This is a genomic window from Azospirillum sp. UENF 112521 (assembly GCF_058780665.1).
Map to the genome: position 1 here is coordinate 228,917 of NZ_JBSNCI010000005.1, position 56,753 is coordinate 285,669.

The 56,753-nt window shown below is 67.3% G+C and carries 50 protein-coding genes (2 of these 50 running past the window's edge); 24 read left to right on the forward strand and 26 right to left on the reverse strand.

The features are described from left to right. Window positions 1–140, forward strand: partial view of a glycosyltransferase family 4 protein gene (locus ACWPN8_RS25985; protein WP_492242837.1) — the end only. It extends 1,108 nt beyond the left edge of the window; 140 of the gene's 1,248 nt are visible here — the last part of the coding sequence; its start codon lies off the left edge, out of view; it ends in the stop codon at window positions 138–140. Next, window positions 137–1,840: a DUF2190 family protein gene (locus ACWPN8_RS25990; protein ID WP_492242838.1), complete on the forward strand. Its 1,704-nt coding sequence runs from the start codon at window positions 137–139 to the stop codon at window positions 1,838–1,840. The genes ACWPN8_RS25985 and ACWPN8_RS25990 overlap by 4 nt, the downstream gene beginning before the upstream one ends. Before the next feature lie 10 nt (window positions 1,841–1,850). Here the strand turns inward: ACWPN8_RS25990 and ACWPN8_RS25995 are convergent, their stop codons facing one another. Continuing rightward, window positions 1,851–3,053: a glycosyltransferase family 4 protein gene (locus ACWPN8_RS25995; protein WP_492242839.1), complete on the reverse strand. Its 1,203-nt coding sequence runs from the start codon at window positions 3,051–3,053 to the stop codon at window positions 1,851–1,853. A gap of 342 nt (window positions 3,054–3,395) precedes the next feature. Between ACWPN8_RS25995 and ACWPN8_RS26000 the strand changes: the two genes are divergently transcribed. Together ACWPN8_RS26000 and ACWPN8_RS26005 are read left to right on the forward strand one after the other, a co-directional pair. Then, window positions 3,396–6,164, forward strand: coding sequence for a carbohydrate-binding domain-containing protein (locus ACWPN8_RS26000; protein ID WP_492242840.1), 2,769 nt, complete (start codon window positions 3,396–3,398; stop codon window positions 6,162–6,164). Between the two features lie 721 nt (window positions 6,165–6,885). After that, a complete protein-coding gene (locus ACWPN8_RS26005; RefSeq protein ID WP_492242841.1) occupies window positions 6,886–7,695 on the forward strand; it encodes a LuxR C-terminal-related transcriptional regulator in 810 nt (269 codons plus the stop codon). Between the two features lie 41 nt (window positions 7,696–7,736). Here ACWPN8_RS26005 and ACWPN8_RS26010 read toward each other — a convergent pair whose 3' ends face one another. Further along, window positions 7,737–9,761: a putative bifunctional diguanylate cyclase/phosphodiesterase gene (locus ACWPN8_RS26010; RefSeq protein WP_492243189.1), complete on the reverse strand. Its 2,025-nt coding sequence runs from the start codon at window positions 9,759–9,761 to the stop codon at window positions 7,737–7,739. A gap of 696 nt (window positions 9,762–10,457) precedes the next feature. Between ACWPN8_RS26010 and ACWPN8_RS26015 the strand changes: the two genes are divergently transcribed. Both ACWPN8_RS26015 and ACWPN8_RS26020 read left to right on the forward strand, forming a co-directional pair. Then, window positions 10,458–11,294 carry a formate/nitrite transporter family protein gene (locus ACWPN8_RS26015; RefSeq protein WP_492242842.1) on the forward strand — a complete coding sequence of 279 codons (837 nt, stop codon included), beginning with the start codon at window positions 10,458–10,460 and terminating at the stop codon, window positions 11,292–11,294. A gap of 65 nt (window positions 11,295–11,359) precedes the next feature. Further along, window positions 11,360–13,114 (forward strand): bifunctional protein-serine/threonine kinase/phosphatase, encoded by a 1,755-nt coding sequence (locus tag ACWPN8_RS26020; RefSeq protein WP_492242843.1) that lies wholly within the window; start codon window positions 11,360–11,362, stop codon window positions 13,112–13,114. Between the two features lie 28 nt (window positions 13,115–13,142). Here ACWPN8_RS26020 and ACWPN8_RS26025 read toward each other — a convergent pair whose 3' ends face one another. Next, window positions 13,143–13,322: a zinc-finger domain-containing protein gene (locus tag ACWPN8_RS26025; protein ID WP_412504566.1), complete on the reverse strand. Its 180-nt coding sequence runs from the start codon at window positions 13,320–13,322 to the stop codon at window positions 13,143–13,145. 188 nt (window positions 13,323–13,510) lie between these two features. Between ACWPN8_RS26025 and ACWPN8_RS26030 the strand changes: the two genes are divergently transcribed. From ACWPN8_RS26030 to ACWPN8_RS26045, 4 genes are all read left to right on the forward strand, one after another. Then, the gene (locus ACWPN8_RS26030) at window positions 13,511–14,509 is read left to right on the forward strand and encodes an ABC transporter ATP-binding protein (RefSeq protein WP_492242844.1); all 999 of its coding nucleotides are present in this window, start codon (window positions 13,511–13,513) and stop codon (window positions 14,507–14,509) included. A gap of 64 nt (window positions 14,510–14,573) precedes the next feature. Then, window positions 14,574–15,491, forward strand: coding sequence for an alpha/beta hydrolase (locus ACWPN8_RS26035; RefSeq protein WP_492242845.1), 918 nt, complete (start codon window positions 14,574–14,576; stop codon window positions 15,489–15,491). A 98-nt stretch (window positions 15,492–15,589) separates the two neighbouring features. Next, entirely contained in the window at window positions 15,590–15,769 is a 180-nt protein-coding gene (locus tag ACWPN8_RS26040; RefSeq protein ID WP_492242846.1) for a hypothetical protein, read from the forward strand. A 138-nt stretch (window positions 15,770–15,907) separates the two neighbouring features. Further along, entirely contained in the window at window positions 15,908–16,147 is a 240-nt protein-coding gene (locus ACWPN8_RS26045) for a hypothetical protein (RefSeq protein WP_492242847.1), read from the forward strand. Between the two features lie 116 nt (window positions 16,148–16,263). Here the strand turns inward: ACWPN8_RS26045 and ACWPN8_RS26050 are convergent, their stop codons facing one another. Then, a complete protein-coding gene (locus ACWPN8_RS26050) occupies window positions 16,264–19,584 on the reverse strand; it encodes a maltotransferase domain-containing protein (protein ID WP_492242848.1) in 3,321 nt (1,106 codons plus the stop codon). A 217-nt stretch (window positions 19,585–19,801) separates the two neighbouring features. Here ACWPN8_RS26050 and ACWPN8_RS26055 point away from each other — a divergent pair, with 217 nt between their 5' ends. Continuing rightward, complete coding sequence (locus ACWPN8_RS26055; RefSeq protein ID WP_109096669.1) at window positions 19,802–20,617, forward strand: polyphosphate kinase 2 family protein; 816 nt, start codon at window positions 19,802–19,804, stop codon at window positions 20,615–20,617. Between the two features lies 1 nt (window position 20,618). Here the strand turns inward: ACWPN8_RS26055 and leuD are convergent, their stop codons facing one another. The 13 genes from leuD to ACWPN8_RS26120 all read right to left on the reverse strand — a co-directional run bounded on the left by leuD (window position 20,619) and on the right by ACWPN8_RS26120 (window position 34,990). Then, window positions 20,619–21,218, reverse strand: a complete 600-nt coding sequence (gene leuD / locus ACWPN8_RS26060) for a 3-isopropylmalate dehydratase small subunit (RefSeq protein WP_492242849.1) — start codon at window positions 21,216–21,218, stop codon at window positions 20,619–20,621. A 2-nt stretch (window positions 21,219–21,220) separates the two neighbouring features. Continuing rightward, window positions 21,221–22,627 carry a 3-isopropylmalate dehydratase large subunit gene (leuC, locus tag ACWPN8_RS26065; protein ID WP_492242850.1) on the reverse strand — a complete coding sequence of 469 codons (1,407 nt, stop codon included), beginning with the start codon at window positions 22,625–22,627 and terminating at the stop codon, window positions 21,221–21,223. Further along, the gene (locus tag ACWPN8_RS26070; protein WP_492242851.1) at window positions 22,624–24,033 is read right to left on the reverse strand and encodes an FAD-dependent oxidoreductase; all 1,410 of its coding nucleotides are present in this window, start codon (window positions 24,031–24,033) and stop codon (window positions 22,624–22,626) included. Before ACWPN8_RS26070 ends, leuC begins: the two co-directional genes overlap by 4 nt. After that, window positions 24,030–24,644 (reverse strand): cysteine hydrolase family protein, encoded by a 615-nt coding sequence (locus tag ACWPN8_RS26075; RefSeq protein WP_492242852.1) that lies wholly within the window; start codon window positions 24,642–24,644, stop codon window positions 24,030–24,032. Before ACWPN8_RS26075 ends, ACWPN8_RS26070 begins: the two co-directional genes overlap by 4 nt. Further along, the gene (locus ACWPN8_RS26080; RefSeq protein WP_492242853.1) at window positions 24,641–26,713 is read right to left on the reverse strand and encodes a hydantoinase/oxoprolinase family protein; all 2,073 of its coding nucleotides are present in this window, start codon (window positions 26,711–26,713) and stop codon (window positions 24,641–24,643) included. Before ACWPN8_RS26080 ends, ACWPN8_RS26075 begins: the two co-directional genes overlap by 4 nt. Window positions 26,714–26,733: 20 nt before the next feature. Beyond that, a complete protein-coding gene (locus ACWPN8_RS26085) occupies window positions 26,734–28,479 on the reverse strand; it encodes a hydantoinase B/oxoprolinase family protein (RefSeq protein ID WP_492242854.1) in 1,746 nt (581 codons plus the stop codon). Then, a complete protein-coding gene (locus ACWPN8_RS26090; RefSeq protein ID WP_492242855.1) occupies window positions 28,476–29,378 on the reverse strand; it encodes an isocitrate lyase/PEP mutase family protein in 903 nt (300 codons plus the stop codon). The genes ACWPN8_RS26085 and ACWPN8_RS26090 overlap by 4 nt, the downstream gene beginning before the upstream one ends. Window positions 29,379–29,473: 95 nt before the next feature. Beyond that, window positions 29,474–30,187 carry an ABC transporter ATP-binding protein gene (locus ACWPN8_RS26095; RefSeq protein WP_492242856.1) on the reverse strand — a complete coding sequence of 238 codons (714 nt, stop codon included), beginning with the start codon at window positions 30,185–30,187 and terminating at the stop codon, window positions 29,474–29,476. Next, a complete protein-coding gene (locus ACWPN8_RS26100) occupies window positions 30,180–30,926 on the reverse strand; it encodes an ABC transporter ATP-binding protein (protein WP_109096677.1) in 747 nt (248 codons plus the stop codon). Before ACWPN8_RS26100 ends, ACWPN8_RS26095 begins: the two co-directional genes overlap by 8 nt. After that, entirely contained in the window at window positions 30,913–31,911 is a 999-nt protein-coding gene (locus ACWPN8_RS26105; RefSeq protein WP_492242857.1) for a branched-chain amino acid ABC transporter permease, read from the reverse strand. Before ACWPN8_RS26105 ends, ACWPN8_RS26100 begins: the two co-directional genes overlap by 14 nt. Further along, window positions 31,908–32,780 carry a branched-chain amino acid ABC transporter permease gene (locus tag ACWPN8_RS26110; protein WP_109096679.1) on the reverse strand — a complete coding sequence of 291 codons (873 nt, stop codon included), beginning with the start codon at window positions 32,778–32,780 and terminating at the stop codon, window positions 31,908–31,910. Before ACWPN8_RS26110 ends, ACWPN8_RS26105 begins: the two co-directional genes overlap by 4 nt. Before the next feature lie 105 nt (window positions 32,781–32,885). Then, the gene (locus tag ACWPN8_RS26115; protein WP_492242858.1) at window positions 32,886–34,130 is read right to left on the reverse strand and encodes an ABC transporter substrate-binding protein; all 1,245 of its coding nucleotides are present in this window, start codon (window positions 34,128–34,130) and stop codon (window positions 32,886–32,888) included. Window positions 34,131–34,135: 5 nt separating this feature from the next. Then, window positions 34,136–34,990, reverse strand: coding sequence for a GntR family transcriptional regulator (locus ACWPN8_RS26120; protein ID WP_492242859.1), 855 nt, complete (start codon window positions 34,988–34,990; stop codon window positions 34,136–34,138). A 545-nt stretch (window positions 34,991–35,535) separates the two neighbouring features. On the opposite strand from ACWPN8_RS26120, the gene ACWPN8_RS26125 reads away from it, so the two are divergent. Beyond that, entirely contained in the window at window positions 35,536–35,844 is a 309-nt protein-coding gene (locus tag ACWPN8_RS26125; protein WP_492242860.1) for a putative quinol monooxygenase, read from the forward strand. A 29-nt stretch (window positions 35,845–35,873) separates the two neighbouring features. Here ACWPN8_RS26125 and ACWPN8_RS26130 read toward each other — a convergent pair whose 3' ends face one another. Next, the gene (locus ACWPN8_RS26130) at window positions 35,874–36,470 is read right to left on the reverse strand and encodes a TetR/AcrR family transcriptional regulator (protein WP_109096683.1); all 597 of its coding nucleotides are present in this window, start codon (window positions 36,468–36,470) and stop codon (window positions 35,874–35,876) included. Between the two features lie 154 nt (window positions 36,471–36,624). Here ACWPN8_RS26130 and ACWPN8_RS26135 point away from each other — a divergent pair, with 154 nt between their 5' ends. Further along, a complete protein-coding gene (locus ACWPN8_RS26135; RefSeq protein WP_492242861.1) occupies window positions 36,625–37,824 on the forward strand; it encodes an acetyl-CoA C-acyltransferase in 1,200 nt (399 codons plus the stop codon). Between the two features lie 22 nt (window positions 37,825–37,846). On the opposite strand, the gene ACWPN8_RS26140 is transcribed toward ACWPN8_RS26135, so the two are convergent. Next, on the reverse strand, window positions 37,847–38,743 hold the full coding sequence (locus ACWPN8_RS26140; protein WP_492242862.1) for a LysR family transcriptional regulator: 897 nt from the start codon (window positions 38,741–38,743) through the stop codon (window positions 37,847–37,849). Window positions 38,744–38,857: 114 nt separating this feature from the next. On the opposite strand from ACWPN8_RS26140, the gene ACWPN8_RS26145 reads away from it, so the two are divergent. From ACWPN8_RS26145 to ACWPN8_RS26160, 4 genes are all read left to right on the forward strand, one after another. Then, complete coding sequence (locus ACWPN8_RS26145) at window positions 38,858–39,574, forward strand: SDR family oxidoreductase (protein ID WP_492242863.1); 717 nt, start codon at window positions 38,858–38,860, stop codon at window positions 39,572–39,574. Between the two features lie 167 nt (window positions 39,575–39,741). Continuing rightward, window positions 39,742–40,137, forward strand: a complete 396-nt coding sequence (locus tag ACWPN8_RS26150; protein ID WP_109049118.1) for a (R)-mandelonitrile lyase — start codon at window positions 39,742–39,744, stop codon at window positions 40,135–40,137. A gap of 48 nt (window positions 40,138–40,185) precedes the next feature. After that, on the forward strand, window positions 40,186–41,235 hold the full coding sequence (locus tag ACWPN8_RS26155) for an NAD(P)-dependent alcohol dehydrogenase (protein ID WP_492242864.1): 1,050 nt from the start codon (window positions 40,186–40,188) through the stop codon (window positions 41,233–41,235). Window positions 41,236–41,408: 173 nt separating this feature from the next. Next, complete coding sequence (locus ACWPN8_RS26160; RefSeq protein ID WP_109096688.1) at window positions 41,409–42,302, forward strand: LysR family transcriptional regulator; 894 nt, start codon at window positions 41,409–41,411, stop codon at window positions 42,300–42,302. A 30-nt stretch (window positions 42,303–42,332) separates the two neighbouring features. Here ACWPN8_RS26160 and ACWPN8_RS26165 read toward each other — a convergent pair whose 3' ends face one another. Then, window positions 42,333–43,754 carry an amidase gene (locus ACWPN8_RS26165; RefSeq protein WP_492242865.1) on the reverse strand — a complete coding sequence of 474 codons (1,422 nt, stop codon included), beginning with the start codon at window positions 43,752–43,754 and terminating at the stop codon, window positions 42,333–42,335. 204 nt (window positions 43,755–43,958) lie between these two features. On the opposite strand from ACWPN8_RS26165, the gene ACWPN8_RS26170 reads away from it, so the two are divergent. The 4 genes from ACWPN8_RS26170 to ACWPN8_RS26185 are packed head-to-tail and all read left to right on the forward strand — an operon-like array spanning window position 43,959 to window position 47,914. Continuing rightward, window positions 43,959–45,077, forward strand: a complete 1,119-nt coding sequence (locus ACWPN8_RS26170; protein ID WP_492242866.1) for an ABC transporter ATP-binding protein — start codon at window positions 43,959–43,961, stop codon at window positions 45,075–45,077. 45 nt (window positions 45,078–45,122) lie between these two features. After that, window positions 45,123–46,169 (forward strand): ABC transporter substrate-binding protein, encoded by a 1,047-nt coding sequence (locus tag ACWPN8_RS26175; RefSeq protein WP_109096691.1) that lies wholly within the window; start codon window positions 45,123–45,125, stop codon window positions 46,167–46,169. A gap of 35 nt (window positions 46,170–46,204) precedes the next feature. After that, window positions 46,205–47,062, forward strand: a complete 858-nt coding sequence (locus ACWPN8_RS26180) for an ABC transporter permease (RefSeq protein ID WP_492242867.1) — start codon at window positions 46,205–46,207, stop codon at window positions 47,060–47,062. Between the two features lie 15 nt (window positions 47,063–47,077). Beyond that, window positions 47,078–47,914, forward strand: coding sequence for an ABC transporter permease (locus tag ACWPN8_RS26185; protein ID WP_492242868.1), 837 nt, complete (start codon window positions 47,078–47,080; stop codon window positions 47,912–47,914). 6 nt (window positions 47,915–47,920) lie between these two features. On the opposite strand, the gene ACWPN8_RS26190 is transcribed toward ACWPN8_RS26185, so the two are convergent. Then, window positions 47,921–48,274 carry a hydroxyisourate hydrolase gene (locus tag ACWPN8_RS26190; RefSeq protein WP_492242869.1) on the reverse strand — a complete coding sequence of 118 codons (354 nt, stop codon included), beginning with the start codon at window positions 48,272–48,274 and terminating at the stop codon, window positions 47,921–47,923. 26 nt (window positions 48,275–48,300) lie between these two features. On the opposite strand from ACWPN8_RS26190, the gene ACWPN8_RS26195 reads away from it, so the two are divergent. From ACWPN8_RS26195 to ACWPN8_RS26205, 3 genes are read left to right on the forward strand one after another with little or no spacing between them, the layout of a single operon-like run. After that, window positions 48,301–49,497, forward strand: a complete 1,197-nt coding sequence (locus tag ACWPN8_RS26195) for an MFS transporter (RefSeq protein ID WP_492242870.1) — start codon at window positions 48,301–48,303, stop codon at window positions 49,495–49,497. After that, window positions 49,494–50,900 (forward strand): amidase, encoded by a 1,407-nt coding sequence (locus tag ACWPN8_RS26200; RefSeq protein WP_492242871.1) that lies wholly within the window; start codon window positions 49,494–49,496, stop codon window positions 50,898–50,900. Before ACWPN8_RS26195 ends, ACWPN8_RS26200 begins: the two co-directional genes overlap by 4 nt. After that, window positions 50,897–51,655 carry a GntR family transcriptional regulator gene (locus ACWPN8_RS26205; protein WP_492242872.1) on the forward strand — a complete coding sequence of 253 codons (759 nt, stop codon included), beginning with the start codon at window positions 50,897–50,899 and terminating at the stop codon, window positions 51,653–51,655. The genes ACWPN8_RS26200 and ACWPN8_RS26205 overlap by 4 nt, the downstream gene beginning before the upstream one ends. Here the strand turns inward: ACWPN8_RS26205 and ACWPN8_RS26210 are convergent. The 5 genes from ACWPN8_RS26210 to ACWPN8_RS26230 form a co-directional block, all read right to left on the reverse strand. After that, a protein-coding gene (locus ACWPN8_RS26210; protein WP_492241211.1) for an IS5 family transposase occupies window positions 51,630–52,510 on the reverse strand; the annotation gives its coding sequence in 2 pieces (ribosomal slippage) (window positions 51,630–52,133 and window positions 52,136–52,510; 879 coding nt in all). The two genes, ACWPN8_RS26205 and ACWPN8_RS26210, sit on opposite strands and share 26 nt — an antisense overlap. Before the next feature lie 149 nt (window positions 52,511–52,659). Beyond that, window positions 52,660–54,096: a dihydropyrimidinase gene (gene hydA / locus ACWPN8_RS26215; RefSeq protein ID WP_492242873.1), complete on the reverse strand. Its 1,437-nt coding sequence runs from the start codon at window positions 54,094–54,096 to the stop codon at window positions 52,660–52,662. 23 nt (window positions 54,097–54,119) lie between these two features. Then, window positions 54,120–54,866 carry a maleate cis-trans isomerase family protein gene (locus ACWPN8_RS26220; protein ID WP_492242874.1) on the reverse strand — a complete coding sequence of 249 codons (747 nt, stop codon included), beginning with the start codon at window positions 54,864–54,866 and terminating at the stop codon, window positions 54,120–54,122. Window positions 54,867–54,916: 50 nt separating this feature from the next. Further along, on the reverse strand, window positions 54,917–56,257 hold the full coding sequence (locus ACWPN8_RS26225; protein WP_492242875.1) for an amidohydrolase family protein: 1,341 nt from the start codon (window positions 56,255–56,257) through the stop codon (window positions 54,917–54,919). Further along, window positions 56,254–56,753: the 3' portion of an ABC transporter ATP-binding protein gene (locus tag ACWPN8_RS26230; RefSeq protein WP_492242876.1), read on the reverse strand. 319 nt of this gene lie beyond the right edge of the window; only the last 500 of its 819 coding nucleotides appear in the window; its start codon lies beyond the right edge, outside the window — the gene reads right to left on this strand; its stop codon occupies window positions 56,254–56,256. Before ACWPN8_RS26230 ends, ACWPN8_RS26225 begins: the two co-directional genes overlap by 4 nt.

The window sequence follows — 56,753 nt, forward strand, 5'->3', positions numbered from 1 at the left end:
AGCGGACGGGCCGCAACGCCTATGACCGCTATTGGCAAGCCCCCTTTACCCTGGACCGCCATCTCGACCGGGTGGAGGAGGTCTATCGCACCGCCCTCAGCGGCGGGCTCCAGCGACCGGCACGGGTTCGCGCACCATGAATGGCCGAACCGGCAACCGCATCGGCAGGCGTAAGCTGCTGGCCGCGGCCCTGGCACTGCCGGTAGCCGGATCCGCCACCGTCACCGCCGAGGCGGCCCCAGACAAGCCATCGCGCCCGTCCCCCAGCCCATCGCCAAGCCCCCAGCCCACCCCGTCGCCGCGGAACGGCCCGGCCCTGTCGATCCGCGACCGCGGCGCCGTCGGTGACGGGCGCAGCCACCCCCTGTCGGAACGCTACAAGACCCTGGAGGCGGCGCGGCGCGTCCATCCGCATGCCCGCTCCCTGGACCAGGAATGCGATTGGGCAGCCCTGCAAGGCGCTGTCCTGGAGCTGTCGCGCAGCGGCCAGGGCGGGACGGTGCTGGTGCCGCCGGGCCAGTACCGGCTGGACGGCGAGATCGTCCTGCCCAACCTCGACCGCTACGACGATGCCTTCAACGAGGTCGAGATCGTCGGCGCCGGCATGCGGGCCTCGCTGCTGTCCTGGCCGGAGGATCTTGGGCCGGGCCGCTTCGCCATCCGGGCCGCCAGCCGGCAGGCCGCCCGCGACGACAACAAGGGCTATCAGCGCAGCCGCATCGCCCATCTCAGCCTGCGCGGACCGAAGCCCGGCAACCGGCCGGGCGATGCGCCGCCGGGCATGGGCGGGGTGGCCCTGACCTCCCGCTTTCTGCTGGAGCGGGTCGGGGTCTACGGTTTCCGCGCCGGGGTGGATGTCTGGCGCGATCACTCCTCGCTGATCTCATGCCAATTGACCAAGAACCACATCGGTGCCTACTGGTCGGCGGGAACCGACAGCTTCGGCGATCATCTGTTCCTCGACACCGACCTCGCCGGCAACACGCTGGCCTCCATCGCCGTGGCGCCGGAGAACGGCATCGACCATGCCAGCTTCATCTCCTGCCATCTCGGTTTCTCGCCCTACGCCATCCTCGCGGAAGACGGGGCACCGAAGCGGACCTTCCTGTCCAACAACAAGTTCCTCGACTGCGCCTTCGAGGCTTGCGGCAACGGCTGGATCCAGGGGCCGATGGCGGAGATGTACGGCAATGTCCTGATCGGCTGCAGCGGCTCGCTGCTGCCCGACTATCGTCTGGCCGGGCGTCCGGTCACCGGCTTGATCGTGGTGCGGTCTCTGGAGCGCAACAGCTTCACCGGCGGCAGCGCCAGCTTCGGCGACGGCACCAACGACCGCGCCGCCGACATCGAGACCGCGGCCGTGGTCGCATCCTCGGCCGTCGGCAACCGTTTCGAGGATGCGGAACGGCTGATCCGCCTCGGCCGTGACGGGTTCGTGGCGGCGCTTAGCATCTCCGGCGCCTGCCGCGCCAACCGGTTCGAGGCGGTGGACTGCGCCGGCGAATTCCGCAAGGTGGGCTCCGGCGGCGTCGATGCCGGCAATCTGGTGCAGCGCGATTATGACCGGGTGCGGCGGTTGGAGCAGGACCGCCCGGCCGACGGCGTCGCCCTGACCTCCGCCCCTGCCGGCGGCGTCGTGCCGGTCGCCACCAGCGGCACCGCGCCGGTCGGCAAAACCCGTGCGGCCATCCGCATGGGCAGCCTCCTGCGCCCCGCCGTCGGCGTTCCCCAGAGGGTCGATTCCACTGCCGGCGCCGCAGCTGCGGTGGGCGTGGCGGTGGCGGACGCCCCGGCGGGAAGCGACAGCGTGACGATGGATTTGCGGCTGGGAGTGCGCTGACGGCACCCGGTCAGGAAGCCGATCCGGCCAACAGCCCCCGCCTCTCGACTGCCCGACCCGAGGATTCCGGTTCCTCCAGCAGGTCGGCATACCGCCCGGCCGTCACCGACCAGTCCTGGCTCTCGGCGATGCGTCGGCCGGCTTCGCCCATGCGGCGGCGGAGCGCCGGGTCGGCCGCCAGACTGCGCATCGCCTGCATCAGTTCGGCATGGGCGTCCGGGCGATCCAGCACGATGGCCGCGCCGTCTTCCAGCAGCCGGCCGGCACCGGCCAAGCGCGTGGTGACGACCGGCAGGCCGCTCGCCGCCGCTTCGAGCAGGACAAGGCCGAAGGGCTCGTAACGGGTCGGGAACACGAACAGGTCGGCCGCCCGCATCAGAGCCGCCACGTCGCGGCGGTGGCCGAGGAAGCGGACCCGTTCCTCCACCCCCAACGCCCGCGCCATCGCCGGGAATGGGCCGCCCCGCTCGTCGCCGGCCACCGCCAACGACAAATCCGGCACTTCGGCCAGCGCGCGCAGCACGCCGTCCAGATTCTTGCGGTCGCTGCGGGCATCGCCGACGAACAGCGCCACCGGCCGACCGGGCGGCAGGCCGAACAGCGCCGGGTCCGGCGTTCCCGGGCGGAACTCTTCGACGTCGACGCCATTGTCGATCACGCTCAGCCGCCCAGGCGCGATGCCGTCCCGGTGCAACTCGTCCGCCACGGTGCGCGAGACCGCCACCAGCCGGCCGGCACGGCGGAAGCTCCAGCGCTCGAACCCGACATTCAGCAACGTGTAGAGCGCCCGGTAGAGCGACAGGGGCGAGACGCCCTTGCGGATCGGGTGGGTGGGGGAGCGCATCCAGGCGGAATGGACGAAATGCACCGCATTCACGTCCGACCGCGCCCAGCTGACGAAGCCGTTCACCACCACCCTGTCCAGTCCCGGTCGGTCTCTCCCCCGGCGCTTTTCCCGTGCCAGCGCCTGGCTGGCCCGCCATGCGAATAGCTGGTCCTTCGCCAATTGCGTCGGCACCCCTCCCCCGTCGATGCGGACCCAGCGCAGGCGCGGATGACACGCCAGCTCGTCCGCCAGGTCCGAGGCGATGGCGACGACCTCGTGCCCGCGGCGGAGCAGTTCGTCGACCACGACCGCGTTCACGCGGCCCTGGCCGTCATGGCGGACGATCTTCTGCGTAACGACGGCGATGCGCAGGGATTCGGTGCGCATGTGGAGGCCTCCTGCCCTGCCTGATCTGCGGTACCGGCGGCGGTTCGTGCCGCAGTGGACCATGGAGGTGGAGCGAACGCCAAACAAACGAAAGATACGATCTCCACACAACAGGCTTAAGACTGCCGATGTCGGATTCAGTCTTTCAGCGTCTAAAGCATTCACGGACTCGAAATCGATTTTTTTGGAAGAGTCAAAGATGAGTCAGAGTCATGTCCCAAGATTGACTCTCTCAATTACATAAACTTTCGTGCGACTACTCCCAACGAGAAGGGTAATCCGACCGATACGGGTAATCCCGTTTTGGAAGATCTTAATATCCGATTAATAGGAGTCGTGCCGATGTCGTCCACCGGGTCCAATCTCATCGATGTCACCTTTGCGATAGATGCTTGGGGACAGGCTGCCGGCGGCATCTGGCCGCATCTGGCGCTCAAGCTCGATGGTGCGACCATCGGTCAGGCGACGGTGAACAGCAGCACCGCCGGCCGTTACACGATCACCGCCAAGGTCGCCGCCGGCAGTGCGCACAACCTTCAGCTTGTCTATGACAATGACGGAGTGGTCGGCGGCGCCGACCGCAACCTGTTCGTCCGCGCCGTGGCGGTGAACGGCACCTCGATTGCCGTCACCGACCCGTCGGTCACCTATGACAAGGGCGCGGTCGACGGAAAGGACGTGGTGAAGGGGCAGGAGGGGCTCTATTGGGGCGGCGCCCTGAACATGCCACTGCCCGCCTCGCTGTTCCCCGTCCCCACCTCGACCGATGCCGCCGAGGCGGTGGTCGCGACCCCGGCGGCGACCAAGTCCTTCAGCGTGGTCGTCAATGCCTGGGGCACCAGTGCCGGCGGCGTGCCGCCGCATTTCAAGCTTCTGGTCGACGGCAAGATGGTGGGCGATGCCAAGGTGGCCGCCACCAGCCAGACCGCCTACAAGTTCACGGTCGATCTCGATCCGGCCCTGGCGCACAAGGTCCAGGTCCAGTACGACAACGACGCCGTCGTCAACGGCCAGGACCGCAGCCTCTATGTCGGCTCCGTCGTGGTGAACGGCCACAGCGTCGCCTCGACCGCCGCCGGCGTCACCTATGACCGCGGCGCGCTGGACGGCAAGGATGTGGTTGCCGGCCAGCAGGGCCTGTGGTGGAACGGCACGCTCAGCATTCCCGTCAGCAAGGACATGCTGGCCAGCGGCACGACGACCACCCCCACGGCGCCGACCACGCCCACCACACCGACGGCGCCCGTCGCCACCCTGCCGAAGAACGACCACAGCGCGAGCGCCGGGGTCAGCAGCGAGCGTCCGCCGCTGATGTCGGACGTGTCGACCATCTCGTGGGGTGCCGACCGCGGGCTGGCGCCGCAGCACCTGTTCTGGGAATCGGTGCCCGATTACGCCAACGCCGCCCATCTGAAGGAAACCCGCGACGTTGCAGCCGGCCATCTGGCCGACGGGGTGATGCCGCTGATCGGCTTGCAGCTGTGGGAGGACACATTCGAGTTCTCGCAGAACGGCGGCGAGTTCGCCACTCTGGGCGGCCACAAGGCGTGGGTGTCGTGGGTCAAGGCCCATCCGCAGTATCTGGGACGTGACGGCGACGGCAATGTCCTGAACTCCGACAGCAGCAATCCCTATGGCTGGGGCTATGTCAGCCCGCTGATGCCGCTGGACGCCAAGGATGCACCGGCCGGCTGGACCGGCGGCACCGCCCATTATGCCGACTGGATGGCCGACAAGCTCGGGCGCCTGTCCGCCCTGACCGGCACACGCGGGTACGAGCTGGCCGATTTCTTCGACGGCAGCCCGCATTCCGGCGTGATGGACTTCTTCAACTCCCGCATGATCGCGGAGTTCAGCAGCAAGACCGGCATCAAGGTGGCCGGCAGCACGCTGGCGCAGCAGGCGCAGGACATCGTCGACAACCACCCGACCCAGTGGCTGGACTATTTCGTCGACGGCTGGGCCTATGGCTGGAAGGCGCTGGACGACGCCATCGTGAAGAACACCGGCAAGGCCGCCTGGCTGACCACCCAGGTGTCCTTCACCCCGGCGGCGATGCGCGAATTCGCCGGCGTCGATGCCCGCGTGATCGCCGACAAAATGAACGAGAAGGACATCCTGTTCAACGTGCAGACACTCGAACGCTTCGAGATGCAGCACAAGCAGGCCCCGGCCTCCTACGAGCAGGCGATGCTGGGCATCCATGCCGCCCGCGCGCCGGATGCCCATTTCGGCCACATGATGTCCTCGTCGGAGGACGATTACTGGGGCGCGGTGAACAGCCTCTACTCCGGCGTCACCGGCACGGTCCGCGACGAGCTGGGCTGGGGCCGGCTGGAACAGACCTGGCTGCAGAGCGGCTGGACCATGATCGCCGACGACCAGGGCGGCGTCCGCCGCGCGGCGGAACAGTGGTCGCGCAGCTATCACGACTGGGGCGAGGTGAAGCAGCCCTGGCTGGACATGCTGCGCGACATCGTGCCGACCCGTCCCTTCGGCCCGGCGCTCTATTACAGCGCCAACGCCGAAAAGGCGATGAATGCGCTGGAGCCGGCCGGCAACTCCATCGGCAATGCCTATCTCGGCGAATTGCTGGAGCCGATCACCAAGCTGCACGACGCCGGTGTGCCCTTCGGCTATTACGTCAGCGACGCCGCCCTGCAATCGATGACCAAGGCCAGCGCGCCCAGCGCCTTCATCATCCCGCAGGCCACATACGAGGGACACAACCTGTTCAGCGATGCCGAGATCGCCGCCCTGAAGGCCAAGGCCCCGGTCCTGATCGGCGACGAGGCGCTGAACTACCACCACCCCTTGACCTTCACCGACAAGGATCCGGATGCCCAGATCACCGGATACGGCTTCTACGATCAGAAGGACCGGCTGATCGTCGTCGCCTCCGACCGCGTCGATTTCAACGACACCGCGGCGCGCAAGGCGGTGGCCACCCACGTGGAATTGCAGCTCGCCAACGGCCACTACACGGTCCAGGACCTGATGCACAACACCACCCAGGGTTTCGACGTGGTGAACGGCGTCGGCGGCTTCGACACCACCATCGCCCGCTGGGACACCGGCGTCTATGCCATCACCCACGACGTGGCGGCATAAGGCGGCGGCCAAGACGCAGCTAGCCGGAACGAAAATGGAGCCCCGTCCAGGCGGGGCTCCATTTTCGTTTCCATGGTCAACGAAGATTCTCCTGGCAACCGCTGTTTAAGAGTCTATATTATCGATGGTGAACTGGCGCAGATCGGACAGATCACAAGTCATTCCATCTAACATAAGTTGCTTTATCCCGACGTTTCTCTTCTTAGTATGGAAAAATCGTTTGGATCCCTTCCCTTCGGACCCGCCACGATTGGCGATATACCTTGGAGCCCCTACTGTCTTTGTCGGGTAATCATCTCTATCCCGGTACACGAGGATGGTTTATTATTGCTGTCCGTCTGACAAGGGACTCCGCCCTGACAGGGTGAGTCTCTCCCCCACTGAGCCTGGAACAATTCCAAAAGTGCAGCAGACAATGCCGTGAGTGCCGGATCATAGTTTGATCTAAATTCGAACGGGCGAGCACGACACCAGCGATACAACGTGCATCGTCCATCGGAATTGCGGCATTGCGCGGCCAAGCGCGGCGGCATCGGAGACTGCGGAGGCAACGGTCCGAACGGGGGGCCGAAGGTCGGACGCCGGGCATAAGAATCCGGCTAACCTGAATTGCCACGCACCGGTAACGCCGACGTCCAAGCACAGCGTCCAGGGGGGAAAAGCCTGCCTTCCGGCCGCGCAATGCCGTCCACCAATTCGTCTATTCCTGGGGGAGACGGACATGTCCGATCGCATTCGTGTGATTGTTCACAACCAAAGCCGATTGCTGCGCGAATCCATCCTGAACATTCTGGATGACTGCTTCGAGGTCATCGACCCACAAAGCCGGCTTGCAACTGGACTTTCACCCAAGACGATGTGGAACGGCAGAACCAACGGCGCCGCCGACCGCTATTCCGACGGGTTCTCCGCCAGGGGGGCTGTGGCCACGCTGGAGGCGCCGCCTGGAAACGGCTCTGGAAACGGCAATCCCGACCGATCCGCCGACATCGTGCTGTTCGACCTCGCCTCGCTGAAGACCGACGCCTGGAACTTCCGCAGCTGGTACGGCGAGCAGGCCAAGCTTGCGATGATCGCCGACGAATTTTCCGCCCACCACATGCGGATGGCCCTGCGGTTCGGCGTGCGCGGCTATCTCCTGAACCGGATGGCGCCGGCCGCCTTCGTGCTGTCCCTGCGTCTGATCCATGCCGGCGAGCCGGTGGTGCCGGAGGAATGCTTCGATTACTTCTCTCCCACCGCACTGCGCCGCGGTGGCGAGGATGGGGCGATGGCCCAGCATGAAACCGAATTGCTGGGTTATCCCGGGCTCTATCCGCGTCATGCCCGCATCCTGAAACTGATCATGGACGGATGCAGCAACAAGGAAATCGCGCGCGAGATGCTGATGACCGAAGATCTCGTGAAGCTTCATGTCCGCCACATCATGCAGACCATCAACGTCCGCAACCGCACCCAGGCCGCCCTCTGGGCCGCCCAGAGCGGCATCATCCAGGAGATGGAATATTTCCTGGAACGGACGGCGCCGTAAGCTGGGGTGTCCCCTCTCCCGGCGGGAGAGGGGGACAGCGGTCAGGCCGGAACCACGCTGTTGCCGAGGAAGGCTTCAAACTGGTCGATCGGCAGCGGCCGGCTGATCAGATAGCCCTGGATGCGGGTGCAGCGCTGCTGGCGCAGCATGTCGGCCTGCTCCTGCGTCTCCACCCCCTCGGCGATGGTGTCGAAGCCCAGGCTCTCGGCAAGATTGACGATGGTGCCGACGATGGCCGGGTCGGTGGTCGACTTCACGATGTCGCGGACGAAGCTGCGGTCGATCTTCAGCGTGTCGATGGGGAAGCGCTTCAGATAGGCCAGCGAGGAATAGCCGGTGCCGAAATCGTCGATGGACAGGCGGACGCCGATGTCCTTCAGTCCGTTGAGGATCGTCACCGCCTTCTCGATGTCGCCGATCATCGCACCTTCGGTCAGTTCCAGTTCCAGCCGGTCGGCCGGTATGCCGGCCGATTCCACAACGCTGCGCACAAAACCGACGAGGCGGGCATCCTGGAACTGGCGCGGCGACAGGTTCACCGACACCGAGGGGATCGGCAGGTCGCGCCGGATCCAGTCGGCCAGCCGTCGGCAGGATTCGATCAGGGTCCAGGCGCCGATTTCCCAGATCAGGCCGGTTTCCTCGGCAAGCGGGATGAACTCCGCCGGGCTGACCACGCCGCGGACCGGGTGACGCCAGCGGATCAACGCTTCCGCCCCGATGGTGCGGTTGCCGACCAGATCGATCTTGGGCTGGAAGTGCAGTTCGAACTCATCGCCGCCGCTGGCGCGGCGCAGGTCGCTCTCCAGCCCCAGCGTGAAGCCCGACCGCTCGCGCATCCCGCTGTCATAGAAGACATATTTGTGCTCGGGATTGCGCTTGGCATGGTACATCGCCAGATCGGCGTTGCGCAGAAGCTGGTCCGCCGTCTCGCCGTCGTCGGGATAGAAGGCGATGCCGATGGATGCGCCGCAGAAAAGCTCCTGATTGTGGACGCTGAAAGGCTCCGACATCGAATAGAGCACCTTCTCGACCAGCCGGGCTCCGGCGGAGCGGTCGGCGGCGTCGGGTGCAACGATCAGGAACTCGTCCCCGCCCAGCCGGCCGACGGTGTCGGTCATGCGGGTGCAGTTGCGCAGACGCCGGGCAACCAGCTTCAGCAGCTCGTCGCCGGCATGGTGGCCCAGCGTGTCGTTCACCTGCTTGAAGCGGTTGAGGTCGAGGAAGGCGACGGCCACCTTGCTCTTGGTCCGCTGGGCGCGGACGATGGCCTCCTCCAGCCTTTCGCAGACCAGCCAGCGGTTGGGCAGGTCGGTCAGCCGGTCAAAGCTGGCCTGATAGCGGATCTGGTGTTCCTGCGACTTGCGCTGGCTGATGTCGGCGATCGTCAGGACGTAATGTTCAAGCACGCCGTTCGGCGCACGGACCGACGTCACCGACAGGGCGGCGGCGAAGGCGTCGCCGGAATGGCGGAAGCTGGTGACCTCCCCCTGCCAGCGGCCGGCCTGCCGCGCCGTGGTCCAGATGGCGTCGACGAATTCCCGCTCGTGAGAGCCGGGGGCGAAGAGCACCAAAGGCTTGCGGAGCAGTTCCTCCCGCTGGAAGCCGGTCATGATTTCGTAGGCCGGGTTGATCGCCTGGACGGTCAGTTCGGGATCGACGATCAGGATGCCGTCGGCCACGCTGTCGAACACGGTGGCGAGCAGCCGGATCTTCTCCTCATGCTGCTTGCGCTCGGTGATGTCCTGGACGGTGCCTTCGTAATAGCGGATGCGGCCGGCGGCGTCGCGCACGCAACGTGCACTTTCCGAAATCCAGATGATGGTGCCGTCGCGGCGGAAGACGCGCGCCTCGAAGCTGAGGACGCGGTCCTGGCGGGCCATCAGGTCGGCGAAGGCCTCGCGCTTGCCGGGATCGACATAGAGCTGGCAGGCGATGTCGGTGAGGTTGGCGATCAGGTCTTCGGGCGAAGCATAGCCGTAGATGTCGGCAAGCGCCGGATTGACCCGCAGGTAACGGCCGTCGACGGTGGTCTGATAGATGCCTTCGACAGCATTCTCGAAGATGCTGCGATACTGTTCTTCAGTGTCGTGAACTCATAGTACGCGCCTCATCCGACGCCGATCCCGAACCGCCTGGAAACAACATAGGCCTGCAACTCAAACAACGATTGTGGAACTGCCATCTTTCCGCAATGCGGCAAAGTAGACGCCGGTTCGATGAGGCCCGTCAAGCACCATCGCCTGTACTGTCTCATAGTACGAAGGGAAAATATAACAAAAAGGTAACCGTTCCTGACCATTACCGGCACATACGATCCGAAACATTGATCAGAGCATTGATTCACAACGATAGTCTGATGAGTTACGGTTAAAATTCTGAAAGATTTCTCCGTCATGGCCCGCTCTGTAACGGCTGCTCCCTTATCCGGTCCCACAAACGCTCTTGTACAAATGACTGATTTTTATCCAGCACTGCCCGCTCTTTGAGCAACGGCGGTTCCTCTTTGCGTTGCAAACTCGTCGCGACAGTCGAAATGTCGCTGCTTTGCTGTATTCCGGCGTTTGGCACATCCTGTGCAAAGTGCCTCCTGTTCAAGCCAACGGCGGTTTGACCAGCGCGGACCCAAAGACTGCGGCCCGCACCCAAATCACACGCAACGCGTCCTCCCCCCGCCCCGCCCCGCACCGGACCGGTGCCGCGCGGATCTCACCGGACGCTGCCGTGCCGTTTCTTCAGCGCTTGTTCCAAGGGGACTTGTCATGTCGTATCTCGTGCCCTCCGAGTTCGTCACCAAAATGGTGGACGCCGGCGAATCCAAGATTTTCATGTCCACCCGCGACACGGTCATCCGCGCCTTCATGGCCGGGGCGATCCTGGCGCTGGCGGCGGTCTTCGCCGTCACGGTCACGGTTCAGACAGGGTTCCCGATCATCGGTGCCATCCTGTTCCCCGTCGGCTTCTGCATGCTGTATCTGCTGGGCTTCGACCTGCTGACAGGCGTGTTCGTGCTCACCCCGCTGGCGCTGATCGACAAGCGGCCGGGCGTCACCATCAGTGGCGTGCTGCGCAACTGGGGGCTGGTGTTCATCGGCAATTTCCTAGGCGCGCTGACTGTGGCGGTGATGATGGCCGTGGTCTTCACCTATGGCTTCTCCACCCCACCGGACAAGGTCGGCACCGTCATATCCCACATCGGCGAGAACCGGACGCTGGGCTACGCCCAGTATGGCGCGGCAGGAATGCTGACCATCTTCCTGCGCGGCATGCTGTGCAACTGGATGGTCTCCACCGGGGTCGTCGGCGCCATGATCTCCACCTCGGTCAGCGGCAAGGTGATCGCGATGTGGATGCCGATTATGCTGTTCTTCGGCATGACCTTCGAGCATTCGGTGGTGAACATGTTCCTGTTCCCGTCGGCGATGCTGATGGGCGGCAACTTCTCGGTCATGGACTACATGATCTGGAACGAGCTGCCGACGGTGCTGGGCAACCTGATCGGCGGCCTCGCCTTCACCGGCCTGACGCTCTATGCCACCCATGTCCGCACGGCACCCAAGCGCCGCTTGCCGCAGCCCCACCTGCAGCCGGCCGAATAAAGCCACCCTGCCCGTCCGTCCGCTCTCCCCGGTCCGCCCTGGACCCGGGGAGAGCGGAGTTTTCCTTGAGCGGGGCCGGCATCGTGAAAGAGCTGCGGATTTCCATCGGCCAGTGGTCCGACAAGGGGCGTAAGGAGACCAATCAGGATTTCCATGGAGCGCTGATCCCGATCGCACCGTTGCTGGCCATGAAAGGCATCGCGGTGGCGCTGGCCGACGGCATCAGCACCAGCCGGGTCAGCCACATCGCCAGCGAATCCGTGGTGAAGAGCTTCCTGACCGACTATTATTGCACACCGGAAAGCTGGTCGGTCAGGATGTCGGCGCAGCGGGTTCTGGCGGCGACCAATTCCTGGCTACACGCCCAGAACCGGCGCAGCGAATACCGCTACGACCAGGACCGCGGCTATGCCTGCACGCTGAGCGCGCTGGTGTTGAAATCGGCCACCGCGCATTTGTTCCATGTCGGCGATTCCCGAATCTACCGCCTCGCCGGCCGGTCGCTGGAGCAGCTGACCGACGACCACCGCGTGGTGGTATCGTCCGAGGTCAGCTATCTCGGCCGCGCGATGGGCGTGGTGCCGCATGTCGAGATCGACTGCCGTGAGCTGCCGGTGGAACCCGGAGACGTCTTTCTGCTGGCGACCGACGGCGTCTATGAGCATGTCGATGCCGAATTTTTAATCAACACAATCGACAGGCATCCGGACGACCTCGACCGCGCAGCCCGATGCGCGGTCGAAGAGGCGCTGCGACGCGGCAGCGCCGACAACCTGACTCTCCAGATCGTCCGAATCGATGCGGTTCCTGACGCCGATGCCGGGGACCTGTTCCACCGGCTGTCCGATCTGCCCGTGCCGCCCCTGCTGGAGCCGAGGATGGAGTTCGAGGGCTACCGCATCCTCCGGGAATTGCACGCCAGCAGCCGCAGCCATGTCTATCTGGCCCAGGACGGTGCAGGCGGTTCAGCGGTAGCCCCGGCGGTGGCGCTGAAGGTGCCGGCCATCGACCGCCGTGACGACCGCGCCCACCTCCGCCGCTTCCTGATGGAGGAGTGGATCGCCCGCCGGCTCAACAGCCCCCATGTGCTGAAGCCGCCGCCGCAATGCCGGCCGCGCCGCCACCTCTATGTCGTCACCGAGTATATCGAGGGGCAGACGCTGACCCAGTGGATGCGCGACCACCCCGACCCCGACCTGCCGACGGTGCGCACCATCGTCGAGCAGATCGGCAAGGGATTGCAGGCCTTCCACCGGCTGGAGATGCTGCACCAGGATCTGCGGCCCGACAATGTGATGATCGACGGCACCGGAACGGTGAAGATCGTCGATTTCGGATCGGTTCTGGTCCCCGGCATCCTGGAAACCATGCCTGACGCCGACCGCGGCGAGATTCTGGGCACCCTTCAATACACCGCGCCCGAATATCTGTTGGGGGAGGGCGGAACGCCGGCGTCGGATCTCTATGCGCTGGGGGTCATCGCCTATCAGATGCTCACCGGCCGCCTGCCCTACGGCGCCGATGCGGCGACGGCCACCACGCGGGCGCGCCAGCGCAAGCTGGCCTACCGCACCGCCCTGGACGACCGGCGGGCGGTTCCCGCCTGGATCGACGGGGTGCTGCGCAAGGCGGTCCACCCGGACCCGGCCAAGCGCTATCGGGAAATGTCGGAGTTCCTGTACGACCTGCGCCATCCGCGCAAGCAGGCGACCGGCATGCGGCGCCGGCCGCTGATCGACCGCAACCCGCTGGCCTTCTGGCAGGGGCTGTCGGCACTGCTGGCATTGGCCGTGCTGATCCTGCTGGCCGGCCGGGTCTGACCGGCCCGCCAGCAGGAGGACCGGGCGGTCAGTGCCCGTGGGCGACCTTCGCACCTTCCTTCAGCTTGAACAGGCGCGAGCAGTAGGGGCATTCGACTTGGCCCTCGCGATCCAGCGTCAGGTAGACCAGCGGATGGCCCAGCGCGCCGCCGCCGCCGTCGCACCCGACGGTCGAGGTTTCAACAAGGATCGTCTCGGTCGGCTGCATAGCAGTCATCCTCTGTTTTGACAGGCGCGCCGGTTCACGCCATCGTGGACACGCCCGCTGTCCGGGCCCCCGATCAGGGTTCCGCGCGCGCGGGCCGGATGATACCCATCGCGCGCCGCGGATCAACGGGGGAAACCACCGGACACCGGGGCTTTTTCGCAAACCGCAAACATCATGGTTCAGGATCAATGGCCGCGCCAACCGATACCCCCACGCCCGTCTCGCTCCCGGCCAACGCGGTGGAGCTGCGCGGCCTGACCAAGATCTACCAGCCGACCGGAAAAGCCGGGCCGAAGCACGCGCTGAAGGGCATCGACCTCGCCATTCCGCGCGGATCGCTGTTCGGGCTGCTCGGACCCAACGGCGCCGGCAAATCGACGATGATCAACATCCTCGCCGGGCTGGTGAACAAGACCGGCGGCACTGCCACCATCTGGGGGCATGAGGTGGCCGACCATCCGCGCCGCGCCCGCGCCTCCATCGGCGTGGTGCCGCAGGAACTCAACATGGACCCCTTCTTCACCCCGCGCGAGATGCTGGAGCTTCAGGCCGGCCTCTACGGCGTGCCGAAGAAGGAGCGCCGGACGGACGAACTGCTCGACGCCGTCGGGCTGGCCGACAAGGCCGATGCCCACGCCCGCTCGCTGTCGGGCGGCATGAAGCGCCGGCTGATGGTGGCAAAGGCGATGGTCCATACGCCGCCGGTGCTGATCCTGGACGAGCCGACCGCCGGCGTCGATGTCGAGCTGCGCCGCCAGCTGTGGGACTATGTGCGCACGCTGAACAAGTCCGGCACCACCGTCCTGCTGACCACCCATTACCTGCAGGAGGCGGAGGAGCTGTGCGACACCATCGCCATCATCAACCACGGGCAGGTGGTGGCGTGCGAGCCGAAGACGACGCTGCTGCGCCGGGTCGACAACAAGGCGCTGTGCCTGACCCTGGAGCGTGACCTGACCGCCGCCCCGCCCGCGCTGGATGGCTACACGGTGGAGATGCCGGAACCGCGGCGGATGGTCGTCCGCTACCACCCGAGCCGCCAGCGTGCCGGCGCCATCCTGTCCGCTCTGGCGGCTTCCGGAATTGGGATCGTCGATGTCACGACCGAAGAGTCGGATCTTGAAGATATATTCCTCCAACTGACGGGTGGTGCTCACAGCGACACAGGGGTAATCCATGCGGCATAGCGGAATGGCGGCTGTTCTCGGGTTAGGGCTTCTGCTTGGCGGCTGTGCCGCGGATTTCCAACCGATGGGGATGGCCGTCGTCCAGCCGCAGCTGAACGACAAGGTGCTGATCGCCGCCGACGGTTTCGAGCTGCCCATGCGCTCCTGGCTGCCGGCCGACGGCAAGGTGCGGGCCGCGGTGGTGGCCCTGCACGGCTACAACGACTATTCCAACGCCTTCGACGGCGCTGGCCGCGACTTCGCCACGGCCGGCATCGCCACCTACGCCTATGACCAGCGCGGTTTCGGCGCCACTCGCGAACGTGGCGTGTGGGCCGGTACCCCCACGCTGGTCAGCGACGCCCGCACCGCGGTGGAGATGGTGCACAAGCGCCATCCCGGCGTGCCGGTCTATCTGATGGGCGAAAGCATGGGCGGCGCCGTCGTGCTGAGCGCGATGACCGGCCCCAACCCGCCCAAGGTCGACGGCACCATCCTGGTCGCCCCCGCCGTCTGGGGGCGGCAGGCGATGGGGTTCTTCCCGCGTGCCGCGCTGTGGATCACCTACAATCTGGTTCCCGGGATGGTGGTGCATCCGCCGAAGGATCTGGACATCCGCCCGTCCGACAACATCGAGATGCTGCGGGCTCTCGGCCGCGATCCCCTGGTCATCAAGGGCTCCCGCGTCGATGCGCTGGAAGGGCTGACCGACCTGATGGGGTCGGCACTCGACGCCTGCCAGCATCTCCAGACGCCATCGCTGGTGCTTTACGGCGCCCATGAGGAGGTTCTGCCGCCGCTGCCGGTCGAGCGTGCCCTGAAGGATTTTGAATCCGGCGGGCGGCATGTCGTCGCCGTCTATCCCGACGGCTATCACATGCTGCTGCGCGACCTGAAGGGCAAGCTGGTGGTCAACGACGTCATCGCCTGGATCGGGAATCCCAAGGTGCCGCTGGCCAGCGGGGCCGACCGGGCACCACGGGCATTGCTGGCCGCCAAGTAAAGACCGGCCATTTTTTGTCACAAACGCCTGCGCGATTGCCGGTCCGACGGATTGTTCTTCATCCATCGTAACCTTTGGCAATGGTGGAGGACTGCCCGGTGAGCAACAATCCCGCTTCCGATTTGCGTCTGTCGCCGGAGGAAGTCCGGGAGATGGCCGCCGAATACAAGCTTTCACCCCTGTGGGTGCGGCTGGCCCTGATGCTGCGCCCGGCCAACCGCGCGGCGCTGGTTGCTTTCCTGGGATGGGCCAGCGGATTGCCGCAGCCACCTGCCTGAAAGGAGCGGCCTAGGGCATGGGACCTTTGCAGCCAAAGGTATAGTACCCGTTAGCACCAAAGCCACTCTGCCCCTTCCAGCGGTTGAGAGCTAAGGTACCGCATAAGCGGACACCTTATGTCCCCGTTGGGAGGAACCATGCACAGCGTCGAATCTCAGGTTACCCCGTCCAGCGCCACCCGCGCCGCGGCGACCGCCCAGACGACCATGTCCTCTACCATGGATGTTCAGACCATTGCCGACCGCTACGGTTGGACCACCCCGATGGCCCGCTGGTGGATGTCGTTCGCCGCCTCGTCGGTCGGGCCGAAGCCTGACACCATGATCGATTTTCTGGATAAGACCGTCGGCGGCGTGACGATGATCCGCCGGCGCTGATCGGCGCATAGACGGAATTTAAAAAGCGGCCCTCAAGGGCCGCTTTTTTATTGGGGAGTTTCTTCGGCGGCAGGGTTCTTCGGCGGCAGAGTGTATCTGCCGCCGACGTCACGTACTCACACCCCGGGCGGCACGATCCGCCAGATTGCGGCCGGGTTGCGGTGCGGATCCAGCCAGACATGCTGGAACTTGCCGATCCAGGTGAAGCGGTGGCCGCTGAACAGGTCCTCCACCTGGACATGGGCACCGTCGGGCAGGCCCAGCTCCCACAGCGGCACCTCGATGGTCCCGCCATGACCGTTGTGCGGATCCAGGTTCACCGCGATCAGGATCACGTTGTCCTTCGCCGCCGTCATCTTTCCATACAGCAGGATGTTGTCGTCGAAGGCGTTGTAGAATTTCAGGTTGGTGAACTGCTGCAGTGCCGGATTCTCGGCACGGATGCGGTTGATGGCGGTCACATAGTCGCGGATGTTGCCAGGCCTGTTCCAGTCCCAGTGCCGGACCTCGTACTTCTCCGAGTGGTTGAATTCCTGCTTGCCGGGATAGGCCTCCGCCTCGCACAGCAGATACGGACCATAAAGCCCATAGACGCCGGCCAGCGTCGCCGACAGAACCGCCCGCATCATGTGCGCCGGCCGGCCGCCATTTGTCAGGATCGGCGGCAGGATGTCAGGCGTGCTGGCGAAGAAGTTCGGCCGCATATACTCCCGCGATTCACTCTGAGTCAGTTCCGTCAGATATTCGGTCAGTTCCGCCTTGGTGTTGCGCCAAGTGAAATAGCTGTAGGACTGGGTGAAGCCGACCTTGGCCAGACGCTTCATCAGCTTCGGACGGGTGAAGGCCTCGGCCAGGAACAGGGCGTCGGGGTAGCGGTCCTGCACCTCGCGGATCATCCATTCCCAGAAGGGGAAAGGCTTGGTGTGCGGGTTGTCGACGCGGAAGATGCGCACCCCCTCTTTGCACCACATCAGCACCACGTCGCGCAGCGCGTACCACAGGTCCGGATAGGACTGGCGGTAGAAGCTGACATTGACGATGTCCTGGTATTTCTTCGGCGGATTCTCGGCATAGCGGATGGTGCCGTCGGGCCGCCAGTAGAACCAGTGCGGATGTTCCTTCACCCAGGGATGATCGGGCGAGCACTGAACGGCGAAGTCCAGCGCGATCTCGATTCCATGACGCTTGGCCTCGCGCACCAGCCGGCGGAAGCTGTCGAAATCGCCGATCATCGGGTCGATGGCGTCGTGCCCGCCCTCCTCCGCACCGATGGCATAGGGCACGCCGGGGTCGTCCGGCCCAGGATTGAGCGTGTTGTTCTTACCCTTGCGGAAGGCGCGGCCGATAGGATGGATCGGCGGGAAATACAGCACGTCGAAGCCCATGTCGCGCACCATGGGCAGCAGATTGACCACGTCGTCGAAAGTACCGGGACGCGATGGATCGGGCGAGGCGGAACGCGGGAAGATCTCGAACCATGCCGAATAGGCGCCGGCGGTGCGGTCGACATAGACCTCCAACTCACGCACGTAACGTGACTTGTACTGCCGCTCGCCATACTGCGTCATGACGCGGCGCGGCTCGTCCGACAGGGCATAGTCGATGGCTTCGCGACCCGACAGCGCCTGCATCCGCTCGATCACCGCCTGGAGCGCCCCGCGCCCGTCCCCATGGTTCAGTTCCAGCGCCTGCTCGACGAAGCGGCGCCCTTCCACCAGTTCCAGATCGACGACCATGCCGGCATCGACCTTCTTCTTGAAGTCGGCGCGCCAGCTTTCCCAAACGTCGCGCCAGGCTTCGATGCTGTAGGTGTAACGGGCGTTGCGGGTCAGTGGCACGCGGCCGACCCAACGGTCATTCTCGTGGAAGCGCATCGGCGCTTCGCTCCACGCCTCGTCGCCGTCCGCCCTGTACATGACGGATGCCGCGAGCACGAAGGTGCCGTCGGTGTAGATGTCGGCCCACACCTCCATCACATCGCCGACCGCCCGCTTGATCGCGAACCGTCCGCCGTCCAGTTCCGGATAGACATTCTCGATGGTCATGCGGCCAGCGGCGATGGAGTCCATCCATTCCCGCTCTTCCACATCGTGCAGTTCGATGGCGTGGCTGCGGGCGGCGCGGGCGCGGAAGACGCGCAGTTCCATCGGGCGCAACGTCATCGGCGCGCCAGGCTCCATCGGCAGCGGCTCGGCCTCCGGCGTCACATCCTCGAACGCCTCGTAGGTGCCGCCGGTGGCCGCCAGGATCGGGCCGACATCCAGCGTGTGCGTCCGGTTCTCGTCCGGGTTCAGCACCAGGATGGCGCAGCCGTCGGGCTGGTCGAGCGCGGCGCCGTCCACCTGCCGGATCAGTCCCAGCACCGGGCTATGCGGAGAGGTCACGCGGCGCTGCGGCCCTTCGACATTCAGGGCCGGGGTGGCCGCCTTCATGGCGTTGACGGCGCCGATGAAGCCGGTCAGGTCCAGCTTCGGCTCTTCCCAGTCGGCAGGGCCGGTGCGCACGACGTCCAGCTTGCGGGTGAAGCCATACTCGTAGCCGACCGGCATCATCACGCCGGTGGAGAAGCTGGCCGCGAACAGGTAGTGCATCTTCAGCTGCGCGGCGAGCCGCACGGCGTCCTGGCTGCCGACCTCCGCGGCCAGCCGGTCGGTGTCGTGGCTTTCCGGGAAGGCGATGGACGGCGCGATCCAGCGGAATTCCTCATATTGGTCGAGCAGCCAGTCGGCCTTGAAGTCCCACCATTTGGCGCTGTTGAACAGGAAGTCGAAGCCGGCGCCGCACAGCTCGCGCACCTGCTCAACGGAGCAGCCCAGCGTCTCGGCAAAGAACTTCACCTCCGGATTTACGGCGTGGGCGGCGTCGATCAGGCTCTTCCACACCTCCGCCGGCACCTGATAGGCGGCGTCGCAGCGGAAGCCCTTTACGCCAAGACCGATGTAATGGCGCAGATAGTCGGACCAGTAGCCGACCAGCCCGGCGCGCGAGTCCGCCCGGTCATAGTCGAGGGAGGCGAGGTCGCCCCAAACCGTGACATGGGTGGTGTTGTTGGGATCGACGGCGCCCGGACGGTGCAGGTCGCCGTCGGCGCCGCGCTTGTACCAGTCGGGGTGGCGCTCGACCAGCAGCGCATCGCGCGAGGTGTGGTTGATGACGAAGTCCATCATCACCGACTGGCCGTGAGCGGCGGCCTCCGCCGTGAAGCGGCGCAGAAGCTCGTCGTCGCTGTCGTGCGACCCGCTGCGGAGCGCATCGTGAAGCCGGTAGGGGTCCTTGACGGCATAGAGGCTGCCGGAGAATCCGGGCTGGTGGATCGGGTTCAGGAATATCCAGTCGAAACCCATCCCCTGGATCCGCGGCAGGTGCCCGGCCCAATCGCGCACGGGACCGACCAGGGTCGGAAACAGGTTGTAGATGCGCGGTCCGACGATGCTCATGGAACCCCCTTCCTTGGCCCTGCTTCTCCGTTGACAGCCTGCCGCTCCCCGTTGTGGGATCGACCAGACGGCATCGGTGCTTTTCCCCTCACGGGTGTGCCGGCGCCGACGCAGATGCCGACACCGTGCCCCCGCCGGACAACCCGCAGGGGCGGTGAAGGTTCCGCCCGCCCTGTCGGCAAGCCGCAACCGACCCCACCAGCACAGGATACAACGCATGGCCGAGAAGCCCGGCAAGGTCTCGAAAATCCGCCTCGGTAAACTGGACCAGGAGCAGGCGCGGATCGACACGGCGGAGGAATACGACCGCCGACTCGGCAAGCTGCAGAAGGAGCTTCTGCACATCCAGCAGACCTACTGGCATGAGAAACGCCGCGCCATCGTGGTGTTCGAAGGCTGGGATGCGGCCGGCAAGGGCGGGGCCATTCGTCGCATGACCGAGCCGCTCGACCCCCGCGGCTTCCATGTCTGGCCGATCTCCGCCCCCACCGCGGATGAGCAGGGAAAGCATTACCTGTACCGCTTCTGGACCAAGCTGCCGGCGCCCGGCACCTTCGCAATCTTCGACCGGTCCTGGTACGGCCGCGTCATGGTGGAGCGGGTTGAGAAGTTCGCCACCAAGGACCAGTGGAAGCGCGCCTATGACGAGATCAACGAGTTCGAACGGCTGCTGACCGACGACGGCGTGCGCATCGTCAAGCTGTTCCTGCACATCACCCCGGAAGAGCAGCTGGAGCGCTTCCGCGAGCGGATGAAGAACCCCTACAAGCGCTGGAAGCTGACCGAGGAGGACCTGCGCAACCGCGCCAAATGGGACGATTACGTCAAGGCGGCGGAGACGATGTTCGACCGCACCTCCACCGCCAACGCGCCCTGGCATGCGGTGGAGGCGAACTCCAAATGGCATGCCCGCACCAAGGTGCTGGAGATCGTCACCGCCGCGCTGAAGGAGGGTGTCAACATCGCCCCGCCCCCCATCAACGGCAACGTCGCGAGAATCGCCGCCGAGGTTCTGGGGATAGAGGCGGAGTAGGTTACCCCCTGCCCGGCACCACCCAGGGCCGCCGCTCCGCATCCGTCCGGTCGAAGGCGTCGATGGCGTCCTGGTGGCGCAGGGTCAGGGCCACGTCGTCCAACCCTTCGACCAGACAGTCCTTCTTGAAGGGATCGATGGCGAAGGACAGCGCCCGGCCGTCCGGACCGGTCAGGCTCTGGGCCGGCAGGTCCACGGTGACGGTGGCACCGGGCGTCGCCTGCAACTGGCGGCGCAGCGATGCCACCACATCCTCCGGCAGGGTGACGGTCAGCAGGCCGTTCTTGGCGGCGTTGGCGGCGAAGATGTCGCCGAAGCTGGGGGCGACGACGCAGCGGAAGCCACCGTCCACCAGCGCATAGACCGCGCCCTCGCGCGAGGATCCGCAGCCGAAATTGCGGTCGCTCACCAGAATGCGGGCGCCGGCATAGGCCGGGTCGTCCAGCGGGAAACCCGGCTTTCGCTCGTCATGGAACAGGAAGTTGCCGTAGCCGGCGCTGCGCGGCTTCTTCAGGAAACGGGCGGGCAGAAGCTGGTCGGTGTCGATGTTGGCGATGTCGAGCGGCACCGCCGGCGCGGTCAGCGTGACGAAGGGCTCCATCCTCAGGAAACTCCCAGCTTGCGGACATCGGTGAGTTTGCCAGTCGCAGCGGCGGCGGCGGCCATCGCCGGGCTCATCAGGTGGGTGCGGGCGTTCGGCCCTTGGCGGCCGGGGAAATTGCGGTTGGTGGTGGAGGCACAGCGCTCCCCCGCCGGAACGAGGTCGCCGTTGATGCCGACGCACATCGAGCAGCCGGGCTCGCCCCATTCCAGCCCGGCGTCGATGAAGACGCGGTGCAGCCCTTCCGCCTCCGCCAGCATGCGCACCGGGACCGAGCCCGGAACCACCAGCCCCGGCACCACGGCGCGACGGCCGCGCAGCACCGCGGCGGCGGCGCGCAGATCCTCCAGACGGGCATTGGTGCAGGAGCCGATGAAGACGCGGTCGATGGCCACCTCTTTCAGCGCCATGCCGGGGGCAAGGCCCATATAGTCCAGCATCTTGCGCATCTGGCCGGCGCGCACCGGGTCGGCCTCCGCACCGGGGTCGGGAACAGCCGCCGTCACCGGAACCGCAGTTTCCGGGCTGGTGCCCCAGGTCACCGCCGGGGCGATGTCGGCGGCATCCAGCGTCACCTCGCGGTCGAAGACGGCACCCGCTTCGCTGGGCAGGGTGCGCCAATGCTCGACAGCGCGGTCGAACATACCCCCCTTCGGGGCGAAGGGCCGGCCCTCGATCCAGGAGAAGGCGGTGTCGTCGGGGGCGATCATGCCGGCCCGCGCCCCGGCCTCGATCGACATGTTGCAGACGGTCAGGCGGCCCTCCATCGACAGGGCGCGGATGGCGCTGCCCGCATATTCGATGACATGGCCGGCGGCCCCGTCGGCACCGATGGCGGCGATCACCGCCAGGATCAGGTCCTTGGCCGTCACATGCGGCCCCAGCACCCCGTCCACCGTGATGCGCATCGTCTTGGGACGACGCTGCCACAGGGTCTGGGTCGCCAGCACATGCGACACCTCGGTGGCGCCGATGCCGAAGGCCAGCGCGCCGAAAGCCCCGTGGGTCGAGGTGTGGCTGTCGCCGCAGACGATGGTCAGGCCGGGCAGCGTCAGCCCCTGTTCCGGCGCCAGCACATGGACGATGCCCTGTGCCGGATCGTGAAGGCCGAAATGGCGCAGGCCGTGGCGGCCGGCATTCGCCTCCAGCATCGTCACCATGTTGGCGATCTCGGGATCGGCAATCGGCCTGGACCGGCTGTGCGAGGGAACGTAATGGTCGGCGACGGCGAAGGTCAGCTCCGGCCGGCGCACTTCGCGGCCGGCATGGTCGATCATGCCGAAGGCGTGGAAGGACCCCTCGTGCAGGAAATGACGGTCGATGGCGAGCAGGGCCTGACCGTCCGGCCGGGTCGCCACGACATGGGCGTCCCAGACCTTCTCGAACAGGCTGCGTGGCTGCGAGGTCATCGGTTGGTTTCCTCCTTTACGGCGCCCGCGGCGGCCACCCCGGCGATGCGCCCCAGCGCCACCGCGGTCAGCAGGCCGTTGCCGGACAAATAGCCCGACGCCTTGGACCCCGATACGCCGCAGGCGGCCCCGCCGGCGGCGTAGAGGTTGGGCAGCGGCGTCCCCCGCCCGTCCAGAACGCGGGCCTCGTCATCGACGACCAGCCCGCCCTGGGTGTGGAACAGGGCGCCGGTGACCCGGACGGCGCGGTAGGGAGCACCCAGCGGGGCCGAGCCGGCGAAATCGCGGCCGAACCCGTCGGCTCCACCCTCCGCCTTCAGCCGATCGATGTCGGCCAGCGTGGCGGCGAGGGCATCCGCGTCGATCTTCATCAGCCGGGCCAGTTCGGCCGGCGTGTCGGCGCTCAGCACCGCACCCATCGCCTCGGCCTGCCGGAAATCCTCGAACTGGCGGGCGATGCCGGCGATGCGCTCGTCGAAGACGGTCCAGGCGATGCCGCCCGGCTGGCGCAGCACCACCGCCGCCTGCTCCGAATAGCCCTGCGCCTCGTTGGAGAAGCGCCGGCCCTCCGTGTTCACCTGCACGCCGCCCTCGGTGATCGTCGCCCAGGTGACGAGGATGCCCGCGGGGTGTGCCACGGAGCCATGGCCCTGATGACCCGACAAGTGCCGGGTTGCCGCCCCCAGCACCTCGCCCCACAGCAGCGCATCTCCCTGGTTGCCGGGATGGCCGAAATAGAGCGCGTCGGCCAGTTCCGGCACATGCTGCCCGACCAGCGCCCTGTTGCCGCCATAGCCGTTGCAGGCCAGGACCAGCGCACCGCAGCCGACCCGCTCGACGCTGCCGTCGGGACGTGTGATCTCGACACCGCGAATCCGTGCGCCATCGGCATGGAGCGCGGTGACATGCGCCTCGCACAGCACGTCGATGCCGGCTGTTTCCACGGCGCCGCGCAGCCGGTCGATCAGCTCCGCTCCCGACCGGCTGGGCAGTCCATGCATGCGCCGGGCGCTGTGACCCGGATAGCTGAAATTGTCCACCACCGAAAACGGCAGGCCGTAACGGTCGGCCAGCCACTCCAGGGCAGGCCCAACCGCCTGGGCGACGCGGTCGACCTCGGCCCGGTCGGGTTCGCCCTTCGCCTTGGCGAGGATGTCGGCGGCGAATTGCTCCGGGCTGTCCTCGATCCCGGCGTCGCGCTGCCAACGGGTGCCCGGCGCCGGGATCAGCCCGGCCGAGAGGGCGGTGGACCCTTGCGGCAGGGCATCGCGCTCCAGCACCAGCACGCCGGCACCCTGCTCATGGGCGGACAGCGCCGCGACCATTCCGGCCGCTCCGCCGCCGATCACGACGACGGGGACGGTGAACTCGAACTCGACGCCATCGGCAGGCAGGATACGGCTCATGAATTCGCCACCTCCTCCAGCATGGTCCCGACCGTTGCCACCCGGCAGACCGGACGCAGTGCTGCGACGGAAACCTCATGCACCTCCGGGCTGAAGGCGGCGCAACCGTCCTCCAGCAGGATCGTCTCGAAATCGCGGACATGGGCGTCGCGCACGGTCGACGCGACGCCGCCATTGGTGACGATGCCGCAGACCAGCAGCCGTTCCACCCCGCATTTCGCCAGCACCCATTCCAACCGCGACATGTAGAAGGCGGAATAGGCGACCTTCTCCACCTCGACATCGACGGGCTGGAGCACATCCACCGTGCGATGTCCCCAGCCTCCGGGCTGAAAATCGCCCTTGGCCAGGAAAGGACGCAGCGATTTCAGATGCGGCGAGATCATCGGCTCGCCGCCGCGGCCCGGCACCAGGGTGAAGTTGGTGGAGATCACCCAGCCGCCGCGCGAGCGCAGCAGGTCGGCCAGCGGCTTCACCCGCTCCGGCAGCGCTACGATCTCGGGCGCCGTCTGTCCGGCGCGGCCATAGGCGCCATCGGGATGGAGGAAGTCATTTTGCAGATCGCAGACCAGCAGGGCGGTGCGCTCGATGGGAATGGCGGTGCCGCTCATCGGGTGCTCCTTTCCACGATGACGTTGCCGAAGCCGTCGACACGGGCGCTGAGGTCGGGGTCGATGACGGTGGTGGCGTCCGGCTGCTCCAGGATCGCCGGCCCCTGGATCATCGCGCCGGCCGGCAGATCGAGGCGGTTGTAGACGGCGGTCTCGTGCCAGGCCCCATCGAACCACACCGGCCGCGACCCGGCATGGGCGCCCTCCACCGTCGTTCCGGCGGCCGGAGCCAAAGCGGAGAGGTCGAAATGCGGACGGCGGCCGATGGCGGCGGTGCGCAGATTGACGATCTTGGCGCCGACACCCGGCAGCAGGCGGCTGAAGGAGGCCTGATAGGCACGCTCGAAGGCGGAGCGGATGGTCGCCTCGTCGATCCCCGTGCTGCCGTTCTCGACCGACACCGGCAACGGCACGGCGACCGTGTGGGTCTGGCCGATGTAATGCATATCGAGTTCGAAGACGAGGTCGATGCGCTCGACGCTGAGACCGGCGGACTCCACCACGGCGCGGGCGGCGGTCGCCTCCTCCACCATGCGGCGGTCGAGCGAGCGAGCGTCGATGCCCGCCAGCGGCAGATTGACCGTCTGCACCTGATCGTGGCGGATATCGGCGATGACACAGCCGAGAGCCGAGGTCACACCGGGGAAGCGCGGCACCAGCGCCGCCTTCAGCCCGACCTCCTTGATCAGCGCGCCGACATGCAGCGCCCCGCCGCCGCCGAAGGGCACGGCGGCGAACTTGGCCGGGTCATGGCCGCGCTCGATGGAGACGAGGCGGATGGCGCCGGCCATCTTGCTGTTGGCGATGCGCACCACGGCTTCCGCCGCCGCCATGACTTCAAGGCCGAGCGGCTCGGCGACATGGGTGGCGATGGCGGTGCGGGCGGCATCGACGTCCAGCCGCGCCAGCTTGCCGCCGATGGGGCGCTCGGCATTGATGCGGCCGAGCAGGACATTGGCGTCGGTCAGGGTCGGACGGGTGTTGCCCTGGCCGTAGCAGACCGGCCCCGGCCTGGAACCGGCACTCTCAGGCCCGACCTGGAGCATGCCGCCGGGATCGACCCCGGCGATGGAGCCGCCGCCGGCGCCGATGGTGGTGATCTCGATCATCGGGGTGCGGACGACCAGACCGAAATCGATGGTGGTCTGGGCGGCGAGCATGGTCTGCCCCTCCACCACCAGCGACACGTCGAAGCTGGTGCCGCCAAGGTCGCCGGTGATGACGTTGGGGAAGCCCGCCGCCTTGGAGATCGCCGCCGCGGCGATGACGCCGGCCGCCGGCCCCGACAGGGCGGTGCGCACCGGCAGCCGCCGCGCCGTGTCGGTGGACATCACGCCGCCGTTCGACTGCACGATATGGAAGCGTCCGCCGAACCCTTCGCCGGCCAGCGCGTTGTCGAGCTTGGCGAGATAGCTGCCGACCACCGGCTGGAGATAGGCGTTGAGCGCGGTGGTCGAGGTGCGCTCGAACTCGCGGATTTCCGGCAGGATGCGGGACGAGCATTCGAGGTTGGCATTCGGCCACACCTCGCGCGCCGCCTCCAGCGCCGCCAGCTCGTTGGCCGGGTTGGCGTAGGCGTTGATGAAGACGATGGCGAGCGCCTCCGCCCCCTGGTCGGCGAGTTTGCGGGCGGCGGTGCGCACCTCCTCCGGGTCGATGGCGCTGCGGATGGTGCCGTCGGCCAGCGTGCGCTCCGCCACCTCCAGCCGCATGTCGCGGTCGACGACGGGAACGAAATCGCCCCACAGGCCCCAGGTTTGGCGGCGGTCGCGGCGGCGCATCTCCAACACGTCGCGGAAGCCGGCGGTGGTGATCAGCCCGACCTTGGCGCCCTTGCGCTCCAGCAGGGCATTGGTACCGACGGTGGTGCCGTGGACGATGGAGCCCAGTTCGGCGACGGGGCCGAAGCTCTGCAGGCCGGCGAGAAAGCCGACCGCCTCGTCGCCGCGGTTGGAGGGAACCTTGGCGGTGCGGAAGCTGCCGCGCGCCTCGTCGTAATGGAACAGGTCGGTGAAGGTGCCGCCGACATCGACGCCGACGATGGCGCCCTTGGAAATACCGTTGCTCATGGTCTTGGATCCCGGAATCGTCAGGCGACGGAGGATTCGCGCAAGGTCGCGGTGGCGGCGATGTCGAGCGCGCCGTCGTCGGTCAGCGCCACGCCATAGGCGCTGTGCGCCGCGTCACGGCCGAGATAGCCGAGCCGCACGTCGCGGGCGACAGCCTCGGCATCGCGCCGCTTCGGGTCGCCCCAGCCGCCGCCGCCCGGCGTCTCCAGCCGCACGCGCTGACCGTCGCGGATCTTCACGTCGGTGACCTTGGAGGCGAGCGGCGGCGACTTCTCGCCCTCGTCGCTCTGCCAGCTGAAACGGTTCAGCGCCGCAGGAGTGCCGCCCGCCACGCCGAAGGGCGAGAAGACGCCGCGCTCGCCCAGCAGGAAGACATCGGCGTCGGTCAGCGCCTCGATCTCATAGACCGCACCCAGCCCGCCGCGATGCAGGCCGGCACCGGCGGAGTCCGGCCGCAGAGCCCATTGGGTGAACATCACCGGATAGGCGGCCTCCAGGATTTCCACCGGCGGGATGGTGGCGGTGGAGATCGGGTTGTTGGCGTGGTTCAGCCCGTCCGTCTCCGGATTGCCGCCCAGGCCCCCGCCGAAGAAGGAGAACATGACCCAGCGCGAGCCGTCCTTGCGGTGGCCGGCCAGCGACAGCGCGTTGATGGTGCCGAAGGGGGCGGCGGTGGCGCGGGTCGGATCGGCGAGCGCCAGCGCACCGAACACCACGCCGATCACGCGCAGGATCGTCTCGGTATAGCCGCCGACCGGCTTGGGCGGCTTGACCGCCAGCAGGGTGCTTTCCGGGATGACGAAGGTGATCGGGTTGAGGCAGCCGGCATTGGCGGGCACGTCGGTGAAGACATGCTTCAGCGCGACATAGCAGCAGGCCACCGCGGTGGAATAGGCGATGTTCAGCGGCCCGGCGCAGGGAGCCGATGAGCGCGAGAAATCCAGCGTCATCCGCTCGCCGTCGATGGTCAGGTCCAACGCGATGAGCAGCCGGTCCGCCGTGATGCCGTCATTGTCGAGATAATCCTCGAAGCTGTAGGTGCCGTCCGGCAGCTTCGACACGGCGCTGCGCATCAGCGCGTCGGCCCGCGCGGTGAAGGCATCGAAGGCGGCGGAGACCGTCTCCTCGCCATGCTCGTCCAGCAGTTCGGTCAGGCGGCGCACCCCCAGGTCCAGCGCGTTAAGCTGCCCGTTCAAATCGCCGTAGTTCGACACCGGCACACGGGAATTGGCGGCGAGGATCGCCAGCAAATCGTGGTTCATCACGCCCGCCTTGACCAACTTCACCGGCGGGAAGCGCACGCCCTCCTGGAAGCTGTCGGTGGCGCGGGCGTTGAAATTGCCCGGCACGTTGCCACCGATGTCGAGCCAGTGGCCGACCGACGCCATCCAGCAGAACAGCCGCCCCTGACGGAAGATCGGCCGCACCAGACGGAAATCGTTCAGGTGGGTGCCGCCGTCATAGGGGTCGTTGAACAGGAAGATGTCTTCCGCATGAAGGTCGCCCTCCTTCGCCACCTTGTCGATCACCGCCTTGACCGCGAAGGCCATGGCGCCGACGAAGATCGGCAGGCCGTTGGTGCCCTGCACCAGCGTTGCCCCGGTCTCGGCATGGTAGAGGCCGTGGCAGGCGTCGCGCGCCTCGGCGATGATCGGGTTGAAGGCGGAGCGGTAGAGCGTCGCGTCCATCTCGTCGGCGATCTGCTCCAGCCGGCCCTTCAGGACGGCCAGCGTGACGGGGTCGATGGCGGTGGTTCTGGTGGTCATGCTGCGTCCTCCCGCTTGGCGGGGCCAAAGTCCTTATAAGTCTCGCCGAGCGCCAACATCTCCGGCGTGCCGATCAGGTCGTTCAACGCGTTGAAGTCGAACATGCGGTCGCGGAAGGGCTGGGTGGTGCCGTGCTGCGCCAGCGAGCCGTAATAGTCCTGCGCTTGCCGAGCGAGCGCTCGCACGATTCCGCCGGGGAAGATCACCAGCCGGTAACCCAGCTCGCCCAGCTCGGCGGCGGAACTGATCGGCGTCTGCCCACCCTCGACCATGTTGGCGAGCAGCGGGCGGATGCCGCCCAGGTCGGTGGCGATGGCGGACAGCTGCTCGCGGCTTTTCGGTGCCTCGACGAACAGCACGTCGGCCCCTGCCTCGACATAGAGGCGGGCGCGGTCAAGGGCTGCCGAAACGCCTTCCACCGCCACCGCATCGGTACGGGCGACGATCAGCGTGCCGTCGCTAGCGCGGGCATCGACCGCCGCCTTGATCTTGCCGGCCATCTCACCGGCCGGGATCACCGCCTTGTCGGTCAGGTGGCCGCAGCGCTTGGGAAAGCTCTGGTCCTCCAGCTGCAAGGCGGTGGCGCCGGCCCGCTCGAACATGCGCACGGTGCGCTGCACGTTCAGTGCATTGCCATAGCCGGTGTCGGCATCGACGATCAGCGGCGTCGGCACGCGGTCGCGCACCAGGGCGATGGTGTCGGCCACCTCGCTGACCGAGACCAGCCCGATGTCGGGCCGGCCCAGCCGGGTGTAGGCGATGGCGGCGCCCGACAGGTACAGCGCCTCGAACCCGGCGGCGGTGGCCACCGAAGCGGTGAAGGCGTCATAGACGCCGGGCGCCAGGACGACGTGGTCCTGAGCCAGTCGGTCCCGGAAACTCATGCTGGGGACGGTCATGTCAAGCGCTCCCCCCGGTGTCGGTCCACAAAGCGGTCGCGGCGGCACCGGGTCAGGGTTGGGAAATGTCGGGAGAGGGCCGGAGCGCGCATCGCTCACAACCCGAGATAGGTGCGTTTCAGTTCGGGGTCGCGCGCCATCTCGTCGGACGGTCCCGACAGCGCGAACACGCCGTTCTCGAGGATGTAGGCCCGGCGGGCGACCTCCAGCGACTGGACGACGTTCTGCTCCACCAGCAGGATCGCCAGCCCGTCCTCATTAAGCTTGCGGATCAGCCCGAACATCTCCTCCACCACCAGCGGCGAGAGGCCGAGCGACGGCTCGTCGAGGATCAGCAGCAGCGGTTCCGCCATCATGCCGCGGCCGATGGCCAGCATCTGCTGTTCGCCGCCGGAGAGCGTGCCGGCGAACTGGCCCTCGCGCTCCTTCAGACGGGGAAAGGTCGCGAAGATGCGCTCCAGGTTCCGTGCCCGGTTCGGCTTGCCGCGCCGGTAGCTGCCGAGTTCCAGATTCTCGCGGATCGACAGGTTGGGGAAAATCTTGCGGCCCTCCGGCACCTGGATCAGCCCCTCCTCGACGATGCGGGCGGCGGATTTGCCGTCGATGCGGGTGCCGCCGAAGCGGATCTCACCGGTCCAGGCCGGCAGTACGCCCGACATCACCTTGTTCAGCGTCGTCTTGCCGACGCCGTTGGAGCCCAGCACCGTGACGATCTCGCCGGCATGGACGGCCATGTCGATGCCGCGCAGCACCTCGGTGGCGCCATAGCCGGTCTTCAGCCCGCGGATTTCCAAAAGCTGTTCAGCCATGTACCGCCCCCTCCGCCTTCAGCCGGGCGGCGGCGCCGTGGCCGAGATAGGCCTCGATCACGCGGGTATCGGCGCAGACGACGGCGGGAGGCCCCTCGGCAATCATGCGGCCCTGGGCCAGCACATAGACGCGCTCGCACAGGTTCATCACCGCCTGCATGACGTGTTCGATCATCAGGATCGTCACCCCTTCGTCGCGGATGCCCCGGATCACCGGGATGATGTCGCGGATCTCCGACGGGTTGAGCCCGGCCAGCACCTCGTCCAGCAGCAGCAGCTTCGGTTCGGTGGCGAGCGCGCGGGCCAGTTCGAGCCGCTTGCGCCCAGCCACCGTCAGTCCGCCCGCCGGCCGGTCCAGCTCGCTCCCCAGCCCGACGCGGCGCGCCACGTCGCGCGCCTTGGCGGTGGCGTCGGCGCGCTTGGCATGGCGCAGATAGGCGCCGACCGCGATGTTCTCGCACACCGTCAGCCCGGCGAAGGGCTGGACGATCTGGAAGGTGCGGCCGATGCCGCGTTCCGCCCGGCGGTGCGGTTCCTCTGCGGTGATGTCGGTGCCCTCGAAGCGGATGCGCCCGTCGGTGGGGGCGACGAAGCCGGAGATCATCGAGAACAGCGTGGTCTTGCCGGCGCCGTTCGGGCCGATCAACCCGACGATGCCGCCGGGTTGCAGCGCCAGCGTCGCGCCGTCCACCGCCATCAGCCCGCCGAACCGCTTGGAAACGCCGTCAACGGCCAGCATGGGAAACCTCCTTGGGTCCGCGCGTGACCATCCCGCGGCCGCGGTCGCGCAGCCGTTCCAGCAGGCCGAGGATGCCGCCGCGGGCAAAGGCGACGGCCAGCACCAGCACGCCGCCGAAGACGATCAGGTCGATGCCGGGGATGCGGCCGGCGAACTGCTTGGCGACCTCGCCCAGCCCGTGCAGGGTCAGCGCCCCGACCACCGGGCCAAAGACGGTGCCGACGCCGCCGATGATCGGGGCCAGCAGAAGCTCAACCGAAATCCAGCTGCCATAGGCGATGTTGGCGTCAATGTAGAGGAAGTACTGGGCATAAAGGCAGCCGGACAGCGCCGTCACCCCGCCCGACAGGGCGATGGCACGCAGCTTCACCGTCAGTGCATTGACGCCCAACGCCTTGGCGGCGTCCTCGTTCTCCCGCACCGCCACCAGCTGCGCCCCGAAGCGGGAGCGCTGGATCCAGCGCGTCAGCAGCAGAACCGAGACGACGAAGGCCAGCACCAGCCAGTAGAAGACGGCGCGGTCGTCGAATTGCAGGTTGGCGGCGCGGACATCCAGCTTGATCAGCAAGCCCGCCGCACCGCCGGTGAACGACGCGGCGTTGGCGAGGATGCGGAACACCTCGGCGAAGGCCAGCGTCACCAGCGCGAAGTAGGAGCCGCGCAGTCCCGACCGGAAGCTGAGGAAGCCGATGACCCAGCCGACCGCCGCACCGGCCGCCACCGCCAGCATCAGACCAGCCCAGGCGTTGACGCCGTAGCGCAGTTGCAGGATCGCCGTCACATAGGCGCCGGTGCCGAAGAAGGCGGCATGGCCGAAGCTGAACTGGCCGCCGAAGCCGCCCAGGATGTTCCAGCCCTGCGCGCCCAGCGCCACGATCAGCATGAAGACCAGGAAATTCAGCACCGGGCTGGAGGTCACCACCAGCGGCAGCAGCGCCGCCAGGACGGTGAGGACGGCGATCGGGATCAGGTCGCGCGCGGTCATGCCTTGGCTCCGAACAGTCCGGTCGGCCGCACCAGCAGCACGGCGATGAAGATCAGGAAGATGCCGATCTGGCCCAGGCTGTCGCCCAGGAACAGGCCGCACAGGCTCTCCACCACCCCGATGAACAGCCCGCCCAGCAGCGCGCCGGGCAGCGAGCCCATGCCGCCCAGCACCACCACGGTGAAGGCGACCAGCACGAAGGCGCCGCCGATGCGCGGGTTGACGTAGAAGGTTGGCATCAGCAGCCCCGCCGCGACGGCAAGACAGGCGCAGCCCAGGCCGAAGGTGACGGCATAGACATGCGGCACGTCGATGCCGACCAGATTGGCGCCGAGCTTTTCCTTGGCGACCGCGCGGATCGCCTTGCCGGTGTCGGTGCGGTTCAGCACCAGCCACAACAGGCCGGTCACCACCACGGCGACGCCCAGCCCGATCAGCCGCGGGTAGCTGAGCAGCAGCGGCCCCAAGGCCACGACCTGGAAGGAATAATCGGTGTCGAGTGTGCGGGTGTCGGACTGGAACACGGCCAGCAGCACATTCTCCAACACGATGGACAGGCCGAGCGTGACCAGCAGGATGTTGCCGTCGTCGCCATGGCTGGCCGGCCCGATGACGAAGCGCTGCAGGCCGTAGCCGAGCACGAACATCAGCGGCACCAGCGGCAGGATGGCGAGATAGGGGTCCATGCCCAACCATGCCCAGGCGACCCAGACCGCGAACATCGCGCAGGTCAGGAGCGCGCCGTGGGCGAAGTTGATGATGTGGAGCACGCCGTAGATCAGCGTCAGGCCAAGTGCAATCAGGGCATAGACCGCACCGGTCATCAGACCGTTCAGCGCCGCTTCCAGAATGATCTGAGGTGAATACATGGCAGCCCGCGCATGAGGGGAACGGTCCCTTCATCCGTCCGCGAAGCCGGCTCTCGGCGACCCGGACGGATGGGGGAATGCGGAGGTGCGACGGCGAAAAACGGATCAGGCCGCCGGGAAGTTGGCCTTCGCCTCGGCGAATGCGTCGGGGAAGATCACCTTGATGTCCTCACCCTGGATCTGGGTGTTGATCGGGCTGGCGCCCTCGTTCTGGCCGTTGACGAACTTGGTCGGGCCATAGGGCATGATGTGGCCGGCGAAGGTGGAGGCGTTCAGCGCCTCGATGATCTTCTTACGGTCGGTAGAGGCCGCGCGCTCGATGGCGTCGGCCAGCAGCAGGACGTTCGAATAGTTCAGCGAGACATTGTAGGCGAAGGACTTGCCCTGCCCTTCCACCGCCTTGCGGAGCGCCAGCGCCTTCGGGTTCTTCGGATCGTGCCAGTGGTTGCAGTCGATGACGTTCTGGGCCGCCTGGGGGAATTCCTTGACGAAGCGGCCATTCGACGCCGCACCGCCCAGGATCGCATAGATGCCCTTCGGCTTGATGCGCTGCTGCTGCATGGTGCGGGCGAGCAGCACGAACTCGCCATAATAATTGGACGGGATCACCAGATCGGGGTTCAGCGAACGGATGCGGAGCGCCACGTTGGACATGTCGCGCGCCGGCGTCGGATGGGCGATGGTTTCCAGAATCTCGAAGCCGCGCTTGGGCAGTTCGGTTTGCAGAAGCTTGGCGAGGCCGGAGCCGAACAGCCCGTCCTCATGCACCAGCACCACGGTCTTTGCCGGCTTGCCCGCCTTGTCGTTGATGGCGGTCAAATTGTCGAGCGCCACCTGCGTGACCTTGCCGAAGCCGGGGCTGAAGCGGAAGGTGTTGGTCAGGCCGCGCGCCATGATCTGGTCCGACACGCCGACATCGACCAGGTAAGGCAGGTCGTAGCGCGCCGCCGCCTGCGACGCGGCGAGGCAGATCGGGCTGGCGAAGCCACCGACGATGGCGGACACGCCTTCGGCCTGCATCCGCTCAACCTCCTGCGTGCCGGCTTCGGGGGTCGAGCGAGCGTCGCCGAACAGCATGTCCAGCTTGGCGCCACCCAGCGACTTGATGCCGCCGGCCGCGTTGATCTCGTTGATCGCCATCTCCGCACCGGCCCGGCCGAGGTCGCCGTCATGGGCCAGCGCGCCGGTCACTGGCTGAAGGATGCCGATCTTCACCACCGGAGTTTGTGCCCGCAGGACCGAGGGGGCGGCAAACGGCAGCGCGGTGACGGCGGCCGCCGCCGCACCGGCCTTCAGAACCGTGCGGCGGGAAATGCCGATGAGGGTGGAGTCCTGAACCGAACGTCCCATAACGCTCAACTCCTCTGTTTGATGACCCGCGGGGTGCGGGTGGGCTTTTCGCCCGCTTTGCTTTTCTCTGATTTGCTTTTGTCCGTGGTGCGCGGCCAGCCGAGCGCGGGGCTCCACCGCCTCTCGCCGTCGTTGCCGGTGCGCACCAGATCCATGTGGAAGCTGTAGCGGTCAGGGCGGTAGAGCGCGTGGAGATGTTCCACGCCGCGGCCCGACGGCTCGTAGACGATGCGGGTCAGGGTCAGCAGCGGCGAGCCGATCTCCAGATCGAGCGCCGCCGCCGCCTCCGGTCCGGCCAGCGTGGCGTTGATCGCCTGGGTGGCGCGCTCCGTCGTCACGCCCGACCGTTCGATCAGTTCCAGCAGCGGGCGCGCCGCCAGTTCCGCCTCCGAATAGGTCAGGCCGATCCATTCCGGCACATGGGTGGTCAGGTAGGAGAAGGGTTCTCCGTCGATCAGGCGCACGCGCACCGACCGCTGCGCCCGCTCGCCGGGCTTCAGGCCCAGGCTTTCAGCAATCGATTCAGGCGGCACGCCATAGCCAAAGGACAGCAGCCTCACGTCGGTGCTGCGGCCCATGTCGATCAGGTGCGACAGCACATTCGACAGATCGGCGACGATCGGCCGGACGGCGCGCGTGTCGTGGACGAAAGTGCCGGAGCCGGCCTTGCGCTGCACCAGCCCTTCCTTGTCCAGAAGGTCAAGCGCCCGGCGCACGGTGACGCGCGACACGGCGTGTTCGGCGGCCAGAGCTGGTTCGCCCGGCAGGCGTGCGCCCGGCGGCAGCTCGCCGGCGACGATGCGGTCGCGCAGTAGCAAATAGATCCTGCGGGCCTTCAGGGGTTCGACCGCCGACTTCACAGCACTCCGCCTCCCCTTCCGTCGGAAACCGTAGCTGTCTATTCACCAGACAGGAACCTGTATGATGGATAATACAGCTTTGGTCAACAGCGTTGTTGGCGCCGCGAACCATCACCGCTTGGCCCCAAGCAAAACTTCCTGGGCCCGGTCAGAGGATTCGACAGGAGCATCGCTGCCGTGGCGGTGTCGTCAGCGGCGACTGCGCGACGGCGGCCCCTGCCGCGGCGAGGATCGAAACAGCAGTGGAAAGGAGGCAGAGCAGGAGAATGACGGCATGATGCCCCGTTAGGCGGCGGTCAGCCGGCGTTGGCGCGCTGCGTTCGGCAAAACCCATAGACAAGCGGCTTGGGATCGATGGGATTTGCTTCTGTCTGAAATCGCAACTCCGCATTTCCGATTTCGATTTTCCCGGTCTATCCCTTGGTCACAGGCCGAGGGGCCGGGTTGCCAGCCGCCGTCCCGCGGGCGAGGATCGGTCGGTCTCCGGTTTTGCAAAGTCCAAGCTTGAACTCCGAGTCCCAACCATTCATCAGGGAAAGACCACCATGACCATTCCGCCGAGCGAACAGGTGCAACTCGTCGCCTATCTGGTCGCCAAGCCCGGCCAGGAGCAGGCGCTGGCCGACGCCATCACCGCCATCGTTCCGGACGTGCTGAAGGAGCCGGGCTGCCTCGCCTACTCCGCCCATGTCAGCCGCGAAAAGCCCGGTACCGTCGTGATGTACGAGATCTGGCAGGATCAGGCGGCACTCGACACCCATGCGAAGGCTGCGGCCTTCACCGGCCTTGCCGCGCAGTTCGATACGCTGCTGGGCGAACCGCTGCGGATCGACCTGCTGCGCCGCATCGCCTGACCGGCATAGCCTGATCGACGCAACGGCGCTCAGGCATCGCCGGCTTCCTGTTTGCCGGGAGGCCGGCCGAGGCTCGTGCGCGCCGCCTCCAGGATCTCTTCCGACAAGGCGGGATCGTCGACGGCACGCGCAAGGATCAGGGCGCCGACCATCTCCGAAAGGGTGGTCAGCGCCGCCTTCCGCTTCGCCTCCGCCGAGCGGCCCGGAACGAGGCGGCTCAAGCCGTCGAGGAAGGGCCGCAGTCCGCGGGTGAAGGCACTGCGCGCCACCCCGCCCTGACGGGCCACATCGATGCCGAGTGCCGCAATGGGGCAACCGGCGGCACTGCGGTCGCGGTGGCGCGGAGACAAATAGCTGTCCAGCAGCGCCGCCAGAGCCTCGTCCCCCTTCGTCTCCGCCGACACGCGCCAGCGCTCCGCCGCAACCTCCATCGCATGGGCGCAGGCCTCCGCCGCCAGATCCTCCTTCGAGGCGAACTGGCCGTAGAAGCCGCCATGGGTCAGGCCGGCCTCCTTCATCAGGTCCGCGACGCCGATCCCATTGAACCCGCGCTCGCGGAACAGCGCGCTCGCCACCTCGACGACGCGGCGCCGGTTCTCCGCCGCCTGCTCCTTGCTCACCCGCATGTTCCACCTTCCCTGACCCGACCCTGAGAAGCGTCCCCGCGAAGCGATGGGAGGCCCGTTGACAAATTATATGACGATCATCATCATTTATGCAAACATGATGGCCATAATTTAAATCTCGCCCCAGCCGGGCCACCGATCCGGAGACCGCAACATGCACACCGCTTCACCCAAGGATCCCGTCGTCATCGTGTCCGCCGTCCGCACCCCGGTGGGCCGCTTCCAGGGTGAGTTGGCAGCGCTGCCGGCCCCGGCTCTCGGCGCCCGCGCCATTGCCGCGGCGGTGGAGCGTGCCGGCTTGCCGCCAGCCAGCATCGACGAGCTGCTGTTCGGCTGCGTTCTTCCCGCCGGGCAAGGGCAGGCGCCGGCCCGGCAGGCCGCCCGCGGTGCCGGGCTGCCCGATGCGACCGGAGCGACCACGATCAACAAGGTCTGCGGCTCGGGCATGAAGGCGACCATGCTGGCCCATGACCTGATCCGCGCCGGGTCGGCCGACATCGTCGTTGCCGGCGGCATGGAGTCGATGACCAATGCTCCCTACCTGCTGGCGAAGGCCCGCGGCGGATACCGCATCGGCCATGACCGGCTGCTGGACCACATGATGCTGGACGGGCTGGAGGATGCTTATGAGGGTGGCCGCGCCATGGGCGATTTCGGCGAAGCGACGGCCGAGGCCTACGGCTTCACCCGCGCCGAACAGGACGCCTACGCCGCCCGGACGCTGACCCGCGCCCGTGCGGCGGTCGAAAGCGGCGCCTTCGCGGCGGAGATCGTGCCGGTCACGGTTCCTGCCAAGGGTGGCGAGCGGGTGGTCGCGCAGGACGAGAACCCGCTGAAGGTTTCCCCCGACAGGATCCCTGCGCTGAAGCCCGCCTTCCGCCGCGACGGGACGATCACGGCTGCCAGCTCGTCGGCCAATGCGGACGGCGCTGCGGCGCTGGTGCTGACGCGGCGTTCGGTGGCCGAGGCCGCCGGCCTGCCGATCCTGGCGGAGATCCGCGGCCACGCCACCCACAGCCAGGATCCGGCCTGGTTCACCACCGCTCCGATCCCGGCAATCCGCAAACTGCTGGACAAGGTCGGCTGGTCGGTGGGCGAGGTCGATCTGTTCGAGATCAACGAGGCCTTTGCCGTCGTCGCCATGGCGGCGCAGCGCGACCTGGGGATCGATCCCGAGCGGTTGAACGTCAATGGCGGGGCCTGCGCGCTCGGCCACCCCATCGGCGCAACCGGGGCGCGGCTGATCGTGACGCTGCTGCACGCGCTGGCGGCGCGCGGACTGACGCGGGGCGTGGCCTCCCTGTGCATCGGCGGCGGAGAGGCCACCGCCATCGCCATCGAGCGGGTCGGCTGAGACACCGGAAGCGGCGTTCCTATCACCTTGCCTCCTCCCGGTTCAGCCGGCGCGCCATGGCGTCGAGGAACAGGCGCACGCGCGTCGGCAGCTGCCGTTGCGAGGGGAACAGCGCACAGACCGGTGCGGAGTTGCCATGCCAGTCCGGCAGCACCCGCACCAGTCTGCCGGCGGCAAGGTCGTCCTGAACGTCGATCTGTGACTTCCACATGAGGCCGCAGCCGGCAAGCGCCCAATCCTGGGCGACGTCGCCATTGTTGCAGCGCAGGCGGGATGCGGTGTCCAGTTCGACCACCGCACCGCCGGATCCCAGCAGGCGCCAGCGCCCGCCGGTGCCGCGATACTGGATGCACTCGTGGCTCTCCAAATCCTCTGGCGAGGCGGGCCAGCCTCGACGCTCCAGATAGGCCGGCGCACCGACCAGGATCCGGTGGTTGTCGGCCAGCCTGCGCATGACCAGCGCCGAATCCCTGGGCGCCCCGATCCGTACCGCCACGTCCAGCCCCTCGTCGATCAGATCGACCATGCGATCGGTCAGGCGCAGGTCGACCGAAATCCGCGGATAAGCCTCGACAAGCTCGCGGCAGACCGGGCCGACATGCATGCGGCCCAAGGCCGCCGGCGCTCCCACCCGCAGAATGCCCTGCGGCTCGACGCGGCCATGGCTGAGAGCCTCCTCGGCCTCAGCGACCTCGGCGAGGATGCGCTGGGCATGCCGGTACAGCCGTTGCCCCTCCTCCGTCAGGGCGAGGCGCCGGGTGCTGCGGGCCACCAACCGTGTGTCGGTTCGCCGCTCCAGCGATGCCAGCCGCTTGCTGACCGCACTCAGCGCCAGATTCATCTCCCGGCCGGCGGCGGACAGGCTGCCCGCGGCGACGATGCGGACGAAGGTGCGCAGCTCATCGAGGTCGCCCAGCATACCCGTTCTCATTCTTTCCATTTGGTGGAGAGTATATCGATCAGGTCGAGGATACTGCGCAATTCGGAGAGGTTCTAGACTTCCTTCCAACCCACCCCCTGAAGGAAATGCACCATGTCAGACAGCTTGAAGAACACGCGCGTGCTGGTGGTCGGCGGCAGCTCCGGCATCGGTCTGGCGACTGCGACGGCAGCTGCCGAAGCAGGCGCTTCGGTCACCATCGCCTCGCGGTCGCGCGACAAGCTCGACGCCGCGGTCGCCGCAATCGGCGGCGACGCACGCGCCGTCGTGCTCGACACCCGCGACCGGGAGGCGGTTGAACGCTTCTTCGCGGAAGAGCCGGCCTGGGACCATGTCGTCGTCTCCGCGGCGCAGACGCCCGGCGGGCCGGTGCGCGGTCTTGCCGTCGCCGACGCCCGGACCGCGATGGACAGCAAATTCTGGGGCGCCTACCACGTCGCCCGTGCCGCAAAAATCAGCGAGACCGGATCGCTGACCTTCGTGTCGGGCTTTCTCAGCGTCAGGCCCTCCGCGACCTCCGTTCTGCAGGGCGCCATCAACGCAGCGCTGGAAGCGCTGGCCCGCGGGCTTGCTCTGGAACTCGCCCCTGTCCGCGTCAATGCCGTTTCGCCAGGCCTGATCGCGACACCGCTGTGGTCCGGCCTGCCAGCGGAGAAGCGGGAGGCGATGTTCTCCGGCGCCGCCCAACGCCTGCCCGCCCGCCGGGTCGGCCAAGCCAAGGATATCGCCAACGCCGTGCTGTTCCTCGCCACCACTCCCTTCGCCACTGGCTCCACCGTGCGCGTGGATGGCGGCGGCGCCATCGCCTGACCGGCCGGTGAACGGACATCGAAACCGCGACACGTCACGGGTATTGATGAGGTTCATTCATAAGTCCATGCATCTTTGGGGGACTAATCGCAGACAGTCCCATGGATTAGCTTCTCTGGCACCCCCACCGCCGCACCGCGGCGGGCAACGACCGGAGGATCGAGGCCATGGACATCACACGCGTCGGCTCGCAGCCATCCACCAGGGGACCGGCGGACTGGTTCACGGGTACGGTCCGCATCGACCCGCTGTTCCAGCCGCATCCGCCGGCCCGCACGACCGCCGCCAGCGTCACCTTCGAGCCCGGTGCCCGCACGGCATGGCATACCCATCCGCTGGGGCAGACGCTGATCGTCACCGCCGGCTGCGGCCGAGTCCAGCGCGAGGGCGGCCCCATCGAGGAGATTCGCCCCGGTGACGTGGTGTGGTTCGCGCCGGGCGAACGGCACTGGCACGGCGCCTCGCCCACCATGGCGATGACGCACATCGCCATCCAGGAACAGCTGGACGGCAAGGCGGTCGACTGGATGGACAAGGTGACGGACGAGCAATACGGCGCCTGACGCCGACCGTCCCGGATAAGAAGCCGAGAGAAGCGAGGAGTTTTCCCCATGACTGTGAAAGCCTATGGCGCCCATGCCGCCGACAGGCCGCTGGAGCCGATGGACATCGCCCGCCGGGCTCCCGGTCCGCATGACGTGCAGATCGAGATCGCCTATTGCGGTGTCTGCCATTCGGACCTGCATCAGGTGCGGGCGGAATGGGCCGGCACGCTGTGGCCATGCGTTCCCGGACACGAGATCGTCGGCCGGGTTTCCGCCGTCGGCGGCCATGTGAAAGGTTTCCGCGACGGCGATCTGGTCGGCGTCGGCTGCATGGTCGACAGCTGCCGGAATTGCGACGACTGCGAGGCCGGGCTGGAGAATTACTGCGACGGCATGGTCGGCACCTACAACGGACCGACCGACGATCCGCCCGGCCACACGCTGGGCGGCTATTCACAGCGGATCGTCGTCCACGAACGCTATGTTCTGCGCGTCAGGCACCCGGAGGAGCAGCTTGCGGCGGTGGCGCCGCTGCTTTGCGCCGGCATCACCACCTATTCCCCCCTGCGCCACTGGCAGGCGGGGCCGGGCAAGAAGGTCGGCGTCGTCGGAATCGGCGGCCTCGGCCATATGGGCATCAAGCTGGCTCACGCGATGGGCGCCCATGTGGTGGCCTTCACCACGTCCGAATCCAAGCGCGAGGATGCGAAGGCGCTGGGGGCGGACGAGGTCGTCGTTTCCCGCAACGAGGACGAGATGGCCACCCATGCCAAGAGCTTCGACCTCATCCTGAACACGGTGGCGGCTCCGCACGATCTCGATGCCTTTCTCGTGCTTCTGAAGCGCGACGGAACGATGACGCTTGTCGGTGCGCCGGCCACGCCGCATCCCTCGCCCACCGTGTTCAACCTGATCACCAAGCGGCGGTCCATCGCCGGCTCGATGATCGGCGGTATCCCAGAGACGCAGGAGATGCTGGATTTCTGTGCCGAACACGGTATCACCGCCGACATCGAACTGATCCGCGCCAGGGAGATCAACGCGGCCTATGAACGGATGCTGAAGGGCGACGTCAAATACCGCTTCGTGATCGACAGCGCCTCCCTGTCCGCCTGATCCCGGCCTTCGCCTCCCTATTTAAAATGCGAGCACCCCCGAACCGGCGCGCCCGCCAGCGTCCCGCCGGACGGGGGTTTGCTGCCCTCGATGGCGCCGGAGCGTCGAGCAAGTCATTCCTGAAATCGGCTCCGGCGCTATACTGTGCGGAGCGACATGAAGGGAAGTCATGAATGCCGCGTGAGAGCGTCGACGATCTGCTGGCCTTCATCGCGGTGGCCCGTGAACGGAGCTTCACCAGGGCGGCGGCGCAGTTCGGCCTGTCGCAGTCGGCCCTCAGCCACACCATCCGCCAGCTCGAAGCCCGGCTCGGCATCCGGCTTCTGACCCGCACGACGCGGGCGGTGTCGCTGACCGATGCCGGCGAGCGCCTGTTCAACGGAATCCGTCCGCATTTCGAGGAGATCGGCGCGCAGATCGATGCACTCAGCGAGTTGCGCGAGAAACCGGCCGGCAACATCCGCATTTCGGCTTCCGACCATGCGGTCGCCCATGTGCTCTGGCCCAAGCTGCGCGACATCCTGCCGAAATACCCCGACATTAAGGTCGAGCTGGTTCTCGACAACGCGCTGATCGACATCGTCGCCATGCGGTGCGATGCCGGAGTCAGGATGGGCGAGCTGCTTGCCAAGGACATGATCTCGGCCAGGATCAGCCCCCCGGTTCGCTTCGCCGTGATCGGCACCCCCGCCTATTTCAACGGCAATCCGATCCCCGCCAGCCCGCAGGAGCTCGTTAACCACAGCTGCATCAATCTGCGCCTGCCGACCTACGGCGGCCTGTGGGCATGGGAGTTCGAGCGCGAGGGGCAGACGGTCAACATCCGCGTCGATGGGCAGGTGGCCTTCAACAACATCCACAATGTTCTGGAGGCGGCCCTGGATGGCTTCGGGCTTGCCTATGTTCCGGAGGACATCGCCACCCCCCACATCGCGCAGGGACGGTTGAGACGCGTCCTCGAAGACTGGTCGCCTTACTGGGAAAGCTATCACCTGTATTATCCGAGCCGGCGGCAGTCCTCGCCGGCCTTCATCGCGCTGGTCGAGGCGCTGCGCCATCGCGACTGACGGGACGGGCAATGCCGCAGCGCCGGCTCTTCAGTCAGGCGATACCGGGTCCGGCACCCAGCGATGGACGAAGCCGGCGTCGCGCTCCAACCGGTGGCCCAAACCGATCAGGCGGCGCTCCTCGCCTGGGCGCGCGATCAGTTGGATACCGAAGGGCAGCCCATCGGCATCGCCGGCCGGCAGCGTCAGCACCGGAAAGCCGATCAGCGTCACGATGGCGGTGACGCCGAGATAATCGAGGATCGTCTCCGTCGGACTGCCGTCGATGGCGGTCACCTCGCCATCCGCGTTCGGCCAGGGCATCACGCCGCAAGCCGGGGCCACCAGAACATCGATGTCCCGGAACAGTGCCGTGAAGCGGCGGTACAGCGCGGTTCGTGCCGCCTGCGCCTCCAGATAGGCCTGGGCGGTGATGCCGTTGCCCGCTTCGATGTTCCACCGCACAGTGTCGGTCAACCGGTCGCCATGCCTGTCCAGCAGCGGGCCGTAGGCGTGGCGGATTTGTGCAGCGCGCAGCGTGCGGAAGGTCGGCATGGCGTCGCCGCACTCCGGATGACGGTAGAGAACCGGCCCTGCGACACCCTCCAGCCGGGCAATGGCGGCAGCGAAGCGCTCCCTGACCGCATGCGACACGGTTGCGGCACCGAAATCGGCCGTGGCACCCAGCCGTGAGCCCACCCCTTCGCCGACACCGTCGGGGAACAGAGCCAGAAACGATGTCGGATCGTCGGGATCCATGCCGGCCATCGCCGCGAGCAGCAATGCGCAGTCAGCGGTATCGCGCGCGATCACCCCATGCGTCGCCAGCGTATCCCAGCCCAGTGGCCGCTTCGGTGCCGGGATCAGGCCGGGCGTCGGCCGGATCGAGGCGACGCCGCAGAACCCCGCCGGCACCCGCACCGACCCGCCGAAGTCGGTGCCATGGGCCAGCGGCGCCATGCCGGCGGCGACGGCGGCCGCAGCGCCGCCGCTCGATCCGCCGGACGTCAACCGGGGATCGAACGGGTTGCGCGTCGGCCCCGCCAGACGGTTGCCGCAGATGGCGCCGAAGCCGAATTCCGGCGTGTTGGTCTTGCCGATGACGATACCGCCAGCCGCTTCGATCCGCTCCACCGCGATGTCGTTCGTCGCCGGCACATGGTCGGCGTAAAGCTCCGACCCATAGGTCGTGCGGATGCCGGCGGTGTCGGTCAGGTCCTTGATGGCCACCGGCACGCCGTGCAGCGGACCGGCCGGCCGGCCGGTCTTCGCAAAGGCGGCATCGAGCATCCCGGCCCGCGCCAGCGCCTTGTCCGCGGCGACGGTGAGGAAGGCGCAGAGCGCGGGATCGGCAGCCGCGATCCGGTCCAGATGCACCTCCGTGACCGCGCGGGCTGAAAGTTCCCCATTGGCGAGACGCGCTGCCAGCGCCGCCGCGCTGTCCCGCCACAAGACATCACTCTGCACAGACATCGATCAATCTCCCGGCAATGGCGTCAAAAGCGGCATATGCATCCGGCCTGCGCACAAGATGGCGGCAATTCGGGTTCCGCAAAGACCGCTGGCTATCAGAAAACAATGCTATCATATTGCTAAATAACGCAAAATACAAAAACGGCATGCCGTTTGCTAAAGAGAAAGGCAATCGAACGGCAATGCGAAAGGGTTGGTGCAGCCATGGTCAGCGCTTCGCCCAACGGCCCGGCTTCCCCGCGCGGGCAGACGCTTCTTCTCGACGGGATCACCCAACGCTACGGCACATCGCTCGCCGTGAACGAGGTCACGCTCGACATCCGCGGCGGAGAACTCGTGGCCCTGCTCGGCCCGTCGGGCTGCGGAAAGACCACCCTGCTGCGGATCATCGCCGGTTTCCTTGCCCAGACGAAGGGGCATGTGATGGTCGGCGGCAAAAGCGTGGACGGACTGCCGCCCAACCGCCGCTCGGTCGGCATCGTCTTCCAGAACTACGCGCTGTTCCCGCACATGACGGTGGCGGAGAATGTCGCCTACGGGCTGGATGCCCGCGGCGTCGACCGCGCCACCCAGCGCAGCGAGGCGCAGCGCATGCTCGATCTGGTCAAGCTCGGCCATCTCGGCGACCGCACCCCGCGCCAGCTGTCTGGCGGCCAGCAGCAGCGCGTGGCGCTTGCCCGCGCGCTGGCGGTCAACCCGTCGATCCTGCTGCTGGACGAACCCTTTGCCGCGCTGGACAAGAATCTGCGCCTGGACATGCAGATCGAGGTCAAGCGCATCCAGCGCCTGTCCGGCATCACCACCATCCTCGTCACCCACGACCAGGAGGAGGCGCTGTCGATGGCCGACCGCGTCGCGGTGCTGAGCCAGGGCCGGCTGGAGCAATTCTCCCCGCCGACGGAGATCTACGACGCGCCCGACAGCCTGTTCGTCAACACCTTCGTCGGCTCGGCCAATTTGCTGGGCGGCGTGCTGGTCGACAGCGACCGCAGCGCCGGCCGGGTGCGGCTGGACGCCGGCGGACTGATCGAGACCCGCGCGCCCAAGGGCGATCTGCAGCCCGGCTCCCGCGTCACGGTCTGCCTGCGCCCCGAACATCTGAGCGTCGATCCTGCCGGGGACGATGCCGAGACGCTGAACGGCGTGGTCGAGATGGGGCTGCCGCTGGGCGCCACCGTCGTCCACGAGATCCGCGTCGGCGACGGCACCGCCGTCAAGGTGTCCGAACCGCGCATCCAGCGCACCGACCTGCTGGCGCCCGGCACCCCGGTGCGGCTGGCGCCGGTCGCCCCCCGCCTCGCCTCGGTCTTCGCCGCGGCCTGAATACCCCTCCGATCTCCCCTCTCCTCTCACCTTCTGGAGTGAACGATGCTGCTGACCCGCCGCAATCTGATGCAGACGGCGCTGACGCTGGGTGCCATGCATGCCTTCCCCGGCCTGACCTGGGCGCAGGCGCGCCCGCTGGTCTTCGCGACCTTCACCGGCAGCTGGGAGGAAGCCCACAAGGCCGTGCTCGTCCCCGCCTTCCGCAAGGCGGCGGGCAATGCCAACATCGTGCTGGACCCGATGCTGTCGGTCGACCAGATCGCCAAGGTCAACGCCGCCAAGTCCAACCCGCCCATCGACGTCATGCTGCACGATCCAGGCCCCGCGCTCCAGGCCATCGCGCAGGATCTGGTCGAACCCTATCCGGTCGAACAGAGCGCCTATTACAAGGACCTGATCCCGGCGGCGCAGGTCCCGATGGGGCCGGCACCCTTCTTCCAGGTGGTCGGCATCACCTACAACCCGGAAACGGTGAAGACGCCGCCGACCTCCTGGGCCGACCTGTGGAAGCCGGAATTCAAGGGCCGTGTCGGCATCACCAACCTGAACTCGACGCTCGGCACCGGCTTCATGGTGGAACTCGCCAAAATGCATGGCGGGTCGGAGGCCAACATCGACCCGGCCTTCAAGGCGCTCGAGGCGCTGCGCCCGAGCCTTGCCGCCGTCGCAGCCAATCCCGGCCAACTCGCCACCCTGTTCCAGCAGGGCCAGATCGACATCTCCCCTGGCAACTTCAACGCCATCCAGATCCTGAAGGCGCGCGGCGTACCCGTCGAGTTCGTCATTCCGAAGGAGGGCGCCATCGCCTTCAAGACGACCATCCACATCGTCAAGAACTCCCCCAACAAGGAGCTGGCCTTCAAGCTGATCGAAGCCGCCCTGTCGCCGGAGGTGCAGGCCACGCTGATGGAGGAGCCCTACCTGATCGTGCCGACCAACACGAAGGTCGCGATCAAGGGCGAACTGGCCAAGACGCTGGCCAAGGACCATGCGGAGATCGCCAAGAAGTTCGTGTTCCAGGATTGGGGCAAGATCAACGAGCAGCGTGCCGCCTGGATCGAGCGGTTCAACCGCGAAATCCGCGTCTGACCGCTCAATGGCCCGCCAGCCGGAGGAGGCGCCCCATGGCCGCGACGTTGCGCGACGTCACCACCTACGACCTGAAGCTCGCGGCTCCGCTGGCGGTGGGCTTCGTCCTGTTCTTCGTCACGCCGCTGGTGATCCTGCTGGCGCTGAGTTTCCAGACCGACCCGCAGGGCGGCCATTACGGGCTGACCCAATATGTCAATTTCCTGGGCGACAGCTTCAGCCTGGGGGTTCTGGGTTCCACCCTGTGGCTGGGGGTGAAGGTGACGGTGCTGACCCTGCTGCTGGGCTATCCGGTGGCATGGCTGCACCAGCGCTCCCCCGGCTGGGCCAGGGGCCTGATCATGCTGCTGGTGCTGCTGCCGCTGCTGACCAGCGTGGTGGTGCGCACCTTCGCCTGGGTGGTGATCCTGGGCCGCCAGGGGATCGTCAACGCCACGCTGGCCTGGATCGGGCTGATCGACACACCGCTGAAGCTGCTCTACACCGAGGGCGGGGTGGTCGTGGCGCTGGCGCAGGTACAGATGCCGCTGATGGTGCTGCCGATCATCACGGCGCTGAGCCGCATCGACCCGAATTTCGCCGACGCCTCGTCGGTGCTGGGGGCCGGGCACTGGCGGACCTTCCGCAAGGTGATCCTGCCGCTGTCGCTGCCGGGCATCGTCGCCGGCTGCCTGCTGACCTACGCCGCGGCGATCACCGCCTTCATCACGCAGAGCCTGATCGGCGGCGGCCAGATGCTGTTCATGCCGATGTACATCTACCAGCAGGCCTCGACCCTGCAGAACTGGCCCTTCGCCGCGGCGATCTCCATCGTCTTCCTGGTGTCGGTGCTGGTGGTTGTGTCGATCTTCAACGCTCTCGGCCGCCTGTCGCGCGGCTATGCCAACGCCTGATCCGGGGAGGCAGCGATGTCCGACTATGCAAAACCGGTTTCCGTCAGCAGCCGCATCGATTTCGACGCGCTCAGCTTCCGCATCGCCATGACCGGCATCGCGCTGATGGCGCTGGTCCTGCTGGTCGCCCCGACGGTGGTGGTGATCTGGGTGTCCTTCACCAGCGGCTATTCCCTGAAATTCCCGCCGCCCGGCTATTCGCTGCGCTGGTACGCCGAGCTGTGGAACGCCTGGCAGCTTCAGTTCGCGATGATGAACAGCCTGACGGTTGCGGCCTGGGCGACCGGCCTGTCGATCCTGCTCGGCGTTTCCGCCTCGCTCGGCATCGCGCGCTCACCGACGCTGACGGCGAAGGTGCTGGACAGCCTGTTCCTGTCGCCGCTGGTGCTGCCGGCGCTGGCCTTCGGCCTGTCGTCGCTGATGTTCTTCTCGATGATCGGGGTACCGGTGTCACCGCTGACGCTCATCATCGGCCACACGGTCGTCTCGGTGCCCCTCGTGGTGCGCAACACGGTGGCGTCGCTCGCCCAGATGAACCCGTCGCTGCTGGAGGCATCCTCCAGTCTGGGGGCGGGGCGCTGGTACGGCTTCCGCCGCGTCACCCTGCCGTTGATCCGGCCCGGCATCATGGCGGGCGGCTTCATCGCCTTCATGGCGTCCTTCGACAACGTCCCCGTCTCGCTGTTCCTGCGCGACGCCGCCACCGACATGCTGCCGATCCGCATGTGGCAGGATCTGGAAGGCCGGCTGGACGTCACCGTCGCGGCGCTGTCGGGCGTGCTGATCGTCGTCACCATCGGCCTGATGCTGGTGATGGAACGTGTCGCCGGTCTCTCCAAAAGGTTGACCTGACCCCCGTCACACACCGAGAAAGAGGGAAACCCCGTAGGGGGTGAACTTGAAGGGCAGATGCAGATGGCGGTCGAGGTCGGTGACGACGAAGCGGAACGGAACGATGTCGAGGAAGCGGGCCTGCTCCTCGGCATAGCCCGCCGCCCGCAGCCAGTCGCCAACATGGAACAGCACCTCGTGCGGGCCGGCTTCGATGCCGTCGCCGCGCACGGTCGGGTGGTCGAGCTGGCCGTTGGTGCCAAGCTCGCCCGCCGCCAGCAGCCGGCGTTCCGGGGTCAGCGCGTGAAGCTCCACACGCATGCCCTGGGCGGCGACGCCGCGCGCCACATCCACGCCATGGATCGAAATTCCGCCAACCATGCTGCCTCCGTCCTCGGTTCGCCGAAATGGTAGCCGAGACGGCGGCGGCAACGCCAGCGCCGCTGCTCCCCCCGCTCCTGCCGGCACTGGTCGGCATGACCGGTTTGCAGGCTTTGGTCGCGCTGGCCCTTTTCGCGCCGGGGGTGCTGGCACCGCGATTGGGGATCGACCCGGCGGGGCTGGGCCTGTTCACCACCACCGGCTTCGCGGTCGGAATGGCGGCGTCGCTGTATGGCGGCGTGCTGGCCGGGCGTCTCGGGCCGTTCCGGATCGCCAGCCTCTGCGCGGTGGCGGTCGCCGCCGCCATGCTCTGCGCGATGACGGGTGGGAGCGCCGCCGGGCTGCTGGCAGCAGGAATTGCCATCGGCCTTGCCTGCGGCCCCGAAACGCCGGCCAGCGCCGCGATCCTCGGCCGGCTGGTCCGGGAAGCCGACCGGCCGATGGTGTTTTCCGTCCGCCAGACCGGCAACCAGATCGGCGCCATCGCCGGATCGCTGGCACTGCCGCTCCTGGCCGTCGCCCTGGATCCCCGCGCCGGCTACGCGGTCATCGCCATGCTGGCGCTTGCCTGCATTCCGGTCTTCGAACGGCTGCGGCCCGTCTATGACCCATTGACCCGCAATGCCGCCTCCAGCTTCGGACTGGGTACGGCAGTGCAACTGCTGCGCGGCGACCCGGCGCTGCGGCGGATGGCGCTGGCGGCCTTCCCCTATTCTGCGAGCCAACTGACGCTGAACGGCTTTTTCGTGGTCTTCGCAGTGACCGAGCTGGGACTGGAGCATGTGTCGGCCGGGGTGGCACTGGCCGCCGGGCAGGCGGGCGGGCTGGTGGGACGGCTCGGCTGGGGTGTGGTGGCGTCGCGCTGGATGGCGCCACGCCGGCTGGTCGGGCTGCTGGGGCTGGGCATGGCCGCGGCGTCGATCCTGGTGGGATGGGCCGGCGCCGCCCTGCCCTTCCCGGTGCTGACCCTTGCGACCTTCCTGTTCGGACTGACCGCCAGCGGCTGGAACGGCGTGTTCGTGGCCGAGGTCGCGCGGCTGGCCCCCGCCGGCCGCATCGGCGAGGCGACCGGCGCGGTGATGGTCGGCGGTTTCGCCGGGCTGATCGCCGGACCGATCCTGCTGGTCGCCGCCGCCGCGGTCGGCGACCTCGCCACCGGCTACATCGCCGTCGGCCTGCTGGCGGCGCTTGCCGGCCTCAGCCTTCTGAAGGACAAGCGATGACCAATCCCCTAGGCGCTGCCACCCCACGCGCCACCGCCATTGCCGAAGCCGTGCGCACCGGACGCAGCAGCGCCCGTGCCGCAACGGAAGCGGCGTTGGCCCGCATCGCCGCCGGCAATCCGGCGCTGAATGCCTTCGTCTCCGTCGACGAGGCCGACGCGCTGGCCGAAGCGGATGCGGTCGACCGCAGGCTGGCTGCCGGGGAAACGCCGCTGCTGGCCGGGGTTCCGGTCGCGGTCAAGGACACCATCTGGGTCGCCGGCCGGCGCGTCACCCAGGGATCGCGCCTGTTCGCCGACTTCCGCGCTCCGGCCGACGCAATCGCGGTGGAACGGTTGCGCGCCGCCGGTGCCGTCATCGTCGGCATGACCAACAGCTCCGAATTCGCCTGCAAGGGCGTCACCACCAACCCGCTGTTCGGACCGACGCGCCACCCGCAGGACCCGAGCCTGACCCCCGGCGGGTCGAGCGGCGGACCGGCCGTGGCGGTGGCGGCGGGGCTGGTGCCTCTGGCACTCGGCACCGATGCCGGCGGTTCGAGCCGCCGTCCGCCCGCCCATGTCGGCGCGGTCGGGTTCAAGCCGTCCTTCGGCGCCATCCCCTACGGACCGGGCTTCGCCGAGCCCTTCACCGGCATTGCCGTGATGGCTCCCATCACCGCCGACGTCGCCGATGCGACGCTGATGTTCGAGGCGCTCAGCGGCCCCGATCCGCGCGATCCTGAGTCCATCGCCGTCGCTCCGGCGGACAGCCGGTCACCAAGTAGCCTGACCGTCGCCTACAGCCCCCGCCTCGGCCTGGACGCCCCGATCGACGAGGATGTGCGGCAGGCGGTCGAACATGCGATGGAGGTGCTCGAACGGGCGGGAGTCCGCGTCGTCCGGCGCGATCCGAACTGGCCGGCGGGGGTGACGGAAACGGCGCTGATGCCCTTGCAGCATGCCGGGCTGGCCGCCCTCTACGGCGACGCCTTCCGACGCGATCCTGCCCAATTCGATCCCGACATCGCCGTGCAGATCGAGCGGGGACTGACCCTGACGGGACCGGAGGTCGCGGCGGCGCAGTTGCTTGGCGTCGAGGTCGCACGCGCGCTTGCCGCCTTCTTCACCGACACGGACCTGCTGGTCGGGCCGACGACGCCCTGCGTCGCATGGCCGCTCGACCGGCTGGGTCCGGAGACCATTGGCGGACAGGCGGTGCCGCCACGCGCGCATGCCGTCTTCACCCCGTTGTTCAACCACGCCAAGGTTCCCGCCCTCAGCCTGCCCTGCGGCACCGGCCGTGCCGGTCTGCCGGTCGGGTTGCAAATCGTCGCCCAGCGCGGGCAGGACCGGAGGGTGCTGCGCTTCGCCGCCTTCATCGAAAATCTGCTCGCCGGTGGCGGGCGAGGACTGGCCGGATGACCATGGACAACAACGCTCCGGGCGACGTTTCCGAAGCCGCCCCCCGGCGGCGCCGGATGGTGCCGCCGCCGCCACTGGCAGAAATGGCGGTGGAGCGCCTGCGCTCCATGATCATCTACGGCGAACTGCCACCCTCGGCTCGGCTGATCGAGCCGGAACTGAGCGAAAAGCTCGGCATCTCCCGCACCCCCTTGCGCGAGGCGCTGAAGCTGCTGGCGGCCGACGGGCTGGTGATGCTGCGCCCCAACCGCAACGCCATCGTCGCTCCGCTCGACGCCGACGAGCTGATCCATTTGTTCGAGGCCGAAGGCTGCATCGAGAGCTTCGCGGCGAAGCTCGCCGCCGAACGGATGACCGCCGCCGACCTGCGCCGCCTGCGCGGCTTCCAGGACAGGATCGAGGCTTTGCAGGGAGCCGGCGCGCTGGAGGAGTATTTCTCCATCAACCAGAAGATCCACCGGCTGATCGTGTCGGGCGCCAAGAATCCGGCTCTGGTGGACGCGCATGACCGGCTGCTCGGCCGGCTGGCGCGGGCGCGCTATTTCGCGCTGGGCGCCCAGGGCCGCTGGAAGGAATCGGTGCTGGAGCACCGCGAGATCCTGGCGGCGATGGAGGCCCGCGACGGCGAGACCGCCCAGCGCCTGTTCATGCACCATGTCGGCCGTACCGGCGAGGTGGTGGCTGCAGCCTGCGCGTCGCCCAGAAATCCCCTCTCCCCCGGGGAGAGGGTTAGGTCCTGTCTGACGGCCTACTGACGCGCAGGCATCGCTGGATCATGGCGAGCCTGATGAAGGTCATGTAGTTGACGGCAAGCTTGTCATGTCGCGTGGCAACGGATCGGCATCCTTTGAGCCATCCGATGCCACGCTCGACGACGTTTCGTCGCCGGTATGCCTCCCGATCGAACCGAGGCGGCCTGCCGCGGTGGGTTCGCCTGCGTTCGTCCTTGCGCATGGCAATGACCGGTTCGATGTGGCGGCGTCGCAGGTACTGACGAAAGCGATTGGCGCTGTAGCCCTTGTCGCCAGCCAGCTTTCGAGGCTTGGTGCGTCGGCGCCCTCGGCGGGTGGGCAAGCTGACCGCCTCCAAGGCGGCGACGGCGAAGGAGATTTCCTGAAGCTGACCTGCGCTCAGCACGGCGGCCAGCGGCAGGCCGTTGCCATCGGTCACCAAATGGATTTTGGTCCCGAAGCCCCCGCGGGAGCGGCCGAGTGCGTGGTCGGCCGGCTCGTCCGAGCCCCCCTTTTTCCGCCCCCAGCCGCCGAGCGACTGGCCCGGATGCTGGTGCCGTCGATGCACCAGAGGTCCACATCGATCCGACCATCCGCATCAAGCTGCAAGCGCAGCCGGTCGAGGATCCGCTCGAACAGCCCGTCGCAACGCCATCGCACAAAGCGTTCGTAGATCGTCTGCCAGGGGCCGTAGCGTTCGGGAATGTCCCGCCATTGGGCGCCGGTGTTCAGCTTCCACATCAGCCCATCAACCACTTGACGGTGATCCCGCCACACACCGCCACCTCGCGGATTCGACCGCGGCATCAAATCCGCGATCCGATCCCACTGCGCATCGCTCAGTTCGTAGCGTCGCAGCCCTGTCGCATCGTAAGCCATCAAACTGACCTTGGGCTCTAAACCACAACGTCAATAGGCTCGTCAGACAGGACCTAGGGTGAGGGGGTTTCGCGGCGGCCCTTTACCGGGAATCCATCCCGTGCATCCCCCTCACCCCGCCCCTCTCCCCAGGGGGGAGAGGGAGTAAATCAGAACGGCAGGACCGGCGCCGGGGCGCTCTTGGGACGGGCGGGCGCCGGCAGAGCACAGGGCAGGAACAGGCCGCGGCCAGGCTCGGCCAGAAGCGCGCCGTCGCGGCACACCACCGCCCCGCGCGAGATCGTCGCCACCGGCCAGCCGGTGACCTCCATCCCCTCATAGGGGGTGTAGTCCACATTGTGGTGCAGCATGGCGTTCGTGACCGTGACCCGGCGGTTCGGATCCCACAAGGCGATGTCGGCGTCGGCCCCCACCGCGATGGTGCCCTTGCGCGGATGCAGCCCATACATGCGGGCAGGATTGGTGGCGGTCAGCTCCACGAACTTGGTCAGTTCCATCCGCCCGGTCATCACGCCTGCGGAGAACAGCAGCGGCAGGCGGGTCTCCACCCCCGGGATGCCGTTGGGCACGCAACGGAAGGGCGCCTGTTCGCCATGGACCTTCTTGCCGCCCGGCCCGTCGAAATGGAACGGCGCATGGTCCGACGAAAAGACCTGGAAGGTCCCGCCGGTCAGCCCATCCCAGATGACGGCCTGATTGGCGGCATCGCGCGGCGGCGGGGAACAGATGCACTTCGCCCCCTCGAACCCCTCCCCGCCCAGATCGTCACCGGTCAGGAACAGATATTGCGGACAGGTCTCGGCATAGATCCGCAGGCCGCGCCCCTGTGCCCAGCGGATCTGCTCCACCGCGTCGGCACCCGAGACATGCACGATCAGGATCGGCACATCGACCAGTTCGGCGAGCGAGATGGCCCGGTGGGTGGCCTCGCGCTCCGCCACGCGCGGGCGGGAGACGCCGTGGAAGAAGGGCGCCGTCTGCCCGGCGCGCTCCAGCTTCTCGGTCAGCCAGGCGATGCAGTCGGCGTTCTCCGCATGCATCATCACCATGGCGCCCTCGCTGCGGGCGATGTCCAGAACCTCCAGGATCTGGCGGTCGTTAAGCTTCAGCGCGTCATAGGTCATGTAGATCTTGAAGGACGTGTAGCCCTCGCGGATCAGCGCCGGCAGTTCGTGGCCCAGCACCTGCTCGGTCGGATCGGTGACGATCAGGTGGAAGGCATAGTCGATGACCGGCTTGCCGGCGGCCCGCCGGTGATAATCGTCCACCGCCTCGCGCAGCGACCGGCCCTTTTCCTGGCAGGCGAAGGGCAGCACCGTGGTGGTGCCGCCGAAGGCGGCGGAACGTGTGCCGGTCAGGAAATCGTCGGCCATCACCGACCCGTCGCCGGTCGGCTGGTCGAAATGGACATGCCCGTCGACGCCGCCGGGCAGGACCAGCAGCCCGGCGGCGTCGATCTCCTCGGCTCCGGAGGCGAGACCGGCGCCCAGCGCGGCGATGGTCCCGCCGCGCACGCCGACATCGGCCTTGAACACATCGGACGCAGTGGCGACCGTGCCGTTGCGGATGACCAGATCGAACTCCATGCTCCCCTCCCCCGTTTCAGCCATCAGCCGTGCAATTCCCGGAACAGGCTGCCCCAGCCCTCGACCGGGCGGGTGTCGACGCCGGTCATGCGCAGCGCCTTCCACACCACGGTGGACACGGTGTCGTAGACGGGGATGCCCAGCGCCTTCTCCACCCGTTCCGCCACCGGGGCGCCGCGCATGTTGGTGCAGATGATGGCGATGGCGTCGGGCTTGGCCTCCGCCACCTCGGCGCACATGCGCTCGATCCGCTCCTCGGTGATCTCGGAGAAGGAAAAGTTGCCGCGGTCGTTCAGATGCCGCTCCGCCACCACCTCGAAGCCGGCAGCGTTGTAGTTGGCGACCATCCGCTCCTGGATTTCGTCGAGATAGGGGCTGACGATGGCGAAGCGCTTGCGCCCGGTCGTTTCCAGAATCTCGTTCAGCGCCAGCATGGAGGTGCAGGCCGGGATGCCGGTCTCGGCCGCGATGGTGCTGCATAGCCGGTCGTCGGCATCGAAGCCGAGCCAGCCCGCCGAGGTGCCGTTCCAGCCGATCACGTTCAGCTTGGCGTCGGCCAGCAGCCGGGCGGCGTCGAGGAAGGGCGCATCGGTGAACTGGTCGAGCGCTGCGGCGCGCAGCGAGATCTCCTTGACGGTGAAACGGCCGAAATGGGCCGACACCTCCGGCAGGCCGCTCAGCATGGCGGAGGTCACCGGCTCAAGGACCGTGTTGGACGACGGGGTCAGCATCCCCAGAAGGACGCGCTTGGTCAGATCGGGCGTGCTCATGTTCGGTCCTTATCGCTTCAGGCGTTTCTTGTTTTCGGGGTTTTTGGGGTTCAGGCCCGCGCCCACAGCGCGCGGGCGGCCTCGTCGGCCTCGACGCAGATCCGCTCCAGATCGGTGCGCAGCAGGCGGCCGTCCTCGACCAGGATTTCGCCTTCCACCATCACCATCTCCACGTCGCGACCCTGGCCGGTGTGGACCAGCGTGCCGAGCGGGTTGGTCTGCGGCCGCAGATGCGGACGTCGACTGTCGAACACCACCAGATCGGCGCATTTGCCAACGGTGAGCGTGCCGATGCTGTCAGCCATGCCGACCGCCTCCGCCCCGCCCAGCGTCGCCATCCGGAAGACGTCGGCCGGCTGCCAGTCGGCGGTGACGCCGCCCTGGCCGATGCGGCCGGTGGCGAGCGCCCAGCGCATCGTCTCCACCATGTCGCCATGCTGGGTGTCGGTGCACAGCGCCAGATTGACCCCCGCCGCCTTCAGGGCCGGGGTCGGCGCCAGCCTGCCCGAAGCGGCGTTGCATTTGGGCACATGCACCGCATGAGCACCGGCACGGGCCAGCTGTGCGATGTCGTCGTCATCGACATAGAGGCAGTGGGTGGCGAGAAGCCGGTCGTTCAGCATCCCGGTCTCCTCCAGCAGGGCCGCGGGAGAGAGGCCGGTGGAGGCACGGACGCGCTCCACCTCAACCCGGCTCTGCGCCAGATGGGTGTTCACGCGCATCCCGCGGGCCGATGCCTCGGCCGCCAGCGTCCGCAGGAAGCCGGGGGAACAGGTGTCCGGTGCATGGGCAGCCATCTGCACCGCGATGCGCCCATCCAGCGCCCCGTGCCAGCGGTCGTGCAGGTCGAGCGTCCGGCGCAGCAGATCCTCGCCGATGCCGGCATCGAAGCGCCAGTCCCCCTGCGGCACGCGGGCGAAATCCACGTCGTGCACCCGCCAGCCGGCATGGACCCGCAGCCCCAGCTCGGCCACCGCCTCCAGCGTCGCCTCGGCATGGACGAAATGGTCGCAGACCAGGGTGGAGCCGGACAGCAGCGCCTCCGCCACGCCGAGCCGGGCCAGCGCCCGCGCTTCCTCCGGCGTCGCGTCGGTGCCCTTGGGAACGCCGGGGGTGTAGGACGGGGCGAAGCCGAGATCGGCGGCAACGCCGCGGACCATGACCAGCACTGCATGCAGGTGGGCGTTGACGAAGCCCGGCGTCACCAGCCGGCCGGGACGGTGCAGCGTGCGCTTCGCCGTCGGCAGCCCGGCAGAGACCGGAGCCAGGTGGGCGATCCGGCCGTCGCGGATGCCGATGGCGGCATCTTCGACGATGCCCAGCGCCGGATCGCCGGTAATGGCGGTGACGCCGGTCAGCAGCAGGTCCAAGGGGTGATGGGCCGTGGTCATGCCGCAGCACCCTGTCGGCTCGCCGCTACAAAGTCCGGCTTTGTGTCCTTACGCTGCTGCATCCCTTCCTCGCGGATCAGGTTCAGGATGTGGCGCTTGTGGTCGTTGAACTGCTGGCTGGTGATGTCGCGCGGGCGCGGCAGGTCGAGGTCGATCAGTTCGCGCACCCGTCCAGGCCGGCTGGTAAGGACGGCGACCTGGGTGCCCAGCACCAGCGCCTCATCGACGCTGTGTGTGACGAAGACGATGGTGCAGCGCTGCTTCTGCCAAATGGCGACCAGTTCCTCCTGCATGTCCATTTTGGTCTGGGCATCCAGCGCCGCGAACGGCTCGTCCATCAGGATGACCTGCGGGTTCAGCAGCAGGGCGCGGGCAATGCCGACGCGCTGGCTCATGCCGCCCGACAGTTCGGCCGGGAAATGGTTCTCGAAACCGCGCAAGCCCACCATGTCGATGTATTCCTGCGCCGCGGCCCGGCGGTCGGCCTTGCGCCAGC

Bases quoted from the DNA above. Each gene is read 5' to 3' on its own strand.
- ACWPN8_RS26070 (WP_492242851.1), bottom strand. From the start codon at position 24,033: ATGAGCCGTATCCTGCCTGCCGATGGCGTCGAGTTCGAGTTCACCGTC.
- ACWPN8_RS26155 (WP_492242864.1), top strand. From the start codon at position 40,186: ATGACTGTGAAAGCCTATGGCGCCCATGCCGCCGACAGGCCGCTGGAG.
- ACWPN8_RS26025 (WP_412504566.1), bottom strand. From the start codon at position 13,322: ATGCAGCCGACCGAGACGATCCTTGTTGAAACCTCGACCGTCGGGTGC.
- ACWPN8_RS26110 (WP_109096679.1), bottom strand. From the start codon at position 32,780: ATGTATTCACCTCAGATCATTCTGGAAGCGGCGCTGAACGGTCTGATG.
- ACWPN8_RS26135 (WP_492242861.1), top strand. From the start codon at position 36,625: ATGCACACCGCTTCACCCAAGGATCCCGTCGTCATCGTGTCCGCCGTC.
- ACWPN8_RS26100 (WP_109096677.1), bottom strand. From the start codon at position 30,926: ATGCTGGCCGTTGACGGCGTTTCCAAGCGGTTCGGCGGGCTGATGGCG.
- ACWPN8_RS26190 (WP_492242869.1), bottom strand. From the start codon at position 48,274: ATGGTTGGCGGAATTTCGATCCATGGCGTGGATGTGGCGCGCGGCGTC.
- ACWPN8_RS26205 (WP_492242872.1), top strand. From the start codon at position 50,897: ATGACCATGGACAACAACGCTCCGGGCGACGTTTCCGAAGCCGCCCCC.
- ACWPN8_RS26145 (WP_492242863.1), top strand. From the start codon at position 38,858: ATGTCAGACAGCTTGAAGAACACGCGCGTGCTGGTGGTCGGCGGCAGC.
- leuC (WP_492242850.1), bottom strand. From the start codon at position 22,627: ATGACCTCGCAGCCACGCAGCCTGTTCGAGAAGGTCTGGGACGCCCAT.
- ACWPN8_RS25990 (WP_492242838.1), top strand. From the start codon at position 137: ATGAATGGCCGAACCGGCAACCGCATCGGCAGGCGTAAGCTGCTGGCC.
- ACWPN8_RS26160 (WP_109096688.1), top strand. From the start codon at position 41,409: ATGCCGCGTGAGAGCGTCGACGATCTGCTGGCCTTCATCGCGGTGGCC.
- ACWPN8_RS25995 (WP_492242839.1), bottom strand. From the start codon at position 3,053: ATGCGCACCGAATCCCTGCGCATCGCCGTCGTTACGCAGAAGATCGTC.
- ACWPN8_RS26170 (WP_492242866.1), top strand. From the start codon at position 43,959: ATGGTCAGCGCTTCGCCCAACGGCCCGGCTTCCCCGCGCGGGCAGACG.
- ACWPN8_RS26175 (WP_109096691.1), top strand. From the start codon at position 45,123: ATGCTGCTGACCCGCCGCAATCTGATGCAGACGGCGCTGACGCTGGGT.
- ACWPN8_RS26140 (WP_492242862.1), bottom strand. From the start codon at position 38,743: ATGCTGGGCGACCTCGATGAGCTGCGCACCTTCGTCCGCATCGTCGCC.
- ACWPN8_RS26195 (WP_492242870.1), top strand. From the start codon at position 48,301: ATGGTAGCCGAGACGGCGGCGGCAACGCCAGCGCCGCTGCTCCCCCCG.
- ACWPN8_RS26225 (WP_492242875.1), bottom strand. From the start codon at position 56,257: ATGACCACGGCCCATCACCCCTTGGACCTGCTGCTGACCGGCGTCACC.
- ACWPN8_RS26030 (WP_492242844.1), top strand. From the start codon at position 13,511: ATGGCCGCGCCAACCGATACCCCCACGCCCGTCTCGCTCCCGGCCAAC.
- ACWPN8_RS26000 (WP_492242840.1), top strand. From the start codon at position 3,396: ATGTCGTCCACCGGGTCCAATCTCATCGATGTCACCTTTGCGATAGAT.
- ACWPN8_RS26130 (WP_109096683.1), bottom strand. From the start codon at position 36,470: ATGCGGGTGAGCAAGGAGCAGGCGGCGGAGAACCGGCGCCGCGTCGTC.
- ACWPN8_RS26015 (WP_492242842.1), top strand. From the start codon at position 10,458: ATGTCGTATCTCGTGCCCTCCGAGTTCGTCACCAAAATGGTGGACGCC.
- ACWPN8_RS26080 (WP_492242853.1), bottom strand. From the start codon at position 26,713: ATGAGCAACGGTATTTCCAAGGGCGCCATCGTCGGCGTCGATGTCGGC.
- ACWPN8_RS26075 (WP_492242852.1), bottom strand. From the start codon at position 24,644: ATGAGCGGCACCGCCATTCCCATCGAGCGCACCGCCCTGCTGGTCTGC.
- hydA (WP_492242873.1), bottom strand. From the start codon at position 54,096: ATGGAGTTCGATCTGGTCATCCGCAACGGCACGGTCGCCACTGCGTCC.
- ACWPN8_RS26005 (WP_492242841.1), top strand. From the start codon at position 6,886: ATGTCCGATCGCATTCGTGTGATTGTTCACAACCAAAGCCGATTGCTG.
- ACWPN8_RS26105 (WP_492242857.1), bottom strand. From the start codon at position 31,911: ATGACCGCGCGCGACCTGATCCCGATCGCCGTCCTCACCGTCCTGGCG.
- ACWPN8_RS26090 (WP_492242855.1), bottom strand. From the start codon at position 29,378: ATGACCGTCCCCAGCATGAGTTTCCGGGACCGACTGGCTCAGGACCAC.
- leuD (WP_492242849.1), bottom strand. From the start codon at position 21,218: ATGGAGCCCTTCGTCACGCTGACCGCGCCGGCGGTGCCGCTCGACATC.
- ACWPN8_RS26165 (WP_492242865.1), bottom strand. From the start codon at position 43,754: ATGTCTGTGCAGAGTGATGTCTTGTGGCGGGACAGCGCGGCGGCGCTG.
- ACWPN8_RS26085 (WP_492242854.1), bottom strand. From the start codon at position 28,479: ATGACCACCAGAACCACCGCCATCGACCCCGTCACGCTGGCCGTCCTG.
- ACWPN8_RS26035 (WP_492242845.1), top strand. From the start codon at position 14,574: ATGGGGATGGCCGTCGTCCAGCCGCAGCTGAACGACAAGGTGCTGATC.
- ACWPN8_RS26185 (WP_492242868.1), top strand. From the start codon at position 47,078: ATGTCCGACTATGCAAAACCGGTTTCCGTCAGCAGCCGCATCGATTTC.
- ACWPN8_RS26220 (WP_492242874.1), bottom strand. From the start codon at position 54,866: ATGAGCACGCCCGATCTGACCAAGCGCGTCCTTCTGGGGATGCTGACC.
- ACWPN8_RS26045 (WP_492242847.1), top strand. From the start codon at position 15,908: ATGCACAGCGTCGAATCTCAGGTTACCCCGTCCAGCGCCACCCGCGCC.
- ACWPN8_RS26095 (WP_492242856.1), bottom strand. From the start codon at position 30,187: ATGGCTGAACAGCTTTTGGAAATCCGCGGGCTGAAGACCGGCTATGGC.
- ACWPN8_RS26050 (WP_492242848.1), bottom strand. From the start codon at position 19,584: ATGAGCATCGTCGGACCGCGCATCTACAACCTGTTTCCGACCCTGGTC.
- ACWPN8_RS26055 (WP_109096669.1), top strand. From the start codon at position 19,802: ATGGCCGAGAAGCCCGGCAAGGTCTCGAAAATCCGCCTCGGTAAACTG.
- ACWPN8_RS26200 (WP_492242871.1), top strand. From the start codon at position 49,494: ATGACCAATCCCCTAGGCGCTGCCACCCCACGCGCCACCGCCATTGCC.
- ACWPN8_RS26115 (WP_492242858.1), bottom strand. From the start codon at position 34,130: ATGGGACGTTCGGTTCAGGACTCCACCCTCATCGGCATTTCCCGCCGC.
- ACWPN8_RS26180 (WP_492242867.1), top strand. From the start codon at position 46,205: ATGGCCGCGACGTTGCGCGACGTCACCACCTACGACCTGAAGCTCGCG.
- ACWPN8_RS26150 (WP_109049118.1), top strand. From the start codon at position 39,742: ATGGACATCACACGCGTCGGCTCGCAGCCATCCACCAGGGGACCGGCG.
- ACWPN8_RS26125 (WP_492242860.1), top strand. From the start codon at position 35,536: ATGACCATTCCGCCGAGCGAACAGGTGCAACTCGTCGCCTATCTGGTC.